This is a genomic window from Seminibacterium arietis (assembly GCF_042675725.1).
Lineage (GTDB): Bacteria > Pseudomonadota > Gammaproteobacteria > Enterobacterales > Pasteurellaceae > Seminibacterium > Seminibacterium arietis.
Window position 1 is genome coordinate 1 of the sequence record NZ_JBHTJN010000010.1, and the last position, 57,671, is coordinate 57,671.

At 35.0% G+C, this 57,671-nt stretch carries 58 protein-coding genes, 4 tRNA genes and 1 pseudogene (1 of these 63 running past the window's edge); 28 read left to right on the forward strand and 35 right to left on the reverse strand.

Annotation, left to right across the window (positions count from 1 at the left end; translation table 11 throughout):
* Positions 1–130: 130 nt before the first annotated feature.
* The 5 genes and pseudogenes from ACFQ02_RS05220 (at position 131) to ACFQ02_RS05240 (ending at position 4,078) form a co-directional block, all read left to right on the forward strand.
* Positions 131–973 (forward strand): DNA adenine methylase, encoded by an 843-nt coding sequence (locus ACFQ02_RS05220; protein ID WP_380820190.1) that lies wholly within the window; start codon positions 131–133, stop codon positions 971–973.
* Between the two features lie 12 nt (positions 974–985).
* Positions 986–1,240, forward strand: a complete 255-nt coding sequence (locus ACFQ02_RS05225) for a DNA helicase UvrD (protein ID WP_380820192.1) — start codon at positions 986–988, stop codon at positions 1,238–1,240.
* Positions 1,241–1,258: 18 nt separating this feature from the next.
* Positions 1,259–2,017: a hypothetical protein gene (locus ACFQ02_RS05230; RefSeq protein WP_380820194.1), complete on the forward strand. Its 759-nt coding sequence runs from the start codon at positions 1,259–1,261 to the stop codon at positions 2,015–2,017.
* Complete coding sequence (locus ACFQ02_RS05235; protein WP_380820196.1) at positions 2,010–2,618, forward strand: baseplate complex protein; 609 nt, start codon at positions 2,010–2,012, stop codon at positions 2,616–2,618. Before ACFQ02_RS05230 ends, ACFQ02_RS05235 begins: the two co-directional genes overlap by 8 nt.
* A 9-nt stretch (positions 2,619–2,627) precedes the next feature.
* A pseudogene (locus ACFQ02_RS05240) lies at positions 2,628–4,078 on the forward strand (hypothetical protein).
* Positions 4,079–4,122: 44 nt separating this feature from the next.
* On the opposite strand, the gene ACFQ02_RS05245 reads toward ACFQ02_RS05240, so the two are convergent.
* From ACFQ02_RS05245 to ACFQ02_RS05290, 10 genes are all read right to left on the reverse strand, one after another.
* Complete coding sequence (locus tag ACFQ02_RS05245; RefSeq protein WP_380820197.1) at positions 4,123–4,260, reverse strand: hypothetical protein; 138 nt, start codon at positions 4,258–4,260, stop codon at positions 4,123–4,125.
* Between the two features lie 674 nt (positions 4,261–4,934).
* Positions 4,935–5,264 carry a hypothetical protein gene (locus tag ACFQ02_RS05250; RefSeq protein ID WP_380820200.1) on the reverse strand — a complete coding sequence of 110 codons (330 nt, stop codon included), beginning with the start codon at positions 5,262–5,264 and terminating at the stop codon, positions 4,935–4,937.
* Positions 5,265–7,433 carry a Dam family site-specific DNA-(adenine-N6)-methyltransferase gene (locus ACFQ02_RS05255; protein ID WP_380820202.1) on the reverse strand — a complete coding sequence of 723 codons (2,169 nt, stop codon included), beginning with the start codon at positions 7,431–7,433 and terminating at the stop codon, positions 5,265–5,267. It lies immediately after the preceding gene.
* A gap of 146 nt (positions 7,434–7,579) precedes the next feature.
* A complete protein-coding gene (locus tag ACFQ02_RS05260; RefSeq protein ID WP_380820203.1) occupies positions 7,580–9,019 on the reverse strand; it encodes a relaxase/mobilization nuclease domain-containing protein in 1,440 nt (479 codons plus the stop codon).
* The gene (mobC, locus tag ACFQ02_RS05265; protein WP_380820204.1) at positions 9,019–9,399 is read right to left on the reverse strand and encodes a plasmid mobilization relaxosome protein MobC; all 381 of its coding nucleotides are present in this window, start codon (positions 9,397–9,399) and stop codon (positions 9,019–9,021) included. Before mobC ends, ACFQ02_RS05260 begins: the two co-directional genes overlap by 1 nt.
* 368 nt (positions 9,400–9,767) lie before the next feature.
* Positions 9,768–10,730: an AAA family ATPase gene (locus tag ACFQ02_RS05270; protein WP_380820208.1), complete on the reverse strand. Its 963-nt coding sequence runs from the start codon at positions 10,728–10,730 to the stop codon at positions 9,768–9,770.
* Positions 10,727–11,653, reverse strand: coding sequence for a DNA primase (locus tag ACFQ02_RS05275; protein ID WP_380820211.1), 927 nt, complete (start codon positions 11,651–11,653; stop codon positions 10,727–10,729). The genes ACFQ02_RS05270 and ACFQ02_RS05275 overlap by 4 nt, the downstream gene beginning before the upstream one ends.
* 89 nt (positions 11,654–11,742) lie before the next feature.
* Positions 11,743–12,126 carry a plasmid mobilization protein gene (locus ACFQ02_RS05280; RefSeq protein WP_380820212.1) on the reverse strand — a complete coding sequence of 128 codons (384 nt, stop codon included), beginning with the start codon at positions 12,124–12,126 and terminating at the stop codon, positions 11,743–11,745.
* Positions 12,127–12,136: 10 nt separating this feature from the next.
* The gene (locus ACFQ02_RS05285; RefSeq protein ID WP_380820214.1) at positions 12,137–13,207 is read right to left on the reverse strand and encodes a site-specific integrase; all 1,071 of its coding nucleotides are present in this window, start codon (positions 13,205–13,207) and stop codon (positions 12,137–12,139) included.
* Between the two features lie 11 nt (positions 13,208–13,218).
* A complete protein-coding gene (locus tag ACFQ02_RS05290) occupies positions 13,219–13,410 on the reverse strand; it encodes a hypothetical protein (protein ID WP_380820216.1) in 192 nt (63 codons plus the stop codon).
* A gap of 161 nt (positions 13,411–13,571) precedes the next feature.
* Here ACFQ02_RS05290 and ACFQ02_RS05295 point away from each other — a divergent pair, with 161 nt between their 5' ends.
* Both ACFQ02_RS05295 and ACFQ02_RS05300 read left to right on the forward strand, forming a co-directional pair.
* Positions 13,572–14,171: a helix-turn-helix domain-containing protein gene (locus ACFQ02_RS05295; protein WP_380820218.1), complete on the forward strand. Its 600-nt coding sequence runs from the start codon at positions 13,572–13,574 to the stop codon at positions 14,169–14,171.
* 34 nt (positions 14,172–14,205) lie between these two features.
* On the forward strand, positions 14,206–15,066 hold the full coding sequence (locus tag ACFQ02_RS05300) for a TIR domain-containing protein (RefSeq protein ID WP_380820220.1): 861 nt from the start codon (positions 14,206–14,208) through the stop codon (positions 15,064–15,066).
* 132 nt (positions 15,067–15,198) lie between these two features.
* Here the strand turns inward: ACFQ02_RS05300 and guaA are convergent, their stop codons facing one another.
* Both guaA and guaB read right to left on the reverse strand, forming a co-directional pair.
* On the reverse strand, positions 15,199–16,773 hold the full coding sequence (gene guaA, locus ACFQ02_RS05305) for a glutamine-hydrolyzing GMP synthase (RefSeq protein WP_380820222.1): 1,575 nt from the start codon (positions 16,771–16,773) through the stop codon (positions 15,199–15,201).
* Between the two features lie 27 nt (positions 16,774–16,800).
* Complete coding sequence (gene guaB / locus ACFQ02_RS05310; protein ID WP_380820224.1) at positions 16,801–18,264, reverse strand: IMP dehydrogenase; 1,464 nt, start codon at positions 18,262–18,264, stop codon at positions 16,801–16,803.
* A gap of 157 nt (positions 18,265–18,421) precedes the next feature.
* Here guaB and birA point away from each other — a divergent pair, with 157 nt between their 5' ends.
* Positions 18,422–19,351 carry a bifunctional biotin--[acetyl-CoA-carboxylase] ligase/biotin operon repressor BirA gene (gene birA, locus ACFQ02_RS05315; RefSeq protein ID WP_380820227.1) on the forward strand — a complete coding sequence of 310 codons (930 nt, stop codon included), beginning with the start codon at positions 18,422–18,424 and terminating at the stop codon, positions 19,349–19,351.
* A 51-nt stretch (positions 19,352–19,402) separates the two neighbouring features.
* On the opposite strand, the gene nhaA is transcribed toward birA, so the two are convergent.
* The 4 genes from nhaA to ACFQ02_RS05335 form a co-directional block, all read right to left on the reverse strand.
* Positions 19,403–20,596, reverse strand: a complete 1,194-nt coding sequence (nhaA, locus tag ACFQ02_RS05320) for a Na+/H+ antiporter NhaA (protein ID WP_380820230.1) — start codon at positions 20,594–20,596, stop codon at positions 19,403–19,405.
* Between the two features lie 133 nt (positions 20,597–20,729).
* A complete protein-coding gene (locus ACFQ02_RS05325; protein WP_380820232.1) occupies positions 20,730–22,079 on the reverse strand; it encodes an anti-phage deoxyguanosine triphosphatase in 1,350 nt (449 codons plus the stop codon).
* 7 nt (positions 22,080–22,086) lie between these two features.
* Entirely contained in the window at positions 22,087–22,773 is a 687-nt protein-coding gene (locus ACFQ02_RS05330; RefSeq protein ID WP_380820234.1) for a CidB/LrgB family autolysis modulator, read from the reverse strand.
* A complete protein-coding gene (locus ACFQ02_RS05335; protein WP_380820237.1) occupies positions 22,770–23,189 on the reverse strand; it encodes a CidA/LrgA family protein in 420 nt (139 codons plus the stop codon). Before ACFQ02_RS05335 ends, ACFQ02_RS05330 begins: the two co-directional genes overlap by 4 nt.
* Before the next feature lie 112 nt (positions 23,190–23,301).
* On the opposite strand from ACFQ02_RS05335, the gene ACFQ02_RS05340 reads away from it, so the two are divergent.
* The 5 genes from ACFQ02_RS05340 (at position 23,302) to ftnA (ACFQ02_RS05360) (ending at position 26,621) form a co-directional block, all read left to right on the forward strand.
* The gene (locus ACFQ02_RS05340) at positions 23,302–23,814 is read left to right on the forward strand and encodes a thermonuclease family protein (RefSeq protein ID WP_380820241.1); all 513 of its coding nucleotides are present in this window, start codon (positions 23,302–23,304) and stop codon (positions 23,812–23,814) included.
* Positions 23,804–25,006, forward strand: a complete 1,203-nt coding sequence (locus ACFQ02_RS05345) for a cysteine desulfurase (protein WP_380820360.1) — start codon at positions 23,804–23,806, stop codon at positions 25,004–25,006. The genes ACFQ02_RS05340 and ACFQ02_RS05345 overlap by 11 nt, the downstream gene beginning before the upstream one ends.
* A complete protein-coding gene (locus tag ACFQ02_RS05350; protein WP_380820243.1) occupies positions 25,003–25,392 on the forward strand; it encodes a SufE family protein in 390 nt (129 codons plus the stop codon). The genes ACFQ02_RS05345 and ACFQ02_RS05350 overlap by 4 nt, the downstream gene beginning before the upstream one ends.
* A 226-nt stretch (positions 25,393–25,618) precedes the next feature.
* Entirely contained in the window at positions 25,619–26,104 is a 486-nt protein-coding gene (gene ftnA, locus ACFQ02_RS05355; RefSeq protein WP_380820248.1) for a non-heme ferritin, read from the forward strand.
* Between the two features lie 13 nt (positions 26,105–26,117).
* Positions 26,118–26,621, forward strand: coding sequence for a non-heme ferritin (gene ftnA / locus ACFQ02_RS05360; RefSeq protein WP_380820251.1), 504 nt, complete (start codon positions 26,118–26,120; stop codon positions 26,619–26,621).
* A 38-nt stretch (positions 26,622–26,659) separates the two neighbouring features.
* Here ftnA (ACFQ02_RS05360) and ACFQ02_RS05365 read toward each other — a convergent pair whose 3' ends face one another.
* Complete coding sequence (locus tag ACFQ02_RS05365; RefSeq protein WP_380820255.1) at positions 26,660–26,821, reverse strand: hypothetical protein; 162 nt, start codon at positions 26,819–26,821, stop codon at positions 26,660–26,662.
* Between the two features lie 124 nt (positions 26,822–26,945).
* Here ACFQ02_RS05365 and ACFQ02_RS05370 point away from each other — a divergent pair, with 124 nt between their 5' ends.
* On the forward strand, positions 26,946–27,713 hold the full coding sequence (locus tag ACFQ02_RS05370) for an FNR family transcription factor (protein ID WP_380820257.1): 768 nt from the start codon (positions 26,946–26,948) through the stop codon (positions 27,711–27,713).
* Between the two features lie 161 nt (positions 27,714–27,874).
* Positions 27,875–28,801 (forward strand): universal stress protein UspE, encoded by a 927-nt coding sequence (gene uspE, locus ACFQ02_RS05375; protein ID WP_380820259.1) that lies wholly within the window; start codon positions 27,875–27,877, stop codon positions 28,799–28,801.
* Positions 28,802–28,978: 177 nt separating this feature from the next.
* Here uspE and ACFQ02_RS05380 read toward each other — a convergent pair.
* From ACFQ02_RS05380 to ACFQ02_RS05390, 3 genes are all read right to left on the reverse strand, one after another.
* Positions 28,979–29,064: transfer RNA gene (locus tag ACFQ02_RS05380), tRNA-Leu, on the reverse strand.
* Positions 29,065–29,076: 12 nt separating this feature from the next.
* Positions 29,077–29,427: a preprotein translocase subunit SecG gene (gene secG, locus ACFQ02_RS05385; protein ID WP_380820261.1), complete on the reverse strand. Its 351-nt coding sequence runs from the start codon at positions 29,425–29,427 to the stop codon at positions 29,077–29,079.
* Between the two features lie 162 nt (positions 29,428–29,589).
* A complete protein-coding gene (locus tag ACFQ02_RS05390) occupies positions 29,590–31,464 on the reverse strand; it encodes a DNA topoisomerase III (protein WP_380820263.1) in 1,875 nt (624 codons plus the stop codon).
* Positions 31,465–31,591: 127 nt separating this feature from the next.
* Here ACFQ02_RS05390 and ACFQ02_RS05395 point away from each other — a divergent pair, with 127 nt between their 5' ends.
* The 3 genes from ACFQ02_RS05395 to ACFQ02_RS05405 all read left to right on the forward strand — a co-directional run bounded on the left by ACFQ02_RS05395 (position 31,592) and on the right by ACFQ02_RS05405 (position 33,271).
* Positions 31,592–31,921 (forward strand): YbaB/EbfC family nucleoid-associated protein, encoded by a 330-nt coding sequence (locus tag ACFQ02_RS05395; RefSeq protein WP_380820265.1) that lies wholly within the window; start codon positions 31,592–31,594, stop codon positions 31,919–31,921.
* An 83-nt stretch (positions 31,922–32,004) separates the two neighbouring features.
* Positions 32,005–32,610 (forward strand): recombination mediator RecR, encoded by a 606-nt coding sequence (recR, locus tag ACFQ02_RS05400; protein WP_380820267.1) that lies wholly within the window; start codon positions 32,005–32,007, stop codon positions 32,608–32,610.
* A 229-nt stretch (positions 32,611–32,839) separates the two neighbouring features.
* Positions 32,840–33,271, forward strand: coding sequence for a TOBE domain-containing protein (locus tag ACFQ02_RS05405; RefSeq protein ID WP_380820269.1), 432 nt, complete (start codon positions 32,840–32,842; stop codon positions 33,269–33,271).
* Between the two features lie 83 nt (positions 33,272–33,354).
* Here the strand turns inward: ACFQ02_RS05405 and ACFQ02_RS05410 are convergent, their stop codons facing one another.
* The gene (locus ACFQ02_RS05410) at positions 33,355–34,842 is read right to left on the reverse strand and encodes a leucyl aminopeptidase (protein WP_380820271.1); all 1,488 of its coding nucleotides are present in this window, start codon (positions 34,840–34,842) and stop codon (positions 33,355–33,357) included.
* A gap of 126 nt (positions 34,843–34,968) precedes the next feature.
* Between ACFQ02_RS05410 and lptF the strand changes: the two genes are divergently transcribed.
* The 3 genes from lptF (at position 34,969) to ACFQ02_RS05425 (ending at position 37,468) form a co-directional block, all read left to right on the forward strand.
* Positions 34,969–36,081 carry an LPS export ABC transporter permease LptF gene (gene lptF / locus ACFQ02_RS05415; protein ID WP_380820273.1) on the forward strand — a complete coding sequence of 371 codons (1,113 nt, stop codon included), beginning with the start codon at positions 34,969–34,971 and terminating at the stop codon, positions 36,079–36,081.
* A 5-nt stretch (positions 36,082–36,086) separates the two neighbouring features.
* A complete protein-coding gene (lptG, locus tag ACFQ02_RS05420; RefSeq protein WP_380820275.1) occupies positions 36,087–37,157 on the forward strand; it encodes an LPS export ABC transporter permease LptG in 1,071 nt (356 codons plus the stop codon).
* A gap of 224 nt (positions 37,158–37,381) precedes the next feature.
* Positions 37,382–37,468, forward strand: a tRNA-Leu gene (locus ACFQ02_RS05425).
* A 355-nt stretch (positions 37,469–37,823) separates the two neighbouring features.
* Here ACFQ02_RS05425 and ACFQ02_RS05430 read toward each other — a convergent pair.
* From ACFQ02_RS05430 to ACFQ02_RS05450, 5 genes are read right to left on the reverse strand one after another with little or no spacing between them, the layout of a single operon-like run.
* Positions 37,824–39,005 carry an MmgE/PrpD family protein gene (locus tag ACFQ02_RS05430; RefSeq protein ID WP_380820363.1) on the reverse strand — a complete coding sequence of 394 codons (1,182 nt, stop codon included), beginning with the start codon at positions 39,003–39,005 and terminating at the stop codon, positions 37,824–37,826.
* A complete protein-coding gene (gene purB, locus ACFQ02_RS05435; protein ID WP_380820277.1) occupies positions 38,941–40,284 on the reverse strand; it encodes an adenylosuccinate lyase in 1,344 nt (447 codons plus the stop codon). The genes ACFQ02_RS05430 and purB overlap by 65 nt, the downstream gene beginning before the upstream one ends.
* A 9-nt stretch (positions 40,285–40,293) precedes the next feature.
* Positions 40,294–41,454 (reverse strand): trans-sulfuration enzyme family protein, encoded by a 1,161-nt coding sequence (locus tag ACFQ02_RS05440; RefSeq protein WP_380820280.1) that lies wholly within the window; start codon positions 41,452–41,454, stop codon positions 40,294–40,296.
* A 10-nt stretch (positions 41,455–41,464) separates the two neighbouring features.
* Positions 41,465–42,634: a C4-dicarboxylate transporter DcuC gene (gene dcuC, locus ACFQ02_RS05445; protein ID WP_380820281.1), complete on the reverse strand. Its 1,170-nt coding sequence runs from the start codon at positions 42,632–42,634 to the stop codon at positions 41,465–41,467.
* The gene (locus ACFQ02_RS05450) at positions 42,610–42,837 is read right to left on the reverse strand and encodes a hypothetical protein (protein ID WP_380820283.1); all 228 of its coding nucleotides are present in this window, start codon (positions 42,835–42,837) and stop codon (positions 42,610–42,612) included. The genes dcuC and ACFQ02_RS05450 overlap by 25 nt, the downstream gene beginning before the upstream one ends.
* Positions 42,838–42,975: 138 nt before the next feature.
* Here ACFQ02_RS05450 and ACFQ02_RS05455 point away from each other — a divergent pair, with 138 nt between their 5' ends.
* Complete coding sequence (locus ACFQ02_RS05455; protein ID WP_380820285.1) at positions 42,976–43,665, forward strand: helix-turn-helix transcriptional regulator; 690 nt, start codon at positions 42,976–42,978, stop codon at positions 43,663–43,665.
* A 211-nt stretch (positions 43,666–43,876) separates the two neighbouring features.
* Here the strand turns inward: ACFQ02_RS05455 and ACFQ02_RS05460 are convergent.
* Together ACFQ02_RS05460 and ACFQ02_RS05465 are read right to left on the reverse strand one after the other, a co-directional pair.
* A tRNA-Arg gene (locus tag ACFQ02_RS05460) sits at positions 43,877–43,953 on the reverse strand.
* 24 nt (positions 43,954–43,977) lie between these two features.
* Positions 43,978–44,054: transfer RNA gene (locus ACFQ02_RS05465), tRNA-Pro, on the reverse strand.
* 159 nt (positions 44,055–44,213) lie between these two features.
* On the opposite strand from ACFQ02_RS05465, the gene folD reads away from it, so the two are divergent.
* Positions 44,214–45,065 carry a bifunctional methylenetetrahydrofolate dehydrogenase/methenyltetrahydrofolate cyclohydrolase FolD gene (gene folD / locus ACFQ02_RS05470; RefSeq protein WP_380820288.1) on the forward strand — a complete coding sequence of 284 codons (852 nt, stop codon included), beginning with the start codon at positions 44,214–44,216 and terminating at the stop codon, positions 45,063–45,065.
* A 50-nt stretch (positions 45,066–45,115) separates the two neighbouring features.
* Here folD and cmoB read toward each other — a convergent pair whose 3' ends face one another.
* On the reverse strand, positions 45,116–46,081 hold the full coding sequence (cmoB, locus tag ACFQ02_RS05475; protein ID WP_380820290.1) for a tRNA 5-methoxyuridine(34)/uridine 5-oxyacetic acid(34) synthase CmoB: 966 nt from the start codon (positions 46,079–46,081) through the stop codon (positions 45,116–45,118).
* A 126-nt stretch (positions 46,082–46,207) separates the two neighbouring features.
* Between cmoB and rng the strand changes: the two genes are divergently transcribed.
* Together rng and tldD are read left to right on the forward strand one after the other, a co-directional pair.
* On the forward strand, positions 46,208–47,683 hold the full coding sequence (gene rng, locus ACFQ02_RS05480; protein WP_380820293.1) for a ribonuclease G: 1,476 nt from the start codon (positions 46,208–46,210) through the stop codon (positions 47,681–47,683).
* Positions 47,684–47,776: 93 nt separating this feature from the next.
* Positions 47,777–49,231, forward strand: a complete 1,455-nt coding sequence (tldD, locus tag ACFQ02_RS05485; RefSeq protein WP_380820366.1) for a metalloprotease TldD — start codon at positions 47,777–47,779, stop codon at positions 49,229–49,231.
* 83 nt (positions 49,232–49,314) lie between these two features.
* Here tldD and xseA read toward each other — a convergent pair whose 3' ends face one another.
* From xseA to ACFQ02_RS05505, 4 genes are read right to left on the reverse strand one after another with little or no spacing between them, the layout of a single operon-like run.
* Complete coding sequence (gene xseA / locus ACFQ02_RS05490; RefSeq protein WP_380820295.1) at positions 49,315–50,655, reverse strand: exodeoxyribonuclease VII large subunit; 1,341 nt, start codon at positions 50,653–50,655, stop codon at positions 49,315–49,317.
* Positions 50,656–50,657: 2 nt separating this feature from the next.
* Positions 50,658–51,857 carry a ribosomal protein uL16 3-hydroxylase gene (locus tag ACFQ02_RS05495; RefSeq protein WP_380820297.1) on the reverse strand — a complete coding sequence of 400 codons (1,200 nt, stop codon included), beginning with the start codon at positions 51,855–51,857 and terminating at the stop codon, positions 50,658–50,660.
* Positions 51,858–51,862: 5 nt separating this feature from the next.
* On the reverse strand, positions 51,863–52,210 hold the full coding sequence (locus tag ACFQ02_RS05500; protein ID WP_380820299.1) for an RnfH family protein: 348 nt from the start codon (positions 52,208–52,210) through the stop codon (positions 51,863–51,865).
* A 14-nt stretch (positions 52,211–52,224) separates the two neighbouring features.
* A complete protein-coding gene (locus tag ACFQ02_RS05505; RefSeq protein ID WP_380820301.1) occupies positions 52,225–52,656 on the reverse strand; it encodes a type II toxin-antitoxin system RatA family toxin in 432 nt (143 codons plus the stop codon).
* A 414-nt stretch (positions 52,657–53,070) separates the two neighbouring features.
* Here ACFQ02_RS05505 and pth point away from each other — a divergent pair, with 414 nt between their 5' ends.
* Both pth and ychF read left to right on the forward strand, forming a co-directional pair.
* Positions 53,071–53,655 (forward strand): aminoacyl-tRNA hydrolase, encoded by a 585-nt coding sequence (pth, locus tag ACFQ02_RS05510; protein WP_380820303.1) that lies wholly within the window; start codon positions 53,071–53,073, stop codon positions 53,653–53,655.
* 26 nt (positions 53,656–53,681) lie between these two features.
* Positions 53,682–54,773 carry a redox-regulated ATPase YchF gene (gene ychF / locus ACFQ02_RS05515; protein WP_380820305.1) on the forward strand — a complete coding sequence of 364 codons (1,092 nt, stop codon included), beginning with the start codon at positions 53,682–53,684 and terminating at the stop codon, positions 54,771–54,773.
* Between the two features lie 65 nt (positions 54,774–54,838).
* Here the strand turns inward: ychF and ACFQ02_RS05520 are convergent, their stop codons facing one another.
* Positions 54,839–55,927, reverse strand: coding sequence for a PhoH family protein (locus ACFQ02_RS05520; RefSeq protein ID WP_380820307.1), 1,089 nt, complete (start codon positions 55,925–55,927; stop codon positions 54,839–54,841).
* Between the two features lie 153 nt (positions 55,928–56,080).
* Positions 56,081–56,884: an inositol-1-monophosphatase gene (gene suhB, locus ACFQ02_RS05525; protein WP_380820309.1), complete on the reverse strand. Its 804-nt coding sequence runs from the start codon at positions 56,882–56,884 to the stop codon at positions 56,081–56,083.
* Between the two features lie 174 nt (positions 56,885–57,058).
* Here suhB and trmJ point away from each other — a divergent pair, with 174 nt between their 5' ends.
* Positions 57,059–57,671, forward strand: the 5' portion of a protein-coding gene (trmJ, locus tag ACFQ02_RS05530) for a tRNA (cytosine(32)/uridine(32)-2'-O)-methyltransferase TrmJ (RefSeq protein ID WP_380820311.1). The gene runs 152 nt beyond the window's last position; 613 of the gene's 765 nt are visible here — the first part of the coding sequence; the start codon lies at positions 57,059–57,061; its stop codon lies beyond the right edge, outside the window.

The following is a 57,671-nucleotide window of genomic DNA, read 5'->3' on the forward strand; positions in this document are numbered from 1 at the left end:
AAACCGAAAACGCCAACCACCACACCGCACGCCAACACAAACAAGCGGTAATGCAAAGCCCAACTCCTGCAAACTACAACTACCGCACAGGCTGGGCAGAAAACTACAACGACATTAAGGAAAAAACCGCATGACAACCTTGAAGCAATGGAAGCAAGCTCCGTTACCATTTACAGGACAAAAAAGAATGTTCATCAAGCATATAGAACCAGTTTTAAGTGAGATTATCACTCAAGACGGAAACGGCTGGACTATTGTTGACGTGTTCGGCGGTAGTGGACTACTAGCACACACCGCAAAAAGACTAAAACCACAAGCCAGAGTGATTTTTAATGATTATGATGATTATTCAGAGCGGTTGAAGCATATTGAAGATACTAACCGCCTTCATTGGTTGTTGAAAACGGCAATAGATGACACGCCAGAAGACCACAAACTCACACCCACACAAAAAGCAAAAATAGTCAATATTATTGAAAATTTTGACGGCTTTTTAGATTTTAATTGTCTTTCATCATGGCTACTATATCCGCCCACCAAAGTAAACAATGCGGAGCAACTGACTAAAAAAACGTTTTTTAATTTTTTTAGAAAAACGCCACTTCCCTCATGTGATGACTATTTAGACGGCTTAGAAATCACTAAAAAAGATTTCAAAGAATTGATGACACAACACCAAAATCAAGAAAAAACGCTATTTTTACTTGATCCGCCGTACCTTTGCACAGAACAAAAATCATACAAAAAAGAAAATTATTTTAATTTAATTGATTTTTTGCAATTAATGGACCTCATCACACCGCCTTTTATATTGTTTAACTCAACTAAAAGCGAAATATTGGAATATATAAACTACACAAAAGAAAGCAGAACACCGCACTATGAAGCATTAAAGAACGCCACAATCACAACAGTTAAAGCGACATGCGGAAGAAGTCTCCCATATCAAGATAATTTTATTTACAGCAAATAACAGGAAAACCCAATGAAACACTATTTTTTCAATATATTAATCGCCCTTGACCAACTCGCCAACGCCATAACAGGCGGCGGAGCAGATGAGACATTTTCTAGCCGTTGTTATCGTGGGGCGATATTGGCAAAAAAACCGAAAAAACGCTGGCGTTGCTGGCTGAAAATTGTCAACGGCTTATTTTTTGACAAAAACCACTGTAAAACCGCCTATGAAAGCGAAGTCCACCGCCGACAATATCCGACCGACTTCACCATTATTAAATAACGTTAGACAGGTTGAAAAATGAGCTGGCAACAGAAAACACTAAAACTAAACCAAAAGGCAGAACAAGCCTTAAAGGACAATTTAAACGGCAAGCCCACCGCCTGCAATTTGACCTTGAAAGGAATAAAAATGGGCGTGCATAACTGGACACACGGCATAGAAGAAAAATCAAACCGCTATCTATCACCTGAAAACGCGGTGAAAGCACTAAAAGCGAAATTGACCGACCACGCCGATCCCAATTTGCCACAAAGTGCGGTGCAAATTGTCGCAATTATGGTCACTAGTCCAAGCCTAGATGACTTTATTACCGCTTGCGAACAGGTGCAAATATTGCTCCCTGAACCAGTGTTCAAACAAGCCTATGACTATGCAAAAGCAAGCCGAACACTACAAGATAGCAAAATGATCAAAACGCCGACCATTGCAAGCCCTGCTTTTAGCAAGCCAGCCGACATCACGCCACAAACTAGCCGACAACTTCAAGGCATTTTACGCAACGCCCAAGCAGTGGCAACTGCTAGCCAAGCTGCCGATCCGTTCACCGCCTTAGCCAAATTGAAAGAAGCGAAAAAAGCACGCGATCAACAAAATCAACAACAAGTGCAAAAACTATTAGCAACATCGGTTAAGGTTTACACCTTTCAAGGCGACGGCATGGCAGCAAGTGCGGTACAAATTGAAAAAAATATCCCAACCAGTCAACATATTTTTACCGCCTGCTTAATGTTCATCGGCGAAGACCTAACCAATATTAAAGGAATGCTACATGATTAGAGTAAGACCCTACCCAAGCGTACAACTCGCGTTAAATAATCAACCTGTACTATTACACAACATCAATATTCGCCTTGAAATGGTCAGAGAAGATAAAGACATGAGCGGACAGCGTTCAACCACTGCCAAAAGTGATAAAGGTTTGAAAGCGAAACAACTCACCGTAAGCGGTCTAATCCCTTATCAAAAAGCCGACTGGCTGACCGCACTTTTCAAACTTGCCGAAGCCGAAACCGACAAAGGCGAGCAAGTGAAATATCGTGTTGTCTGTGTTACCTCGCAAGCGGTCAACATGCGAGAAGCCACATTTACAGGAGCGGTGACCGCCGACGAACTTCACGACAAATTAGCGTGGGCGGTATCTTTCAAATTAAGAGAAGTGAACTCAATCGCCGAGAAAAAAGAACAACGCACCAAAAAGCCACAAGTGAAAGTGCAAAAAGAAAAAAGCACCGCCAATAGTTCAAAACCTGAAACACCCACCGCACCGCCAGCCCCTCAACAGCCAGAGCCAGCGGAGCCAGTAGATAATAGTTTTTCAAAAGAACTGAATGATACATTAGGCAAAGGATATGAACATATAGGTAAAATGTTAGGCTAAAGGCAACACATGAAAATTTTAAAACAAATCAAAATAGACGGCGAAGAAGTCGACATCGCCAAAGAAAACATCATTTTAGAACTCAACAACAGCGGTAGAGGACTGATCACCGTCAAAACCGACAAAAATTGCACAGGTAAAAGTGCGGTCTTTTTTTTAGGCACATTCGATCACTTCTATCAATGGTTTAACGGCTTTGTCGAAAGCGAACAGCAAGCGGAAAAAGGCTACAAAAAATTATTTATTCGTGAAAAGGTCGCCATTTTTGAACGTCCGTTAAATTGTTCACATCGGCACATCACCTTAACCGATCTGGCTAAATGGATAACCAAACAAACAGGCATACCAATCAACATACCGCAAGCCGATTACGCCACAACGCCGATCCCATTATTTACCCACAACGGCAGCGGATACCAGCTACTACACAACATCGGCAGACAGTTCAACATACCGCACTACATTTGGCAACAATCCGCCGACGGCTCATTATATATTGGCTCACACCACGACAGCCGATGGCACGGCAAAGCGGTAGAAATTGCCGAAGATGTCGCACTAAAAGCAGGCAGCAATGAAATGATTTTGCCGATTTACGCAGCAATAAGACCAGGTGCGATAATTAATAATAACATCATTCAACGAGTTGAACTGGACGGCGACCAATACCGCATAGAATGGGAAAATCTCAACCAACAAGGCGAACGCCAACAAAAAACACCAGAACGCCGAGCCATTGAAAAAAATTTCCCTGAACTGGCTGGCGGTTACCACTTGCCGAAATATGGCAAAGTCGTCGGCGTTGCTGACCCAACCCAAGGCGGAGAAATATGTGATCCGTTCCGTCCTAAATATGCGGTAGAGTTGCAAATATTAGACGAACACGGCAACGAAGACAAAACAACACCAGTATATCCTGCTGTACCGTTGCCAGTCACGAGTACCGCCTCACAAGGTGGCGATTTTTGTTTCCCAGAAGTCGGCACTATTGTAGAAGTAGGTTTTGCCTATGGACGAAGCGACAAACCATTCATCAGAACCATGTTAGCCCAAGGCAAAACACTGCCAGCGGTCGCCGTCGGCGAACAATTAAAACAACAACGCCCAGAAGTGTATGAACGCACCGACCAAGCAGGCAACAAAAGCCGAGTGACAGACCAAGACATATTAGACCAATCATTCACACGCCACATCAAAACCGACCAAGAAGTGAAACAGATAGGCACANTGTATCAGAAACAAAAAATAGACTAGTGGCACCGCTTTCATATATGGGAAGTGAGGAACAGAACATATTTAGAATATTAGAGGAAATCATTCAAATATTGGCAGACCTCGCCAGCACAACCGCCAGCCACACCCACAACGGCGGACCAACACCAGACCAATCAAACACCTTTAGCGGACAATCAAGCCAAGCCACCGCCGAGAAAGCCAAACTCACGCCAATCATAGAATAAAAAAAAGACAGCTCAAACAATCAGCAAACAATAAAAAAGCCTATTTAAAAATAGGCTTTATTTTTAACCGCCACACAAAACCAACAACCGCCACAAACCGCACAATTCACAAAAGCCAACAACCGCCACAAACCGCACAATTCACAAAAGCCAACAACCGCCAATTTCACAATAATTAACATAAACAAGCCAACAATAAAATATTTCACAAAATAGCACAATCTAGGCTTTTAACAAAATAATAACAACAAAACAACACAGACCAACCGAACCACACCGCAACCACTAAAAACCATAACAACACAACAACAAACAAAAACACACAGAAAAACCAACCAACCGCCCCACGTAAAACACACCAATATAAAATAAAAAATATAACCTATTGAAATGTAAATAAAAACACCACAACAAAACGCAGCACCAATCTAAAAAACCGCTCCCACGTAAAAAAATCAAGTAAAAACAAAATCAAAAAAAAACCGCCCACCCTCATGCGGGATTTTCGCGTAAATTTTTCAATTTTTACAGTTAAGAAAATGTTAAAAAAATATAGATAGATACAGATCTGAAAAGAGATCGCAAGCAAGTCAAACAGATCCAAAAAAGCGGAAAAATTACAGCGTTTTTCACTTAATTTCACAAAAAACAGATCTAAAAAATCAAGATGAAACGGCTAACACATTGAAAATATTAAAAAATAAATATTTAACGTGATAAATTTGAAAAAAAATATTACGTTAAACAGATCTAAATGAAGACAAGCAGCAACCAAAAAACAGCCACTAAACAGCCACTAAAAGAGATTTTGTAATCGCAACATATTGATAATTAAGTGATTAATTTTTGATATATATCATATATAAAGTAGTTCTCTTCCTGCATCCGTAATCAATCTATCTTCTGTAATTAAACCAATATCAACCAATCCTGATGTTTTTTCTCTGGCATCTTTGTCTTTTCTTTTTGCTTCTCCTGTTAGGAAAGCTCTATCTTTCATAAAATCATAATATTTTTCTTGCAATTCATTGTTCCAGTTCCAACTTGATTCCTTTATGACCTCATTATAAAACTCATCAAGAAGCAACAACTGTGCCTCGATTTTTAAATTTAGTTTTGCAGTTCTAAAACTTGTTGTTCCTATAACCCAACAAAAACTTTGATATGGAATACTTTTATTTACCATTTACTCATTCCTCCAATCAACTGGATAATTAGTAATCAAAACTTCTTCAGATATACTATTCTTATTTTTTCTGTGATAACTGCTATTTGAATAACTTTTATTCAGACGATTGCAGGAATACCCCTTACTTTCAATCCAATTATATAAAAAATCATTTCTTTTATTTTTACTTTCCAAAACATTAGACAAAGCAAAATTAAAACCTTTTTCATTGGCTTCGTCCAAAAATTCAAGTAAAGCTTTTTCTTCTATTTCAGTCCACATTCCATTTTCATTATATGTTGCATTTGTAATCAAATAAGGTGGATCACAATAAATAAAAGTCTCCCGAGAAAAATCATCTAACGAAATTTCTCTAAAATCCTTTTTCATAAACTGGACATCTTTACTTTTTAATTCTTCAGAAAATAATACAAGTTTACTTCTCATTTTGGAATTAAAATCTCTCTTACCTACCGGAAGATTAAAGAGTCCCTTTCGATTAAACCTAATCTGATTATTAAAAGAGAACACCATAAGTACATACAGCATTGGATAATCTATTTCTCCAGCAAGAACTTTAGCATTAAAATCATCTCTTAACTTGAGAAATCTTCCTTTATTGTATTCGGCTAAGCCTCTACTACTATCACAATCATAATAAGAATACCCATATAATGATGTATTGGATAAATTATACGCCTCAATAATATTGTCTATTTGTTTTAATAAAGCATCAGTATCAGTGTCTTTTATAAATTCAATTAAATCTATCAAATTTTCATTCGTATCATTAAAAATAACTTTTGAAGAAGATGAATTTATTCCAACATTTCCTCCTCCGGAAAATAAATCTAAGAATACTTCCCCTTCATCAAATAAAGGTTGCAACTGTTCTAGCAACTTAAATTTTCCGCCGGTATAATTAAACGGGCAAGGTATATTCATTTTCTTTTTTTCTTCGCTAAATACTTCACATAAAAATAGTCTTTCTTTATTATCTTTTATATCTGATTTCCCCGTCGAAAAACTCTTGTAGTCTGATTCAAATATAATAACTTTCCCCTTTTTACTAAGAATTCTCATAATATCTTCATCTGATATTTTCGCATTCGACCTATCATTTCCCTTCTCGGACATATTGTTATATGAAAGTAAGATATATTTTGTATCAGCCCTTTCAATAAGTTCTTCAAATGCTTTTGTAGCCGTAATCATGCAATAATCACTTTTTAATGCCGTTCTGTCCATCTTTCTTGCAACCCCATAAACTTCAGGTTTTTCCCATCTTGCCACATTTTCAAGTAAATGATATGCATCACAATACTGCCTTGAATTATATGGAGGATCCAAGTACAACAAATCACCCCTAATACTTTTAATAAGTTTATTTGCATCTAAGTTATAACAAATATTATTAGAATTTACCGTTTCTTCAGGTAATAAAACATTCAATACTAATTTTTTCTCAAAATCAACATTTTTTCTATATGCATCGTAGTGTCCAACTGTGTTTGCAATCTTATCCATTGCATATAGAAGCGATGTAATCAATATTGCATATTCCTTAAAATTTATTTCTTTATTTTTATACTTTGCTTCTATATCTTCTCTTATATATCCTATCTTGCTACAATCATCAGCAGAAAAGAATGTATCTGCAAAATTTTCTCGCATATAATTATTTTCTTTTGTTTTAACTTGATTATAGTCGTATATAAGCTCAATTATCTTTTTGCTTGAATATTTTTCATATCCAAACCATGCATAATTGGAAATATAATTACTATACAGTAAATCATTTGTGATAAGCATTTTATCCTTAAAAGTATTCGCAACTGCACCGGTTCCACTAAATATGTCAATAACAATATTTACACCTTTACAATTTTCATCAACTGTTTTTCTTATAAAATCGGAAAGAGAATATTTATTTCCTAAATATCGTCTATTGTTTATGAATGACTGCTTTAATCCTAATTTAGATATTAAAAAATCTGTGTCATCCTTATCCTGTAAACCATCTATATGCAAAAATCTTTTTATAATTTCAACTGTATTTTCATCCCAAAAGTACCTTCCTGTATCACTTCTCGGAATTAAAATATTTTCTTTATCTATTAATTTATATAAATATGACTTAGAAATGTCTAATTCTTTTATTACATCAGTAACATTAAGACTTGCCATCTTTATCCCTCCTTGCCACATTTTAATCTATTTAGTAGACATTATAGCATATTTCACCCATTTTTTCTATATTTTTATTGAAAAATCAGATGCTAATTGCATCATAAAATAGAGAGTATCAAATTTATAATACTCTCCATGTATCGCTATAGCTCCATATCGTTACTCATACTATGACTCTGCTCAATTGTTTTATCTATTTTCCTTTTATGTTTCTTAATTGCTCCAATAACGGATTCTTTTTTCTCCTCCGTTTTAGTCCTTCCAAGATATACATTCATATTAGTTTTCAGATGTTCCAATTCATCATATTCAACTGATAATGAATTATGTTTCTTCATAATCTCCTCTTGTTTAGATTGTAATTCTTTAGAATGCTCGTTTAATTTCCTGAAAAGATTTTTACTTGATTTTGTCTTTAACTCTCCTATTACCACATGTCTCAAATTTGGAAATTGCTTAAAGAAAATATCTATTTCATCATAGGACTTCTGATAAGCTTCTACATCTTTTCTGTTCATCATCATGTAGATTTTATCATTTGGATTTTTACGATAACCTTCATAATGTTCTCTTTTGTTCATACAGATTTGAATATGCTTCACAACTTCCTTAATCCTCTTTTGTTCGCACGAAAGTTTATCAAATTCTTGTTTCAATTCATTTTTTTGAAATGATATTTTTTGAATTCCTTTTTCCAATGCTTCCATAGAGTTAAAGCCTTTATCTCTTATTTTTAATAGAATTTTAGATGCTACTTGCATGTTGGTGTGAACTACCCAATCCTGATTTCCATATTTGGTTTTATCAACAAAATCTCCTATTTCTTTATCCTTATTTCGGATTCTTTCTTTGATTTTTTCTTCTGTGTAATTATCCCCTATGGTTTTCGCTCTGGTAAATCTCTGCTGATTTTTCTGTTTGAAAGCAATATACTTTCCAAACTTAATTTCATATCTATATTGTTCCATTATTTTAAGAAAATGTTCCCAATTTATTGCCTTTTGAATTACTCTATCCATATCAAATTGAAGTCTTGATTTATAACTTTTACCTTTTTTATCTTCATTCCAGTCATACCAATTCACGAACTTTCTTCGCTTAATCTCGTTGATTTCTTTTTCTGTTTCTTGGTCAATTACAGATAAATTATGCTCCTTACAAAGCTTGTCGCTTTGGCTTCTGATGTTCATATAGGAACCGTAATAGGAATGATAAACCTTGCCCTCGTCCACATCTATGGAATTAAAAATAATATGATTATGAATATGGTCTTTGTCGATATGTGTTGCCAATACATACTCATATTTTCCCTCTAAAACCTTTTCGCAGAGTTCGATTCCCACTTGATGTGCTTCTTCAAAACTCACTTCTTCCGGCACAAAGGATTGGATCAGATGATGAGCTAAAGTCTTGGTTCTTGAGTTAAATTGTTTCTTGGTAAGTTCAAACTCTTTATGAGCATTTTCTCTGCTGCAAAGGTGGGTCGTAACATAGATTTCATCATCGGTTTTATCGCCATTGCAGATATAGTCTATCGCTTTTTTCAGCGTAGTCTTGATAGGATGTATCTTCGTAACCGCCATCAGCAAATCACCTCGTTGATGATATAATCCGAAACTTTTTCTCGAAGCTCGGACAAGAAAAGAAGTTCTCCTTGCAAAGCTTTCTTGATGCTCTCAATATCATCTTTATAGATGATTCCTGTGCTGTTTGCCGCCTTTGCTATCTGATTTAGGTTCGCCGAATTACGACTGATAAGAGAAGAAAGTTCTCTAAGTTCTTTTCTAAACTCACTGGATAAATCAATGCTGATGATCCTGTTCTTGAAAATACTGTCTCGGTAAAACTCTCTCTTACTCTTAAAATTGGTCATTGCAAATCTTCGATTTAATTCTCTCATATCTTCTTCGTTCACCATAAAATGAACGGTGCAATCGTTTTTACGATTAACTAACTTTGACATTTTTCATCACTCCTTTCTTTTTCGGGGTCTTAGGGTTCTCCCTAAATATTTCAAATTTGATTCTTCAAATTTCAAGCCTACTTTTTGGACTGTGGTCAAAAAGTATATGCTTGCTATCTACCTATAATTCATGATTTTTATAAATTCATCTTTATAGTGAACGCAAAAATTATTTTCACTTTGCCGAATCCCTATTCTTCAAAATAGAATCGAGATACATTTCGAAAGTGCAGATATTTATGTCGTTTGCTATAACTTACACAGAAAAAATAGATGTTACTTCTTCATTTACCGTTTGCACCGTTCATACCGCACGACATTCTCTTATATACGAAACATCAAACGGTACGAACGGTTTGAACGGTATTTTAGTAAATTACATCCTCCGAATTATATTTAACCTGGTAATTGTTATTATTCTTACCTCGCTTCATCGTAATGCTGATCCCGTTTTTCTTTAGAATATCCTTATTACGACTTAAAGTTTTCCCGAATTGTTGCGGACTTTCAACATCAAGATTAATCTTAGAGCAAATATCCACTATCGTTCCTTCCATCATTTTCAGCTTCGGCATCATTTGAACCAATTTCTGAATAGACGGTTCCAATGTTTCAATCGGATCTATTTTATCAAGTTCCAATATCTTTCTCACAGGATGTATTTTTACCTGATAGGCTTTCGATTCAAAGAGCCTACTTGTTACATCCAACTTGAATTCCGTATCAAATTCCGATGCTTTATCAATCGCAATGATGGTATCTACCGAGCCAGATAAGGCTTGAGAACCTATAACCTTCTCACTGACACTTTTTACCGAAGAATCTTTTTTTGTGTGATACATCATGATAAAAGTACAACTGTATTTGTCAATGAGTTCATAATACTTTGCCATAACCTCATAGGTGTCATTGTAATCATTTGCATTGTATTTTCTGTCATATTTTATCTTGGAAAAAGTATCGACAATAAACACCTCATAACCTGATTCAACATCTAATTTTATGATTTTTTCAAACTCATCAAAATCCACATAACTTGTGCCTTCATAGAATTTCATCGTACTTGAGCAAGGTAAATCCAATCTGCCGACTCTCTCTTGAATAAGACTTCCGGATAACTCATTGCAATAATAAACAACCTTTGTTTTCCTCACCTTGTTTTCAAGAAAATCAATTCCTTCATTGATACATATCCCAAGATTAAGCCCCAATGCCGTCTTTCCTTTTTTGGGCGAAGCGACAATCAAAGTTATACTTTTCCTTGCAATGATATTATCAACGATATACTTATCGGAAACATCAAATACCGTATCTATCGTGTATGCTTTCAACGAATCACCTCCTTGTTTTTCCTGTGGTAGTTGTAATCCCAATAATTCGTTCTGCCGACTTCCTGTGCCTTTTTAATGCTCTGATTAAGATATTTAATATATGCAGCTTCCGTTTTTCTTTTGCTCATATCTCCCATACGATTCAATGCGGATTTTAAAAAGATTTCCAACATCAAGTCGGCATTTCCATGTGTAAAGCTGTTCAACACAAGAAGAAGCTGAAAATCATCTTTACTTGGATCTCCCGTAGAATATCCTCCGGTGAAAAGTCCGCTTCCCTTTCTGTTAGTCCGATAGATTGCTTTCATAATATCTTCAATATCAGGAACATCGCTGCCCACATTTCGGTAATATGAAATCTGTTCTCCAATACTTTTTTTGATTGCATATCTTTCATAATGAATACTCAGCTTATATTGTTCTTCTTTTATTTCTGTGCAAGTTCCTATCACATTACCTGTCATAGCAATGCACTTATTTGATTTATACATTTCAAATAGATCGTCCTGATTATTGAGATTTTTCGGAATGTTCCCCTTAGCAAAAATATGCACTCCGTTTCCTGATACGGATATTTCCTTATAGGTATCTGCAAAATCACTTATAATTGCTCTCGTTTTATCAAAATTCTTTTCTTTCACCTTGTCCAAATCTATACAAACAAGGGAATCTTCCTCCGTCAATACAAAAGACAAACCATCGCATCCGCTTCTCTCCAAACCTGCAAATGCGGTTTCAAAATCCGACCAATTCTCTTTTTTATTCCAATCGTTTGAATCACAAGTAATCGGACTGATCGGTATCTTAATCATTTTTATATTCCCGTTTTTATCCTTGTTTCGATAAATCTTAAACCATAACCATTGCTTGTGTTCTTTTAATTCCTGCGGAATATTGTTAATATATTTTTCCTTGTTTATCATTGCTACCTCCATATTTTTGTTGATGATGGAAGTACAACCTGATAAAATATTATTCGAGAGTTGCAATCTTATCAGGTTGCTTCCCGGCTCTATCTATTGCCGTAGATAGAGTCATTTTTATTTCTATTCACCGTTTCGAACATTTCCAGAATATATGCAAGAAGTTCAAGTTTATTTTCATCCATATCGCAGTCCAAATTTACATTTTCAAAATATTCTTCAAGCACTCTCAGCTTCTCTTTTAATTCATCAAACACTCTTATATTCCCGAACACTTCAACGCTATGATTTAAGCTCATTTGAATCATATAATCCTGTTTGTTCAATCCTGATAATGCTATTTTCTCTTCCAATAAACTTTTTTCTTCCAGAGACATTCTGAAATTCACTATAATATTTCTCTTCCTGTTTTTGTCGACTTTCAGCTTTCTACCTTTTGTTCGTAGACTTTCTCTTTTAAAAATCTTACTCATCTTAAATTTCCTAATTCCTTTCTTTTTCGATAATGTTCACAATCTCCAACTGCTTTGACGGATACAAATGTGCGTAATTTAGAGTGATTGAAATACTTTCATGCCCTAAACGATCCGCTATTACTACCAGTGAAAATCCTTGCTCTATTAAATAAGCAACATGGGAATGTCTTAAATCATGAACCCTGATTCTTTTTACTCCCGACAGCTTACATCCCCTATCCATCTCGTGATGCAAATGTGACTTTGTAAAATGAAACAGCCTTGATTTTGAATCCAAATGATAATACATTCCGAAAAAATCAGCCATTTCATCACATAGAAACTGCGGTAATTGAATCACACGATTGCTTTTTTCCGTCTTGGGTGAAGTGATATAGTCTTTTCCTTTGATCCTCTGATAGGATTTATTGATGCTCAAAGTTTTCTTTTCAAAATTAAAATCATTTTTGGTTAAAGCCAGTAACTCACCTTCTCTTATACCGCACCAATAAAGTATCTCAAAAGCATAGTATGAAACAGGCTTACTTTTAATACTTTCAGCGAATTTTTCATATTCCTCTTTCGTCCAAAACAACATTTCCTGTGCCTTTGATTTTCCCATCTTGGTCGTTTTATGAACGGGATTACTTGTCAGTCCATAATACTTACTCGCATGGTTAAGGATTGCATTCAGCTGATTCTGAATCGTTCTTAAATAAGTTTGAGAATACTGTTTCCCTTCACTGTCCGACTTTTTAAGCAACTCATTTTGCCACTGTAAAATATCCGGAGCTGTTATTTCAGCTATAGATTTCTTGGCAAAGTACGGTATTATTTTCGTTTCTATAATATGAACCTTTGTCAAATAAGTGTTGTATTTAATCCTCGGCTTTAAATCGCTCAAATAGATTTCAACAAAGGATTCAAATAACATATTCAAATCTCTTGACTTACTCGCTAAAAACTCCCTTTCATATTCCAATGCCTCTCTCTTTGTAGCGAATCCACGTTTTGTATGGATTTGTTTTACTCCTTGCCAATCAACATACCTCAAATAAATTTTCCAGGTACCTCTTTCTTTATCCTTGCTTGCTGACACAGCACCACCTCCTACACTTCTTTCGATTGTCCATAACAGTTTTCTTCATAAAATTTTCGATTCACTTTGCCCGCAATCACAATCAAATTGGGATTACCTCTAAGCATTCTTTCATTTAATTCTTTTATCATCTTATATGCTTTAGGCTTTGAAACTCCCCAATCTTTGCTGACTTCTTCAACATCAACATACATTTTCCCCATATTTTTCCTCCTTCTCATTATATTTATACTTGCGATATATATCAGTATAATAATTTATATAACGAATGTCAATAGTTATTTTTAATATTTATCAGTTTTTTTCTTTATTTTTAGTATACAATATGTTATAATAATCAATAATAAATATAGGAGATTATAATATGGGTGAAAATACTGTATCGAAACGATTGAAATATCTTCGTTCCATAAATAAAAAAACACAAAAGGAATTTGCCGAATTCTTAGGAATTCCTCAACCTTCCATGTCCGCATACGAAAACGGAAAAAACAATCCAACAATCGATGTGCTGATTGATATTGCCGATAAATGCAAAGTATCTTTAGATTGGCTTGCTGGTAGAAGCGACTATACTTTCGGTCTTTCAAGCATGGGGGATTTTGTGTTGTTTATATATGAACTTTCAATGAAAAAAGAAATTGGATTTGAAATAATTGTGGAAAATAAATTCCCGAATGATATTGAAACCGATGAAAATAAATGGAATGCCAAACTTGTTTTCTATGGCAATGACAAAGATCATCCGTTCAATGCTGATGTTTGTAACATCTTAAAGGAACTATCGGATAATCTGTTTGACTTGGAGTCTTACTCTATTACAAAGGAACAGTTTGATTCTATGAAAAACAAATCTGTAGAGTATTACTCTCTACCACTAACACAGAAAGAGTTTGAAGAACTTTCAAGAGATGAAATTCTAAAAAAGAGAATTGGATACTTGAAAGAAAATAATTTGCTGTAAAATAAACAGGCTAAAAGAAAGGAAACTAATTCATATGAGTGTAGATCAATGTATGCGTAATCTAAATCAAATAGATAAAGAACTTGCCGATTTAGAGAAAAAGCTTGCCGAAGAATTAAAAAATGAAGCTAATAAAATAAAAAAAATTAATGATATTAGCAACAGTATAACTAAAACTACTTCTGCATCCTCATATTCTTCTAAGATGAAACAAATACAAGGATATCAAAATGATCTTGCGAAAATATCAAGCAAAAAAGCTGATATAAATAAAAGGATTGCTGACAAAAGAAAAAAAAGATTAGATGCAATGCAAAAACTTCAAAAAGAACAATCCAATGAGGCAAAAAAAATTGAAAAACAACAAAAACAAACATATCAAAATTATGAAAAGCACATTAAAACTTTAACTTCTCAAATTTCAGAATTATCCAATTACAATAACGGGAATAGGAATATATATTCTGATGAAACAAACGAAGAATACGATGTTTTCATCTCTCATGCTTCTGAAGATAAAGAAAGCTTTGCAAATGACTTATATAATTCTCTAAATAATGCAGGTATCAGGGTATGGTATGATGAACTATGTATATCTTGGGGAGATAGTCTTCGTTCAAAAATTGATAATGGTTTAAGAAAATCAAAATATGGAATTGTAATATTATCTAATTATTATATAAACAAAGGTTGGACTCAGTATGAACTAGATGGTTTATTTCAAATTGAAATGACTGGTGGAAAAACTATACTACCTATATGGCATAATATCTCTAAAAAAGAAGTTCAGGATTTTAGCCCAACACTAGCTGGAAGAATGGCTTTAAATTCTGCTATGATGACACCTGATGAAATAGCGGAAGAGCTCATCAATATTTTAAATCTCAATCAATAATACAATATTAATAGATTATAAAAAACACCAAAGCAATATTAAATTCCTTTGGTGTTTTTTTAATCTGCAAGCATTTTGCAAGCATAACAGTTGCAAAATAGCTATTTATAAGGCTTTACAGCCTGTTTTTAACTATTCCCACTCAATTGTAGCTGGTGGTTTTCCGCTAATGTCGTACACGACTCTAGAAATTCCGTTCACTTCATTGATGATGCGATTTGAGATTTTTCCTAGCAGATCGTAAGGTAAATTCGCCCAATGTGCGGTCATAAAATCAATTGTTTCTACCGCTCTTAGGGAAACGACCCAATCATATTTACGTCCATCACCCATTACACCGACTGATTTGATGGGTAAGAATACAGTGAAAGCTTGACTGACTTTGTAATACCAGCCTGATTGATAAAGTTCTTCGATAAAAATTGCATCGGCTTGACGCAGTAGTTCGCAATACTCTTTTTTGATTTCGCCTAATACTCGCACGCCTAAACCTGGTCCTGGAAATGGATGACGATTAAGCATTTCTGCTGGTAGACCAAGTGCTAAACCTATTTTACGGACTTCATCTTTAAATAGTTCACGTAGTGGTTCAACTAAGCCTAATTTCATGTAATCAGGTAATCCGCCCACGTTGTGGTGAGATTTGATGACATGTGCTTTTCCTGTTTTGCTTGCTGCTGATTCAATTACATCAGGGTAAATTGTACCTTGTGCTAACCATTTGACATCAGTCAATTTTTTGCTTTCATCGTCGAATACATCAACAAATACTTTGCCAATGGTTTTACGTTTAAGCTCGGGATCTTGAATGCCTGAAAGTGCGGTTAAAAATCTATCTTCTGCATTGACTCGAATAATATTCAAGCCAAACTTGTCGCCAAACATTTCCATCACTTGATCGCCTTCGTTTAAACGCAACAAGCCGTTATCAACAAAAACGCAGTGTAAGTTATTACCAATAGCACGATGTAATAAAAGTGCGGTAACAGATGAATCTACTCCGCCCGACAGTCCTAAAATTACTTCATCATCACCAACTTGTGCTTTAATTCGAGCTATCGCATCTTCAATAATGTTTTCCGCTGTCCAATTGGTTTCACAACCACAAATATTGACGACAAAATTTTTCAATAGTTGTAAGCCACTTTTAGTGTGAGTCACTTCAGGGTGAAATTGCACGCCATAAAAATGACGTTTTTCATCCGACATGGCAGCTATCGGGCAAGTAGATGTTGAGCCTGTTACTGTAAAGTGCGGTGGTAATTTAGTGACTTTATCACCATGACTCATCCAAACGTCTAGTTGAGGGTGATTATTAGCTGAAATGCCATCTTGCAGTTGTGCAAATAAACGATCTGTTGTTTGGCATTCTACAGAAGCATAGCCAAATTCTCGATGTTCAGAAGGTTCTGTTAAACCGCCTAATTGCATTGCCATCGTTTGCATGCCATAACAAATACCTAACACAGGTACACCTGCATTAAATACATATTGCGGTGCTTTAGGGCCATTTTCTTCTGTGGTGCTTTCAGGACCTCCAGAAAGAATGATCCCCGTTGGGTTAAATTCTCGGATTTGCTGTTCGCTAACATCCCATGCCCAAAGTTCGCAATATACGCCAATTTCACGTATGCGACGTGCAATCAACTGAGTATATTGTGAACCAAAATCTAAAATCAGGATTTTATGGTGATGAATATTTTTCATTGTTTATCTCTTTGATTACCTGTTCTATTAACGCACTTGATAATTTGGTGCTTCTTTGGTGATAGTCACATCATGCACATGACTTTCTTTGATACCTGCCCCACTAATTTTGACAAATTGAGCTTTTGTACGTAATTCTTCGATAGTTGCACAACCTGTTAGCCCCATACAAGAACGCAATCCCCCCATTTGTTGGTGAATTATTTCTTTCAAAAATCCTTTGTATGGAATGCGTCCTTCAATTCCCTCAGGAACTAGTTTATCTGCCGCATTATCAGATTGAAAATAACGGTCTGATGATCCTTTCGCCATTGCTCCTAATGATCCCATGCCTCGATAAGATTTAAAGGCTCGTCCTTGATAAAGTTCAATTTCGCCAGGCGCTTCTTCTGTGCCAGCAAACATTGATCCTACCATGACACAAGATGCTCCCGCAGCAATCGCTTTTGCAATATCGCCTGAGTAGCGAATACCACCATCTGCAATGATAGGGATGCCACGTTCTTTTAATGCTTCTGCCGCATCAGCAATGGCTGTAATCTGTGGCACGCCAACACCTGTAACAATTCGAGTAGTACAAATTGAACCTGGTCCAATACCAATTTTGACCGCACTTGCCCCCGCATCAGCTAGTGCAATCGCTCCCTCAGCTGTTGCTACATTCCCTGCGATAATAGGCAAATCAGGGTATTTTGCTCGAGTTTCACGCACACGTTGCAATACCCCCTCAGAATGACCATGAGAAGAGTCAATCAACAATACATCAACACCTGCTTTTACAAGTGCTTCAATTCGTTCTTCATTACCAGCTCCCGCTCCTACTGCTGCACCAACACGTAAACGCCCAAAAGCATCTTTACAAGCATTCGGTTTTTGTTCTGTTTTTTGGAAGTCTTTTAGCGTAATCATGCCTTTTAATTTAAATTGATTATCTACAACTAATACTTTCTCTACTCGATGTTGGTGCATCAAACTAAAAATTTCTTCACTCTGTGCATTTTCTTTGACCGTAACTAACCGCTCTTTTGGTGTCATTAACTGGCTGACCGTTTTGCTCATATCACGTACAAAACGAATATCTCGTCCTGTAATAATGCCTACTAAATTATGTTCATTATCTACAACGGGGAAACTGGCAAAGCTATTTTTCTTTACAATTTCAGAGAGCTCACCTAAGGTCAATTCTGGACGAACTGTGATAGGATCAGTAACAATTCCGCTCTCAAATTTTTTCACCTTGCGAACACGATCCGCTTGACGTTCGATACTCATATTTTTATGAATAAAACCAATACCGCCCTCTTGAGCAAGAGAAATTGCTAACTTAGTTTCTGTTACCGTGTCCATCGCTGCAGATAGCATTGGAATATTCAGACGAATATCTTTTGTAAGTTGGGTGGATAAATCCGCTGTATTAGGTAAAACGGTGGAATGTGCTGGGACGAGGAGCACATCATCAAAAGTTAAAGCTTCTTTAATTACTCGTAACATAGTGCAATATTCTCTTTTCAAAATAAAATAAGGATAAAAATATTGCGGTGGGATTATACAGATTTTACTTCCGTTTGAAAATTAGTTTTTTTAATTATTTTAAGGAATTCAAATTTATGATAAAAATGATAATTAAAATCCATATTCGAGAAATAAAATGGAAAACTTATTAAATATACTTGCTGATTGCAAGCCTCATTCTATGCCAAATTTAACCGCACTTTTAACCAAAACGCCGCAGCAAATTGAACAATCAATTATTGCTCTGCAAAAATTAGGGCTAAATATTAAAGTTGATACTATTGGCGTTCACTTACAACCTCAATTGGATTTACTTGATTTTCAAAGAATTTCTACCGCACTTTCAACTAAACATATCTTTATTAAGTCAGTGGTTGATTCAACTAACGCCTTTTTATTTAGGAATCTAAATCAGCTAAAAAAAGGTGATTTTTGCATCGCAGAGTATCAAACTGCTGGGCGTGGTCGACGTGGACGACAATGGTTTTCACCTTTTGCAGGGCAAATTATGCTTAGTGTTTATTGGAATTTTGCTCCAAACATATTAATTAACGGTCTAAGTTCTGTTGTTGGTATTGCTATTGCTGAAGCGTTGAATCATGTGACTAATAATAAAGTGCGGTTAAAATGGCCAAATGATTTGCTACTCGATGGACGTAAACTTGGAGGCATTCTAATTGAACTTGCACATCAACATAATGGATTACTTAACGTTATCATCGGTTTTGGGATTAATCTTTCAATTGGTTCAAAACAACAAATAGATCAACCTTGGGCTGAATTGATTGAAGTGTTGCCTCAACTTGATCGTAATCAGTTAATTATTGAAATTATGAATAATTTATACCAAACGTTGCCTCTTTTTGAACAAAATGGATTTAGTTTTTTTCGTCAAAAATGGATTGAACTTGATGCCTTTTTAGAGCAGCCAATTAAAGTGATCAGCGAAAAGTCTGAAATTCAAGGAATTTCACAAGGCGTTGATAATAATGGATTTTTATTAGTTTCTACAAAAAATGGATTATTATCGTTCAATGCTGGAGAAGTTTCTTTACGGAAACAGTAAGAGGTTGAATAACAAGATCGGAGAAAAATCCGATCTTGTTACCGCACTTTTTTAATTTGATGTTTGTAGTTTGTTTTTTTCTTTTGCTGGAGTGAAAATTCGCAATAAAATATAACCAGCAATCGCAGATAAGCCTGACCCAATTAAAATGCCAAGACGAGCAAAAGCCGTTAATTCACTGTTACTTTGATCTGCAAAAGCTAATCCAGCTAAAAACATTGACATAGTAAAGCCGATTCCACATAACACTGCAATAGCAAAAATTTGTTTGAAATTAATACCTTCCGATAATTTTGCAATTTTTAATTTCACTGCGATATAACTGAATAGGAAAACGCCAAGCGGTTTGCCAATCAATAGCCCCAAGGTCACGCCTAAAGTCAATGGTGATGTTAAAGCATTCCAACCAATATTTGACAGCGATACTCCTGCATTACAGAAAGCAAATAACGGTAGTATCATAAAAGAACACCAAGGTGCTAGAACATGTTCCATGTCATGTAATGGCTCTCTGCCATCTTTGCTTTTTAATGGCACACAAAAACCAATAATTACTCCTGCCAATGTTGCATGAACGCCCGATTTTAAGACAGAAACCCATAAAATTAAGCCCAATATGCTATAGGCGGTTAAGCTACTTACATTAAATCGATTTAATAATACTAATCCTATAATTGCGGTTGCCGCCAGCACTAGTGCTTCTGGACTTAATTCATTAGAGAAAAAGACTGCAATAACAATAATTGCCCCTAAGTCATCAATAATGGCTAATGCTAATAAAAATATTTTTAATGCAAAAGGTATCCGACTACCTAATAATCCTAATACACCTAAAGCAAAGGCTATATCAGTTGCCATAGGGATTGCCCATCCTTCTTGATAGGGAGAGGACTGATTGATAAACCAATAGATCAATGCAGGTACAATCATTCCACCTAATGCCCCAATTGCAGGAAAAATTGCTCGTTGATAGCTAGAAATCGCCCCTACCAATAATTCTCGTTTTACTTCAAGCCCCACTAGTACAAAAAAAATCGCCATAAAACCATCATTCACCCACATTAACAATGGCTTATTTATTTCTACTAATGAGCCTAGTTTAACAATCACAGGAGCATCAAGAAAATCAAAATAAAGCTGACTAAAAGGGGTGTTTGCCCAAAGAACTGCAAAAGCGGCAAAGAATAACAAAACAATGCCGCCTGTAGCCTCTAACTTCATAAAATAACGTATTTGCTGTATCATTTTCTTTCCTGTTTAAAATTAAAATATAAAATTTTTTACACAAAATTTACTTTCATGTCAATATAAATAAAAATTTAACGTTTATTTAAAATGTATTTTATTTTCAATAAATTTAACCGCACTTTCTTGAAATTTATAATTGATGATAAACTTTTATTGCATGTGCATCAGACATACCTGCGATATAATCACAAATAACTCTTTTTTTGTCTCTTTCTGTCGCATTTTTCCAACGTAATGCTGTATTATTAGGTAATAGACGCTCTGGATCACTTTCAAATATGCTAAACATTTCAGTTAAAATTCGTTGTCCTTTGTATTCAATTCGCTGTGTTTGTACATTTTTAATCACATATTTCCATACGAATTTTTTGAAAATATCAAGTACCTCAATTACTTCTTCTGGTAGTTCAGCGTTATATCTCAATAAAGGATCGGTGAAATTCTCTAGTATTTTCCACCGCACATGAGTGATGAAAAAGTTGACTAATGCTCCCACTGCATTTTTACGTTTGTAATGTTTATCAGAAAAAAGTTTATCGGTGAGATCTTCTGCATTCCGTCTAATCCAATCTGATTGACAATTTTTTAATTTTTCAACAGCTTCCTGCCATTGATGTCGATTGACAACACCAACAACTACTGCATCTTCTAAATCATGCACGCCATAAGCAATATCATCTGCTAATTCCATAATGCTACAATCTAATGATTTATAAAGCGTTTTTAATGTGTCTGTTGAACTCTCTCTTTGTTGCTTAAATTGCGTAAATAAACAACGGTCTGTTTCTGATAGCGGTTCTAGTAGCCAATTGAACATGCCTTGATCATCGCGGAATAAGCCTTTACCTGGTTTCCAATCAGCAATTTTAACATAACGAGATTGATCCTTTTCTAATTCAATATATTGGTATTGTGGAGAGGAAAGATCTAAAATGGCTGGATATTTTACAATGCCTAATAAAGTACGACGAGTTAAATTCATCCCCGCTTTTTCAGTATAAGGCTCTAATTTTGTCAGTAATCGAAAAGTTTGAGCATTGCCTTCAAAACCGCCATGAGCATGCATCATATAGTTTAATGCAACTTCTCCCCCGTGACCAAAAGGTGGGTGCCCAATATCATGAGCAAAACATAGGCTTTCGATAAGTTCATTAGTTGGCAACAACGGCTTTAAATTTTTTTGTAACGGTAAAATATCCATTCCCAGTTGATAAGAGAGCGTAGCAAATGCCTCGCTAAATTTAAGTTGTGAAACTAAACTACTACCAATTTGAGCGGTCTCCAAAGAATGGGTTAACCGAGTACGATAAAAATCATTTTCACCTACAGCATGAATTTGCGTTTTTGCTTGTAAACAACGAAAGGCTGCACTATGTAAGATTCGTCCACGATCTCGACAAAAAGGAGGTCTATGATCTTTTTCTCGTGGTGAATCTTCAATAAAACGCATATACCAAGCAGGATTGATCTGATTTTTCATATTGTCCTCACGTCACTAGAAGATAAATCATTTTAAATACCAAAGGTGCAAAAACTGAACTGATGATACCGCATAATACTAGAGAAATCGAACTATAACTGCCAGCTTTCTGATCTACTTCCATGCATGACACTGTACCCAACACGTGAGAGACAGCCCCTATAGATAATCCAATTGCTTGAGAGTGTTTTAATTTTATTTTTTTTAAGATTAAGTAGCCAAATATAGAACCCTGTAATCCAGCAATAACTACACTAACCGCAGTAATTGCGGGTATTCCCCCCATATTTTCTGCTATAGACATTGCGATCGGCGTAGTGACTGATTTAGGTAAAACTGTAACAAGCATTTCAGGTGTTGCACCTAATAACCAAGCTAATATCGCTCCTGTAGTCATCGATAATAACGATGCCACTAATGTCACCGATAAAATAATTTTCCATTGTGGGATAATTTGACGTAATTGCTCATATAAAGGCAGAGCCAATGCTACCACACTCACACCAAGCAAATTATTCAGTAACGAATTACCTTTCATATAATCATCATAAGGAATTCCACTGATAGATAAAAATACAACTAATATCAATACGGTCAAAATAAAAGTGTTAAAAACAATAGATTTCCATCGTTTACTAATTTGCAATGCGACCCAAAATGCAACAAGTGTAAGCAAAGAATAACAATAAATCATAGTACTCTCTCAATTTTTGCTCGTTTTTTTAATATTTTTTTACGTAGTCCACTAAAAGAGGATCGAAAAAACAACCTATCTGCCATTAAACCAATAAAAATTAGAGTAATACAGGTACTAATAACGTTCGGAATTAATAAAATATTTGCTTTAGCTATTAATAAGTCTTGGTATTTGATTATACCTACACTGACAGGGACAAATAATACCGCCATGTATTTCAGTAATAAAGTTGCCCCAGAAAATACCCAATGAGGCTTAATTACTTTTGTGACTAATCCAAAAAATAATAGAAATAGCCCCCAAATACTATCTGGTATTCCCAAAGGAATGAAATGTGCAATCCAACTACCTAAATACAGCATCACGTAAAGTATAATAAAAGAGTGTAATAACTGAAAAATCCGTTGTTTCATGATGAATTCAATTTTTATGATAAAAAATACAAAATAATTTTACTCTCATTTTTTTATTTATGAGCTAATTTTTGCTAAAATAATCGTGTTTTGGTAATAATTCTTTATAAAAATGTTGAAAAAATATATCTCTTTTATTTTACTGTTATTACTTGTTACGCTTCCTGCTCAAGCTACAAGTCGCAGTATAACTTGTCTAGCAGTTAGCATTACTGATGGCGATACATTTACTTGTTTATTAGAAAATAATAAACAAATTAAAATTCGATTAGCAGAAATTGATGCACCTGAAAAAAAACAACCTTTCGGTAAAAAATCAAAGCAAGCATTAGCACGATATATTCATAAAAAGAAAGTGAAGCTTGTCATTTTTGGCTATGATCGCTATCAGCGTACGTTAGCCACTGTTTATGATCAAAATGATGAGAATATAAACTTAAAAATGGTACAATCTGGTATGGCATGGGCTTACAAAAAATACGTTAGAAATCCTGTTTATATTCAAGCTCAACAAAACGCTAAACGAAAAGAAGTTGGACTTTGGCAAGATAAAAATCCTATTCCACCAGAACAGTGGCGTAAGCAGCAAAGGTTACTACATGAAAATCAATACTATGCCCTTTGATAACGTCAAATTCCGACAACAATTCCCGTATTTTCAGCAAGAAAATACGGCTGTTTATTTAGATAGTGCAGCGACGACGCTAAAACCACAAGTGTTAATTGATGCTACCACAGATTTTTATCTGCTTGGTGGATCAGTACATCGCAGTCAATATGAAGAAAAACAGACCGCACTTTACGAGCAGGCTCGAACTCAAGTGAAAGAATTAATTCATGCTGAAAGTGAAAATGCTGTCATTTGGACTTCAGGCTGTACTCATGGGATCAATTTAGTTGCTAACGGTTTACTGCATCAATTTTGTCCACAAGATGAGATTATTATCACTACAGCAGAACACCATGCAAACTTTGTACCTTGGCAGCAACTAGCTAAAAAGAGCGGTGCAAAATTAGTAATTCTACCAGTCGAAAAAGATGGAATGATTGATGAGCAAGCATTAGCTCAAGTGCTAAACTCTCGGACTAAACTCGTTGCTTTGAATTGGGTTTCTAATATAACAGGGACAAAGCAATCTATCGCTTCACTGATTCCGTTAATTCGTCAAAAAAGCACCGCACTTGTGCTAGTTGATGCAGCTCAAGCAATTTGTCATTTTCCTATTGATCTGCAAACAGCAGACATTGATTTCATCAGTTTTTCCGCACATAAGTTCTATGGTCCTACTGGATTAGGAGTACTAAGTGGAAAACTCACTGCACTTGAACAGCTTCAACCATTAATGTTTGGTGGGAAAATGGTTGAACAAGTATCAAATTCAACTAGCCGCTTCAGTAAGTTACCTTACCGTCTCGAAGCTGGTACGCCGAATACAGCTGCTGTGATTGTTTTTTGTGCTGTGCTAACATGGTTTCGTCAATGGGATCAAATTGCAATGGAGAAATATACGCAATCATTGGCAAAACAAATTGTCACTCGATTACAAAATTACGCTCTTTGTCGCATTTTTAGCTCGCCTCAAAGCTCAATATTAAGTTTTGTTTTTGAACATATCGAAAACAGCGATTTAGCTACATTATTGGCTGAACAAAATATCGCAATACGAGTCGGTAAACACTGTGCTGAACCTTACATCAATCACCTAAATTTACAAGGAACACTACGCATTTCTCTCGCACCTTACAATAACCAACAAGATATTGACAATTTTTTTACTGCACTTGATAAAGCTCTTAGCTTATTGGAGATAGAATGATAAAAAAACTAGCATCGGCTTCTCATTGGGAGGAGCGTTATCGCTTAATTATTCAATTTAGTAAACAATTACCACGACCAACAGAACAAGATTTAAATCAAATGCACTCTATTTCAGGCTGTGAGGCAAAACTTTGGTTTGGTTTTAATCAACAAGATAGCGGTGTTTTTCTCTTTCAAGCGTACAGCGAAGCACGTATCATTAACGGCTTGCTTTGGATCTTATTACAAGAAATCAATGGAAAAACTGCTCAACAACTGGCAAATTTTAACTTAATTCATTATTTTTCTGATTTAGGTATTACTCAACGGCTAAGTACAACTCGCTTAAATGGTTTAAAACAAATTGAAACAATCATTCAAAATTTAGTAAAAAAACAGCATTAACTCATACCGCTATCGTTTACAACGTGTATCATTCATATCACTATAGATAGTTTTAGAGCAAATTTTATTACGAATTATTATTATCTATAATTCTTTAACAATAACAATTATTATTTAAAATAACCTTTAAAATTAATAAGTTATAAACATTTATACTTGCATAAAGTTCAAAGTGCGGTTAAACTGTATTCAATTTTATTCGTCCACTTATAGAGAGGATTACGCCATGTTGAACAAAGCAATTATCGACAAATTAAATGAACAAATTAATTTGGAATTTTATTCTTCCAATGTTTATTTACAAATGAGTTCTTGGTGTGAACAAAAAGGTTTTGCTGGTGCTGCTGCATTTTTATTACGTCATGCTGATGAAGAAATGCAACACATGCAAAAGTTATTTGATTACGTAAATGAAACAGGTAGCATGCCTAAATTAGGCAGAATTGAGGCACCAAAACAACAATTTAAATCGCTCAAAGAAGTATTTGAAATTACGCTGGAACATGAAAAATTTGTCACTTCAAAAATCAATGAACTAGTAGAAGTAACTTTTGCTCATAAAGACTATTCTACGTTCAATTTTTTACAATGGTATGTTGCTGAGCAACATGAAGAGGAAACCCTATTTAACAGTATTATTGATAAATTTGCTGTGGTAGGTGAAAGCGGAGCTGCACTTTATTACGTTGACCGTGATTTAGCAACATTATAAGAGGGGAATCAATATGTTATCATCAAATGTGATCAAACTTCTAAATGATCAAATGAATTTAGAGTTTTATTCATCAAACTTGTATTTACAAATGAGTGCATGGTGTGAACAAAAAGGCTTTAATGGAGCTGCTCAATTTTTATCTGCTCATGCTGCCGAAGAAATGCAACATATGCGTAACTTGTTCACTTATCTAAATGAAACAGGTGCATTGGCTACAATTGAGGCTATTAATGAACCGCCTTGTGAATTTAATTCTTTAAAAGACGTTATGGAGCAAACTTACCAACACGAAAAATTAATTACTGCAAAAATTAATGAATTAGTTGGTAAAACTTTTGAAGAAAAAGATTATTCTGCTTTCAATTTCTTACAATGGTATGTTGCTGAACAGCATGAAGAAGAAAAATTATTTAGCAGTATTTTAGACAAATTAAATCTTCTTGGTGATGATGGTAAAGGTTTATTCTTGGTAGACAAAGAGTTAGCTACATTAGCAACTACTAATACTAAATAGCTATAAAGCAGGTATGAGTCACACATGCCAGCTTTAGTCTAAATTTTTACTGTTTGTTTTTTATCAATTTCAGTAAAAACAGTATGTTGGTGGCGATCAGGTTCATCATGACAGCTACGACTAATAAAAGCGGCTACCAATATACAAAGTGTAATAATAATTTGAATTAAACGCTTTTTAGTCAGCTTTTCTGTCGCCATATTATGTTACTCTTTTGTCTTTTTTAATGATTAAAAACTTCTTAAGTTTACTATTTAATGTTATCATTTATTGAGTTAGATCAATTTTACATGCTATTTTCTCTATTTGAATTTTGAGGATTAAATGGAAATTTTATCAAGAGGCGATACCAAAATCGGGCGACGTATTCAATCTGGTGGCTGTGCTATCCATTGTCAAGATTGTAGTATTAGCCAGCTTTGCATTCCTTTTACATTAAACGAACATGAGTTAGATCAGCTTGATAATATCATTGAACGCAAAAAACCAATACAAAAATCTCAAGTTCTATTTAAAGCTGGTGACGAATTAACTTCTCTTTATGCTATTAGATCAGGAACAATTAAATCTTATACTATTAGTGAAACAGGGGAAGAGCAAATTACTTCTTTTCATCTACCTGGTGATTTAGTAGGTTTCGATGCTATTAATAATATGTGTCATCCTAGTTTTGCACAAGCACTAGAAACGTCAATGGTGTGTGAAATACCTTTTGATGTCTTAGATGATTTGTCTGGGAAAATGCCAAAACTACGTCTACAAATAATGCGTCTAATGAGTAGTGAAATTAAAAGCGATCAAGAAATGATTCTATTGCTGTCAAAAATGAATGCAGAAGAACGTCTTGCTGCTTTTATCCATAATTTATCATGTCGTTATTCTGCTCGAGGATTTTCAGCTCGTGAATTTCGTTTAACCATGACGAGAGGTGATATAGGTAACTATTTAGGCTTAACTGTTGAAACTATCAGCCGTCTACTGGGGCGTTTTCAAAAAATTGGACTGCTTACTGTGCAAGGAAAATATATTACTATCAACAATATTCCTGAACTAGCTGAACTCGCTGGTAGCACAAAATCAAAACAAGACTAAATAAATGCATCATATTCTCTTCCGCACTTAGTGAAAGTGCGGAAAATTACTTTTGTATTACTAAAAATTCTACTAAGTTCACGTTTTTATTAACTCATACTTGTCATTTCAACAAATCTTTTCTATGCTATTAACTGCTGACATAAGACTACGGAGCTTTTATGAAGTTTAATAATATTCTTGTTGTTCTCAATCCAGAGAATGAAAAACAATACGCTCTCGCTAGAGCTGTCCGTTTAGTAAAAGAACAGAAAAGCGAAACTAAAGTAAAAATTACTACCTTTATGGCGGTTTATGACCTTTCTTATGAAATGTCTGCTTTGCTTTCTTCTGAAGAACGAGAAAATATGCACAAAGGCGTTATTGAGCAACGCCAAAAAGCCATTGTTCCTTACCTTGAAAAGTACGCTGATCCTAATATTGATTTTGATTCTATTGTAGTTTGGAATAGTAATGAAGCTGAAGCCATCAGTAAAGAAGTTGAGCAAAATCACTATAATTTGGTTGTGAAATATACTCAAGAGCAAGAGAGCTTAACATCTCTTATTTTTACTCCAATGGATTGGCAATTACTGCGTAAATGTACTGCACCAATTATGATCGTAAAAGACGGCGATTGGAAACACCAACGACGAATTCTCATTGCTGTTAATGTAGCAGATGAAGAAGATAATCATTGTATATTTAATGATGAACTTGTCACCTTGGGTATTGATTTAGCTGATATTTTAGAACGAGGCAATGTTCATCTTGTTACTGCTTATCCGCCAACGCCAATTAATATGGCGATTGATTTGCCAGAATTTAATACAACAGAATACGATGATAGTATTCGTAGTCAATATCTGATTAACATGAAAGCTTTGCGTCAAAAATTCGGTATTGATGAAGATCATACTCATGTTCTTGAAGGGTTCCCAGAAGAAGTTATTCCAAAAGTCGCTGAAGAAATTGGTGCTGAAATGGTAGTTTTAGGTACTATTGGTCGCACAGGTTTATCAGCTGCTTTTTTAGGAAACACTGCAGAACACGTTATCAGTAAATTAAATTGTAACCTACTTGCAATTAAGCCAAGTCAAAAATCTTAAAGTAAAAATACCTCAAGAGGAGTAGTTGCTAACTACTCTTCTTTTTTGGTATCAAATTCTCATTTTGAAAATATCGAAGACATCATTATTAGACTAAATTTAACTTGCGGAGAAAAAATATAAAAAAAAGTTCTTGAATATACTATTATCAAGAACTTTTTTCATAACCTTTTAATTTGGTGCTCTGAGCGAGACTTGAACTCGCACGTCCTACGGACACTACCCCCTCAAGATAGCGTGTCTACCAATTCCACCATCAGAGCAAGAAATAAATTTTATTGCGGAATATCTGTATTTTTTTGTTCAACCGCTGGAGCAACTTTAGACTCTTTTTGCTGTTCAATTTTTTCAGCTACATGAGATAAATCATCAAATGCACTTTTTTGAGTATTATTACTATGCGAATTAATGTTACCAATCGTTAAACTGATTAGAAAAAATATCGTAGCTAAGATAGCTGTCATTTTAGATAAGAAGTTACTGGCACCAGCTGAACCAAATATTGTACCAGACGCACCACCGCCAAATGAAGCTCCAGCATTTGCACCTTTTCCTTGTTGAAGTAAAATAAATATAATAAGTGCAATAGATACTAATAAATAAATAATTAATAGTGCTTGATACATTATTTTCTGTTCTCTTCTTTTTATACAAACAACTTCAAACTAGATTGCGGATATTATCGAAACTCTGTTATATAAGCAAGTAATTTTTGATAGCTCAACTCTAGTTGTTTTAATTTTAAACAACCAAACTTGTATTTTTACTACCGCACTTTAATTATCCTTTTATTTTACCGATGTTGTAATTGAAGTTAATTTACGCAATGTAGCAAAATCAACATGCTCGATCAAATCAGGCAACATCGCAGTTAACATCGCCATAAAAGATTGATAATTAGCCTGTTTTCGGCTGATGCGATCTAATTGAGCTTCCCAGTGAGCTGTCATATCAGGTAAAGTAGCAATTTTAGGCAATGCCTGAATAAGAATCCGTCCAGCTTCTGTACTATGAATATTTTTTCCTTTTTTGGACAAAAAACCACGCTTAAATAATAACTCAATGATTCCCGCTCTAGTCGCTTCTGTGCCTATCCCATCTGTGTCTCGTAAAATCTCTTTTAATTTTTTATCCTTCACAAAACGAGCAATACCTGTCATTGCAGATAATAATGTTGCATCAGTAAAGTGCTTGGGTGGTTGTGTTTTTTTAGTCATTATTTCGCCTTTTTCACAATACAAAATCTGCCCTTTTTCCACAACAGGTAAGGGTGATTCTAACTGTTCGTGCTCATCCTCTTTACCTAGTAATTGCTTCCAGCCTGCAATCTGTAAATTTCGAGCTTGAGCGATAAAAGTACCTCTCGCAATATCTAAAGTAATTTTACTTTTACGATATTCTGCATCAGGACAAAATTGCATCAAATATTGTCGAGCAATTAACGCATAAATATGTTGTTCTCTTACTGTTAACTCAGTACGTGTTGTTTTTGCTGTTGGAATAATCCCATGATGAGCTTCTACTTTCTTATCATTCCATGCCCTATTCATTTGTTCAGAATTAACAATTTGAGGAAGATTAGCATACTCTTCAAGCTGTATTGTAATTGCTTTTAACACATTATGACGATCGGCAAAATGGTCTTGAGGCAAATATCGACAATCAGAACGGGGATAAGTAATTAATCTATGTGTTTCATAGAGTCTTTGGCAACAATCTAGCACCTCTTTAGCCGACAAGCCATAACGCTTTGCCGCATCAATTTGCAATGCTGACAAAGAATAAGGTAATGGTGCGGTTTCTTTTTCTCTCTTATCGCTATATTCTGTCACTTTTGCATGTTTTTGGGTAATGCGTTTTACTACGCTTTCAGCAAGTGCCTTCGATAGCACTCGCCCATCCTCATCTTGATAGTCTTCACAAGCTTTACTTGGTTTCCAAAGTGCGGTGAATTTTTGTGGTGGATTGTCTTCTGTTCGAACAAACGCTAACACTTCAAAAAAATCTTTTGATTGAAAATTTTCGATTTCTAAATCTCGCCGAACAACCAGCCCTAAAACAGGTGTTTGCACACGCCCTACAGAAAGTACGCCTTGATAGCCTGCTTGCTTCCCTCGAATAGTGTAAGCTCTTGTCATGTTTATGCCGTAAAGCCAATCAGCTCTAGCTCGAGCTAAAGCTGATGTCGCTAGAGGAATAAAATTATTATTAAGTTGTAATTTATTTATCGCTTTTTCTACCGCAGTTGGATTCAAATCACTAATCAAGCAACGTAAAATTCGAGCTTTCTGCTCTGTATTCAATCCCACGTAATTAAATACTTCATCAACTAAAAGCTGTCCTTCTCGATCTGGGTCACCCGCATTAATTAACTCATCTGCTTGATGAATTAACCGCTCAACAATATCTAACTGCTTTTTTACCTCTTTTCGTGGAATTAATTGCCATTTTTGAGGAATAATTGGTAAATGTTCTAGTCGCCAATTTTTAAATTTAGGGTCATAAACCTCTGGTGTAGCTTGTTCTAATAAATGACCAACGCACCAAGTAACATAATCATTCGCACCACATTTGATAAAACCATCTTCTCGTTTGTGGGGCTTAGGTAATACTTCTGCAATTGCTCTAGCAAGGCTAGGTTTTTCCGCTACAAATAATCGCATAACTCTAATCGTATTATTTCATCTCATCTTAAAATCGCTAATTTTATCACAAATTTATGTATTCCAAATTTATTAATTTTTCGCTAAAATGCGGAAGTTTTTTGATTAGTCAACAATGGAAAAAATTATGTTTGGAAAAGGCGGATTAGGTAATTTAATGAAACAAGCTCAACAAATGCAAGATCGGATGCAAAAAATGCAAGAAGAAATCGCACAGTTAGAAGTTTGTGGAGAAGCGGGTGCAGGTCTAGTTAAAGTCACTATTAATGGGGGGCATAATTGTCGCCGTGTTGAAATTGATCCTACTTTAATGGAAGACGATAAAGAAATGCTAGAAGACTTAATTGCTGCGGCATTTAATGATGCAATACGCCGTGCAGAAGAATTGCAGAAAGAAAAAATGGCTTCTGTCACTGCAGGCATGTCTTTACCACCAGGCTTTAAAATGCCTTTTTAATCACTGATATTGCAAATTTCGTACCGCACTTAAATTGAAGCCATACTAATTTGAAAGTGCGGTTGATTTTTACTTAAAAAATTATGCAAAGTAGCCCCCTTTTAGAAAATTTAATTGAATCACTTCGTTGTTTGCCTGGTGTTGGTCCTAAATCAGCACAACGTATGGCATATCATCTTTTGCAACGAAATCGCAGTGGCGGAATGGAACTTGCTCGCTCGCTAACAGCCGCAATGTCACAAATAGGTCATTGTCAACATTGTCGCACCTTCACTGAAGAAGATTCATGTAATATTTGTAATAATCCAAGACGTCAATCCTCTGGACTATTATGTGTTGTCGAACAACCTTCTGATATTCAAGCAATCGAACAAACAGGACAATTTTCAGGACGTTATTTTGTACTAATGGGGCATTTATCCCCTTTAGATGGTATAGGTCCAAAAGAAATTGGCTTAGACTTGTTACATAAAAGATTGCAAAACGAAAAATTTACAGAAGTAATTCTAGCTACGAATCCTACTGTTGAGGGCGATGCTACTGCCAATTACATCGCTGAACTTTGTGTCGAACAAGGCATCAAAGTCAGCCGTATCGCACATGGAATTCCTGTTGGTGGCGAACTAGAAATGGTCGACGGTACAACACTGACCCATTCTTTTCTAGGTCGTAGAGAAATTCATTACTAAATCTTCACAGCTAATGATCATAAAAAACGACCAGTACTAAAAATCTTGGGGGTAAGATTATAAGATGTACTGGTCTTCAAAATTAGGTATTTTATTAAATACGTGATACCATTATATTATTTTTAATATAACGATCAAGAGAATAATCTTATTTTCATGATAATTTTATACATTTTTCGTTATCTCCATAAGATTTTGTTTCAACGTCCAACTAAATGAGGAAGATATTATGACAATTAGTGCAAGAAACCAACTTTCTGCAACGGTAAAATCCATTAAAAAAGGCGTGTCTAACGATGTAATCGAACTACTTTTAGGAGATAGTCAAACTTTATATTCCGTAATTACATCAGAAAGCACTCAAAACCTAGAATTAGCTATTGGTAAATCCGTATTCGCAATTTTTAAAGCTCCATCAGTGATTTTGACTACAGATACCGATCTGATTTTATCTTCTCGAAACCAATTACAAGGTGAAGTAGTACAAATTATAGAAGGTGCAGTAAATGCTGAAGTTATTGTTAAAACACAAGGAAATGTAGAAATTGCAGCCATTATTACTGAGGCAAGTTTAAAAAGCTTAGCATTGCAGGTAGGGACGAAAGTAACTGCGATGATTAAGGCATCATCAGTAATTATTGGAGCAAAAAAAGCTCATTAAGCATAGTAAAAATGTTACTTTTTTCTATTTAATTAAAAGAGCGGTGGAAATTTTGAAAGTTTCGACCGCTCTTTCATGAGAAATTATTTTATTTGATTAAGCAAAAATTGCATTAATAACCGCACAGGACGACCTGTCGCACCTTTATTTTCACCTTGCAACCATGCTGTTCCTGCAATATCTAAATGAGCCCAGCGATATTTCTTAGTGAAGTTAGATAAAAATGCTCCAGCAGTAATTGCACCCCCCCAACGCCCACCGATATTAGCGAGATCGGCAAAATTTGATTTTAATTGTTCTTGGTATTCCTCTCCTAGCGGTAAATGCCACGCTTTGTCGTGAGCTTGTTCAGCTGCCTCAAGCAAATCTTTTGCTAAATCATCATCCGTTGACATTAACCCTGAGTGGTGGGCCCCTAAAGCAACTACACAAGCTCCTGTTAATGTTGCAATATCAATTACTAATTCAGGCTTGAAACGTTCAACGTAAGTTAACGCATCACATAATACTAAACGTCCTTCCGCATCAGTATTCAGTACCTCAACGGTCAATCCAGCCATAGTTGTAAGAATATCACCTGGTCGATAAGCATTACCTCCAGGTAAATTTTCACAACCAGCTAATACACCAATTACATTAAGCGGTAATTCCAACTGCGTTAACGCATTCATTACACCAAAAACAGAAGCTGCTCCACACATATCATATTTCATTTCATCCATACCTTCCGCTGGCTTTAATGAAATACCACCTGCATCAAAAGTTAATCCTTTGCCTACTAAAACAATGGGTTTAGCATTTGGATTAGGGTGATTTTTATAAGTCAATATTGACATTTTTGCTTCATTACGACTACCTTGTGATACCGCTAAATATGAATTCATACCTAATTCTGCCATTTGCTCTTCATCAATTGAAGCAAATTGCAACAAAGGAGACGTTTCTGCTAATTTTTTTGCTTGTTCCGCTAAATAATTAGGATTGCACACGTTGGCTGGCATATTACTAAGATCTTTTGCTATTTTTACTCCATTTGCAATAGCTACAGCTTGTTGAATCGCTTGATTAGCTAAATCACGCTGAGCTTGTCCGATGTAAAAACTCACTTCTTTAAGTGCGGTGTTTTTTTCAGTTTTTTTGCTTTTAAATTGTTCAAAAAGATAACCACATTCCTCAATAGTTTCTACTGCAAAGCGTAAGTGCCAATAGAAATCACGGTTTCTCAACGCAATTTCAGTCGTATCTATTACAACGTGAGCACTTTGAGTTTCATTGACAACAGTGATCAACTTGCTAACAATCTGCTTAAATTGGCGTTCATTTAGTTCATTTTTTTTGCCACATCCAACTAAAAATACTCGTTTAGCTTGAATATTTGGTAAATCACGCAAAATAGCCACTTCGCCTTGCTTACCAGAAATTTCTTTAGCGTTAACTAATTGAGTCAAATAGTTTTGTGAAAGTTGATCCAACGCTCTTGCATTAGCAGAAAATTCACTATCTTCAAAAACCGTTATTACAATATCTTGTTGTACTTGAGTAATAGCCACGTTACTAAGAGAATATTTCATTTTTTATCCTTATATTTAAATTACTGCGTTAATTTTAAAAATACGTTATTATATGCTATTCCATTTGGGATAATTAGACTACCCATTTTCACAAAAATAATCAAAAAAGAGTTAGGTGGCAATACAGTGATCTTAAGTAAATATCTCGTTAAAGAGGTTTTCAAAAGTCAAACAGCAATTTTATTTATTCTGCTTCTTATTTTCTTTTGTCAGCAATTAGTTCGCGTACTAGGTTCAGCCGCAAATGGCAAAGTACCAGCCGATTTAGTTATTTTTCTACTCGGCCTTGGCATGCCAACAATGGCACAACTAATGTTGCCTCTATGTTTATTTATCGCATTATTACTCACATTTGGGAGACTTTACGCCGAAAGTGAAATGACCGTAATGCGAGCTTGCGGAATCGGGCAAAATATTTTAGTGCGTTCAGCCCTACTGTTATCTTTACTGACAGCAATACTAGCTGCATACAATGCTTTTTATCTTTCACCTTGGGCAATTCAACAACAGAAAAAAATTGTAGAAGATGCTAAAGCCAACCCAAGCATGAGTGCCTTAGCAGCAGGACAATTCATTTCTACGAACAATAGCAACTATGTATTATTTATCAACGAAATAAAAGATAACACTATTCATGATGTATATTTATTTCAAATGCAGAATAATAAAAATGAAAAGCCTTCTGTTGTTCTCGCTGAACAAGGTAAAATCACTGCATTACCCAATGGTGATCAAATCCTCAATTTCACAAATAGTCGTAGAATCGAAGGCAGTGCCGTACTACCCGATTTTCGTATTGCTCAATTTGATCAATACAACATTTACTTAGGACAACAAACCGCTGACAGCAAAGAACATGACGAAGAAAGTTTTTCTTTTAGTCAACTTTTAAAAGCTGACACACCAGCAGCTTTAGCAGAGTTGCATTGGCGTATAACTATTGTATTGGCTGTACCACTTATGGCATTAATTGCTGTACCTTTAAGTAGAGTTAACCCTCGTCAAGGACGATTTGCAAAAATTTTACCCGCACTTTTACTCTATTTAATATATTTTCTACTACAAAGTTCGTTTAAGTCTGCAGGTACAGCAGACAAATTAAACGCTACTGTATTAATGCCCATAGTAAATATCGTCTTTTTACTGCTCGGCATAATATTAAACAGTTGGCATAGTAGTGCTATGTATAAAATTCGCTATTTTTTCAATCAAAAAAACGGATTTAAAAATAAAGGATAATTGAGATGCTAAATACACTAGACCGTTATATTGGAAAAAATATCTTAACAACAATCTTTGCAGCGTTGCTAATGATAGTTGGCTTATCTGCAATTGTAAAATTTGTCGAACAATTCCGACACGTAGGCAAAGGCTCTTATGATGTATTACAAGCAATACTTTTCACTGTTTTAACTATCCCAAAAGATATTGAAACCGTTTTTCCTATGGCGGCATTACTTGGCGTGCTAATTGCTTTAGGTAACCTTGCTAGTCGAAGCGAATTAATTGTCATGCAAAGTGCTGGATTTTCTCGATTTAAAATTGGGTTATCTGTCATGAAGACAGCACTTCCATTAGTTTTTTTCACGATGTTTATTGGAGAATGGGGAATTCCACAAACTGAACAATTTGCCCGTGATATGCGTTCAAAAGCTATTTCTGGAGGCTCAATGCTATCAGTTAAAAATGGCGTGTGGGCGAAAGATGGTAATAGCTTTATCTATGTAGGACGAATTACTGATGATGTTAAATTAAATGATATTTATATCTATCAATTTGATGATCAACGTCAATTAAAGCAACTCACTCATGCTAATGTAGCTTCATTTGAAAATGGAAAATGGACATTACAACAAGTTAGCCATTCTCAATTATCAGAAGAAAAAATAGATACCACTCATCAAATTAGAGAAGTATGGCAAACTAACTTGACACCAGATAAACTCGGCATTGTTTCTTTGCGTCCTACATCACTTTCAATCTCAGGATTAGCTAATTATATTGATTTTATGAAAGAAACTGGGCAGGATTCAAAACGTTTTGAACTAACTTACTGGAGAAAAATATTTCAGCCCATTTCTGTCAGTGTCATGATGTTACTAGCACTTTCTTTTATTTTTGGACCACTACGCAGCGTTACTGCTGGAGCAAGAATTTTAACGGGTGTTTGTTTTGGATTTTTATTCTACATTATCAATGAAATTTTTGGGCCTTTAAGCCTAGTATATAACATCACACCAATTGCAGGGGCATTAATGCCAAGTTTAGTGTTTATCATTATTATTTGGTGGTTATTAAGTAGAAAACGCAATTAAATCCAACCGCACTTAAGTGTGGTAAAATCGATGAAACTGGCGTTGTTTCGTTCAAACTGTTGAAAATTAAGACAAACAACATAAATAGCTAAATTTCTACTTGCACGAAGATAATATACTCGTATAATAAAGCCCTGTCGTTAAGAACTAATGAAAGTTAAGCGACACATATAAATCAAGCTAATTGAGCTTTGATATTAAAATAAAAGCTCAATGTTCTAATCGCCTGAGTGACGAAATTGGTAGACGTAGCGGATTCAAAATCCGCCGCCCTTAAAAGCGTGTCGGTTCGAGTCCGACCTCAGGCACCATATTAAAGTCTAAATTAAATATTGACAATATCCCCTCAATTCCGCTTCACTTCGTTTATATTGTTTCTACGAGAGGCTGAGATTTTAACTTGTTTTAAATCTTTCATTGATTGTGATTTAACCGTTCTACTAGGAATTTTTTTCATATATTCATTTTTAGTTGATCAAGTTACAGCAGTAAGCATGAAGATAATTTGATTTACAAATTTTGTAACATGCTTTAAATATAATTGGAAGGCAAGAAAGAACTACTTAAAATGGGGAAAATCAATCAGCAATAATTTCTCAGTTTAAGGAGTTGTGTTTCTCAAATTTTGCAGCTAGTTACAGTTCATTATTAAAAATATTAACGTTCCTACTTTATATCTAGCGTTGCTGTTTGTTGTTCTAAATTATAAATATAGTCTAAAATAATGTTTGGCTTTGTAATTATCCCATTTACATTACTAAAGAATTTTCTTTCTAATTCTTCTTTAGAAAGAGGATTATCTCCATTTCCTTTATTTATAAGAATATCTTTCTTAAGGATTTTTCCTGTTTTAAGTTTCACTTCCATATGACCAGGAAAATATTTAGGAAAACCCAATGAAGATCTTTCTTGATAAGATATTTTATTGGCAAAATTTAATATTTCTGGGCGGTGTAAATTTTTATATGATGCTAAAGTAATGTCTCCATCAAAGAACATTAATGCAAGCAGAAATGGCATTGCAAACTTTGCTTCATATTCTGTTTTTGGATTACGTTTTCTTTCTATTGGGGAACAAATAAAGTTAATTGGAACTGTATCAACAAAGCATGTAATATGAATAATATCTTGATCACGAATACCATCTATACGAAGAGATTTTATACAATCAATCAACCCGTGAGCAAAGTGACAGCATGGATAAGGTTTAATTGAAATAGTTAGAATTTCCCAACAGCTACCTAAATTTTTATCTAAACAAGTTATATCAATTTCATTTAGTAATCCAAAGCATTTAAATATATTATCTCTGCCTTCAAATATAGTACTAGGACCTGTAACACCTACTTTAGTAATATGGGCTATAAGAATACTATTTTTGATTACATTTGCAATATGCATTACCTTTGAATTAGATCCATTCGCTAAAAACTCGTTTACACCACTTGCAAAACTACCAGCTAAACCAAAAGCATTTATGATTTGTTCCTTATTCAGATTAAGGATAACTGACATTGAAGCAATTGCTCCGAAAATACCCGCTATTGCAGTAGAATGAAAGCCTCTTTTATGAAAAGTTCCTTTACTTGCACTTCCAACTCTAGCAGCAATTTCCCATCCCACAATAAATGCTTTCAGTATTTTCTTTCCATCAGAGCATTGACTAAATCCATATGTTAAACACAAAGGCGTTAAAATAGCACTTCCATGTAAAATAGCAGATGTATGAGTATCATCAAAATCAAGAATGTGAGAAGATACACCGTTCACCATCGCAGCATAATCAGCAGATAACGAAATAGTTTTGCCCCAAACAGAATATATTCCTTTCGTTGTAAGTTGTTGGATCTAATAATGCTTCAATTTCTGTTTCAGAAAGAAATTCAGTCACTAACTTACTCTCTGTTAGCACCTCTTTAAATGATTTATTAGTTTCTATACCTTGCTTCGAAATTTCGTACACTATTTCATGAGCACGCTGTTTACCATAAAATCTTGATAGTGCAAACATCACTCTTTCAGCCAACACGAATCCTTTTAGTTTATTTAAATTATGTAACATATCCTCTTTATTTACGTTTAAATCAGATAAGACAAATTTCATATTGTCAAGTACAACAGATAACATTAAGAATATTTCTGGAAATAATTTCCATTCCATTTTCCATACTTGTCCATCACGCTCATGCTCGTGGCGTTCAATATCACTTAAGATCGCAAAATTAGCTTTTAGCGTATTACTTACAGTAACTGCATTTTCACTTACTGCTGGATTTCGCTTATGAGGCATTGTTGAACTCCCTACTTGCCCCTTCACAAGGGGTTCTGTAACCTCGTTAAGTTCATTATGAGATAAAAGCAATATTTGGTGAGCAATCTTATTAAATGTTGCGTTGATATTAGAAAGTACATATCCTAACTCAATCAATCTATCTCTAGCTGGTTGCCAAGAAATATCGGGTGTATTTAACTCTAAATTTTTAAGAGTTAGTTGCTCAACTTGATTAGCATTATCTGTTAAGCTTGCTTTTGTACCAACTGCTCCGACAATAGATCCAACGTACAACCTGTTTTCACATTCTAGAAGCCGATCAAAATGGCGGATCAGCTCATCCAACCAAATAGCTGCCTTATGACCAAATGTGATAGGCAATGCTTGTAATGCTAGAGTTCTCCCCATCATCGCTGTATTTTTATGAGATTTTATTAATTTCAATAAATGTTGAGCTATTTCTTTAAGTTCTCTTTTTATAATATTAACACCTTCTCTCAGCTGTAAAATAAGTGCAGTGTCAATAATATCTTGAGTTGTTACACCAAAATGCACAAATTCACCAAATCCAGAATTACACGCTTTTTCTAATCCTCTTATAGTAGGAACGAGAGGATGTTTAGTTTTTTTATATTCTTTAAAAATAAAATCCATATCTAAATTTTTAAAAAATGCTTTATTTACAATCTCTTTTGCGGCTTCTTCAGGAATAATACCTAAACTAGCTTGAGCCTTAGCAAGAGCAGCTTCAACATCAAGCCATTTTTGAATTCTGTTTTCTTCATTAAACACAGCTCGCATTTCTGCGGTACTCCAAGAATCGGCTAATAATTGCATATCAAATACACTAACCATAAATACTCCCTATTTTAAAACATCAAGTGAATTTTTAATGTCCTCAATCAAGTCTTCGGGATCTCCCAATCCAATATGAAACCGAACGAAAACACCACTTTTAGATAGATCTTCTTCTGTTCTCGGCGGAATAGTTTGGGTCGCTAAACTTTCATATCCTCCCCAACTTGCACCAATAGAAAATAATTCTAAGTTATCAATAAATTTAATGACGGAATCTTTAGAAATATTCTTATCAAACTCTATAGTAATCATCCCATTAGTGCCTTTATAATCACGCATAAAAATTTCATGATTAAGATGGGATGCTAACTTAGGGTAAAAAATATTTTTTATTTCAGATCTCGTTTTTAAAAAAGAAACAATTTGATCCGCACTTTGTTCATGTTTATGCATTCTAACTGATAAAGTTCTTATTCCTCTAAGAACAAGATATGCATCATCTGGGCTAGTCGTAAATCCAAACATTTCAGGTAACTTATCAAAATTTTTCCATTCTTTTTGGTTCACAACAGCAATGCCCATTGTCACGTCGGAGTGACCAGAGAGGTATTTTGTTGCTGCAATTACAGAAATATCTGCACCTAATTCAAGAGGGTTTAATAAATATCCACTTGAATACGTGTTATCAATTGCCACTGGAATACTATGTTTATGAGCAATTTCGCAGAGTTTAGGTAAATCAATTACTTCATATAAAATTGAGCCTGAGCTTTCACATAAAATCAATTTTGTATTAGGCTTAATTTTTTGTTCGACATCACTTGCATCTGCTTTTAAAAAATCAATTTCAACATTGATTCTTTTTAGAAAATTATTGCAAATACTTCTTACTGGTCCATAAATTCCATCTGTAATAAGAAAATGAGCATTACTTTCAGCATAATTTAATAACACCATTGCTAATGCCGCAAGTCCTGTTGGAAAAAGCTGAGCTCTATATCCTTTCTCCAGCTTACATACTAATTTTTCAAGTTCAAAATTAGTCGTTGTTCCTCTCGCTCCATAGCTTAAAACTCTTTCAGTTTTTCTTAATTCTCTATATTTTTGCCACGTCGCGTGATCTTTAAATAAAATAGTAGATGCTCTCATTACGGTAGGATTTACTGATCTAACTTCTAAAGATTGATCACCTCGACCAAAGTGAATTAATGTAGTATCTGTTTTCATATGTACTCTCCTAAAGGTAAATATATGTACAAATAATATTAACGATACCAGCTACAAGCATAGGGATTGCTGTTCTCTTAACTACTTGTAAAGGATTTACATTAGTCATCGTTGATACTGCAATAATAGCTGGAGCAATCGGACTTACACATCTACCGAATCCCGTCATGATTTGAATTGGAGCAATCATTGTTATTGTTTCTACACCAAAAGATTTTGCAATATTTGGAATTAATGGAGCAAAGCTGAAGAATGCTGCATTACCTGACCCCATTAAAAATGCAGAAACTGCAAGTAAAATTGATATAAAAATAATAATAGCAATTTCATTGAAACCAATACTTTTTGCATAATCAACTAATATATCAACAAAACCCACCGATGATAGTCCAGTAGCAAAAACTTGCCCACAAACAATCAGACTTACTGTTATTACAAATAGATGTCCCATACCTTTAAAAAAAACCATAATGGAATCCAAAGTTGCGAAAAAACTTTTCTTATGCACAATTTCGAAGATAATAGCTATGAATGTAGAAATCAGCATTGCAACGGGTACATTCATTTTAATGTAAGAATCAAAAATTCTACTAAATCCCAATATTAGAACCAGAGGAATAATTGGCAATAAAGCATAAAGTTTAGGCGTGTTTTTTATAGATGATATGTTTTCGCTTAGTTCTTGCTCTACTTGTTCTCGGTTAAAAATAAAACCTTCTTTCTTATCAAAATAACGTTGTACAAAAAAATTAGTGATTGCTACTGCGATCAAAATAGGTATTGTAGTTGGAAGTTGATGACTAATGAAATAAGTTGCAGGATCTACATTAGCTGTTTTCGCTGCCAAAATGACATTACCACTACCTGGTCCATGATCAATAAATTGACAAGTTGCAATAACAGCAAGTGCTGATAATTTTGATACACCACTCCTGATTAATATTGGGTACATTGTTACCATAAGTAATAAAGCTAACCCTGCATGAGATGGAATAAAGATCACTAAGAATTGAGTAACTACAAAAGATATGATAAGCAATACATATGGTGATTTAATTGATTTAAGTGGTTTTTCAAACACTTTAAATAAAGCATAGCTTGCTCCTACATGATCCATATAAGCAGAAAATCCAGCAATCGACATTAATGTCAAACCTAAACCAGATAATGTTGATGACATTTTAATATTAATGACTTGAAATAAGTCAAATAACCCAGGTGCAAAGCTTGTTTTTCATTTAATATAGGTTCATTTTGAAATATAAGAGAAAGACTTAACAGTGCTAATCCAGATAATAACAATGACATGTGAGCATTAACTTTTTTATATAGCAGATATATAAGCAGTGCTATAGCAATTAAAGAAAAAATAAGTCCAATCATATTTATCTCCTTAGTCGTTTATAATATCTTATTATCGAACTATATGATAAAATATTATCAAATAGATAAATTTTTATCAATTCTATACTTAGAAAAAGTTTTTATTTTTTTATTTAAATTAATTAGGGGTAAAAATAAATGGGCATAAATAATGAAAAATCTTTCTATACAAAACTAGTTCACTTTTTAGGTCAAGCATTGGGACCTAAATACGAGATTGTGTATCACGTTATCTCTAAAAGGGGATCTTACATTGCTGCTATTCATAACAATCATATCAGTGGGCGCACTCTTAATTCTCCACTAACTGCATTTGCTAGTCAGCTAATTCAAGATAAGGTTTATTTACAAAAGGATTTTATCCATAGCTATAAAGCGTCTGTTACTGGAAATAAAATAATAACGGGATCAACATTCTTTATTAAAGATAAAGACAATGAGATAACAGGGTTGTTATGCATAAATTATGATAATACAGATATCAAAGAAAGCATCAACGCATTAATTAAGTTAGAAAATCTACAGAATTTTTTCTCTATAAATAATAACGAATTATCGAAAGAAACGTATTCACTCCAAAAAGAACATTCCCCAGATTTAGTTCTTGAGAATTTAAGTCAATCCATTGACGAGCTTGTTGAAAATGCTATTAGTGAGTATCAATCGAGTTATCATTTAACATCTACACAAAAAAGAGATTGTATTGAAAAAATATATATAAACGGTATTTTTAATATTAAAGGAGCAATTCCTGTAGTGGCAAAAATGTTAAATATATCGGAACCTAGCATATATCGCTATTTACAGAAAATAAAGATGTCAAAATAACTACATAATTTCAAATTTAGAATTCTTCTCGCCTCCTGCAAGAGGAGGCTGAATATAGCGTTAATGAGGTTATCAGTGAATTTCTGTTTCCGAGCAGTAAATTAAATTTTTCATAAAAACTTTATTAAGTTAGTGCTTTCTTTATCTCTGCAAAAATTTTCTTTATTACGTAGGTACTTAGCAAAAAATATCTTTAAACAAAGATGAATAATGGCACGCCCTATTGGATTCGAACCAATGACCTACGGCTTAGAAGGCCGTTGCTCTATCCAGCTGAGCTAAGGGCGCATTTACATTGGATATTAAAGGAAGTGGTCGGCGAGATAGGATTTGAACCTACGACCCACTGGTCCCAAACCAGTTGCGCTACCAAGCTGCGCTACTCGCCGAACGATGAGAGCATTATAATTTGCTTTTGGATTCAGTCAATCAATTTTTTCTATTTTTCATTCAATCGCTTAAATTTATTTCAATTTAGCTTACATTTACTTATTTTTTCTGACAGAATATGCTCACATTCCATCTATATCAATAAAAGGGAAAAATTGATGAAAGCTGAAGTTCTTTCAGGTACTTTGTTATCGAAACAGATTAAATCTGAAATTGCAGTTAAAATTCAACATCATATAGCTCAAGGAAAACGTAAACCTGGTCTAGCTGTCATTTTAGTTGGTGCGGATCCTGCTTCACAAATCTACGTGGGAAGTAAACGTAAAAGCTGTGAAGAGATTGGTATTTATTCAAAATCTTATGATTTACCTGAAGAAACTTCACAAATAGAGTTACTCGAATTAATCGATAAACTAAACCATGACGATACTATTGATGGCATTCTTGTGCAATTACCGTTACCTCAACACATTGACACAACAGCAGTAATTGAGAAAATTTCACCAGAAAAAGACGTTGATGGATTTCACCCATATAACGTGGGGAGATTATGTCAACGCATTCCAACATTGCGAGCCTGTACACCTTATGGTGTGATGAAGTTATTAGAAACGACAAAACTGGATTTTCACGGTAAGCATGCTGTAATTGTTGGAGCATCAAATATCGTCGGTCGTCCAATGGCATTGGAATTATTACTTGCAGGTTGTACTGTTACTGTAACTCATCGTTTTACTGTTGATTTAGAAAAACACGTAAAACAAGCTGATATTCTAGTCGTTGCTGTAGGTAAACCACACTTTATATCTGGTGAATGGATAAAAGAAGGTGCGGTGGTTATCGATGTCGGAATAAATCGTGTAGAAGGAAAACTGAAAGGCGATATTCAATACGAAGTGGCTAGCCAAAAGGCGGCGTTTATCACACCTGTTCCTGGTGGTGTAGGACCAATGACTGTTGCAATGCTAATGCAAAACACATTGACATCTTATGAGCGAGCTATAAGCTAAAGCCATTTTTAAACGAGCTGAGCCAATGATTTGTTGGTTAAAAGCTAATTTTATTTTTCAGCTAAAATTACCGCTCTTTTTGGAGCGGGATAACCCTCAATAGTTTTACTGTTATCCTGAGGATCAAGAAAATCAACCAAACTCTCATTTTCTAACCAGTCGGTTTTGCGTTGTTCGTGCAATGACGTAGTGGAAACATCAACACAGCGTACATTCCGAAAGCCTATTTTTTCTAGCCAATTAATGAGAGCTGCAACAGATGGAATAAAATAAATATTCTTCATTTTAGCATAACGATCTGTTGGTACAAGTACGCTGTTTACATCACCGTCAATTACTAACGTTTCTAATACTAACTCCCCTCCCTTAGTTAATTGATTTTTTAATTGACTAAGGTGATCTAGTGGTGATTTACGATGATAAAACACCCCCATAGAAAACACTGTATCAAATGCACCCAGCGGTTGCATTTCTTCAATGCCTAGTGGAATTAAATTAGCCCTACGATCATTATTAAGTAATTTTCTCACAGCTTCAAACTGACAAAGAAAAAGTGCGGTAGGATCAATCCCCACTACCATTTTTGCTCCCTCACCAACCATTCTCCACATGTGGTAACCATTGCCACAACCTACATCAAGTATCATACGATCTTTTAGCGAGGATAGATGAGGTAAAATTCGCTGCCATTTAAAATCAGAACGCCATTCACAATCAATATGAATACCATGTAAATGATAAGGTCCCTTTCTCCAAGGCATTAATTGCTTAAGGTGATAAATAATCCGTTGTCGTTCGCCATCAGATAGAGAATTAGTACTATTAACCATTACAGCCGTTTTTAAATTAACATGTTCAGCTTGCAAGTGCGGTAGAAAATCGATCACTTTTGACCACTTTTCATATTCACCATGTGGCTGTTGTTGCCATTGTTTAAGTTGGAGCGGTAAAGTTTCTAACCATGCTGATAAGTTTGTTGTAGCAATTTGTTTATAAAACGGGCGGAAATCGATCATAATAAGGCTTTATTAGTTTATATCTATCTAAATTTTGAAGAATATCGCATTTTATCTCATTTACCTCTATTATTCTATTTTCCTTTTCGATAGACTAAACCAAAATCAGATTAGTTGTTATGAATTATGGAATCAGTTGAAATTTTAGTGAATATTACTCCAAGTGAAACCCGTATCGCTTTAATCGAAACGGGAATCTTAAAAGAAGTGCATATTGAACGACAAGCAAAACGAGGCATTGTTGGTAATATTTATAAAGGTCGAGTCACTCGCGTATTACCTGGTATGCAATCAGCTTTTGTTGATATTGGTTTAGAAAAAGCTGCATTTTTGCACGCTTCTGATATTGTTTCCTACACAGAATGCGTTGATGAAAATGAGCAAAAGCAATTTGCAGTAAAAGATATTACTGAATTAGTACGAGAAGGACAGGATCTCGTTGTGCAAGTAGTAAAAGATCCTTTAGGTACAAAAGGTGCGAGATTAACTACCGATATTACTTTACCGTCTCGTTATTTAGTATTCATGCCTGAAAATAGCCACGTTGGAGTATCACAACGAATTGAAACCGAAGAAGAACGTGCAAGACTAAAAACGCTAGTCTTACCGTTATGTGATGAATTAGGTGGTTTTATTGTTCGCACTGCTGCTGAAGGCGTTACTGAAGAAGAATTAATACAAGATGCAGAGTTTTTAAAACGCTTATGGCGAAAAGTGATAGAACGTCGTAAAAAATATCCTGCACGCTCTATGTTGTATGGTGAATTAGCCTTAACACAACGTGTTTTACGAGATTTTATTGGCGTAGGATTAGAAAAAATTCGTATTGATTCTAAACTCTGTTTTGCAGATGTGAAACAATTTACTGAAGAATTTATGCCTGCACTCACAGACAAACTGTCACTTTATTCAGGAAATGAACCGCTCTTTGACATATATGGTGTAGAAAAAGCGATTCAAATTGCCTTGGACAAACGCGTTGATTTAAAATCTGGTGGCTATTTAATTATTGAGCAAACGGAGGCTATGACAACGATTGATATCAATACAGGTGCTTTTGTTGGACACCGTAATTTAGAAGAAACTATTTTTAACACTAATATTGAAGCTACTAAAGCCATTGCTCAGCAACTACAGTTACGAAATTTAGGCGGTATTATTATCATTGATTTCATTGATATGCAAACTGAAGAACATCGCCTTCGTGTATTAGAATCTTTACAAGAAGCTTTATCAAGAGATCGAGTTAAAACGAATGTTAATGGTTTTACTCAATTAGGATTAGTAGAAATGACTCGTAAACGAACAAGAGAAAGCTTAGAACATGTACTTTGTGGCGAATGTATCTCTTGTAAAGGTAGAGGACGAGTAAAAACGGTAGAAACAGTCTGCTATGAAATTATGCGTGAAATTATTCGAGTTAATCACTTATTTTCTAGTGAACAATTTGTAGTTTACGCTTCAAGAGCGGTTGCAGATTATTTAATTAATGAGGAAAGCCATGGACTACTTGCTGAACTAGAAGTTTTTATTGGAAAACAAATTCAAATTAAAACGGAAGTTTTTTATAATCAAGAACAATTTGACGTAATTGTCATGTAGCACTGCGGATAGCGAAAATACTAAAATACGACCGAACTTTTGAACTGTTCTCTTAGCCTAAAGAGAATTTTAATTTTTAATGACGAGACTATGATGCTAAATAAAGTTACTGAATCCCTCTTAACCTCAAGCCGTATATCGATTTCCGATTTACCAAATATTTTTGATCTTATTTTTGAACGTAACATTGATTATGCCGATTTATTTTTTCAACTCAGCCAAGATGAAAACTGGATATTAGAAGACGGTATTATCCGTGAAGGAGGCTTTCACATTGATCGTGGCGTTGGCGTACGTGCAATAAGTGGCGAGAAAACTGGCTTCGCATACTCAGATCAGATTAAATTAGCTCAATTGCAACAATGTGCGGGAGCAGTAAAAGCTATCACCAAAACTAAGCAAAACACTATTATCACTCCTATCGCTTTTAATCCTATTAAGCCACAGCTACGCTACCAGCCACTCAACCCACTTGAAACGCTTAGCAAAGAGAAGAAAATCGAATTGTTACATTTAATTGATCGTACTGCATGGGCAGAAGATCCTCGTGTCACTAAAGTAACCGCAGGATTAACCGCTCTTTATGAAGAAGTGTTAGTGGCTGCTACCGATGGCACGTTAGCTGCAGATATTCGACCATTAGTGAGATTATCAGTGTCTGTTCTAGTAGAGCAGAATGGAAAGCGAGAATATGGTGGAGCTGGTGGCGGAGGTCGTGTTAGCTTAGATTGGTTTTTTCAAAACTACAAAGGAGAACAACGGGCAGTACATTACGCTAAAGAAGCCGTTCGTCAAGCATTAGTCAATCTGACTGCTGTGGCCGCACCAGCAGGATCTCTTCCTGTGGTACTTGGTGCAGGCTGGCCTGGTGTATTACTGCATGAGGCTGTTGGACATGGTTTAGAGGGGGACTTTAATCGTAAAGGCAATTCCTTTTTCAGCGATAAAATAGGGGAATTAGTTACATCACCACTTTGCACTATTGTTGATGATGGCACAGTACAAGATCGTCGAGGTTCAGTGACCATTGATGATGAAGGCGTACCAAGTCAGTATAATGTTTTAGTTAAAGATGGTATCTTACAAGGTTACATGCAAGACAAAATGAATGCTCGCTTGATGGGAGTATCTCCTACGGGTAATGGACGACGTGAAAGTTACGCACACCTGCCAATGCCACGTATGACGAACACTTATATGCTCGCAGGGAAAAGCAAAATGGAAGATCTAATCGCCTCTGTAGATTACGGTATTTTTGCACCGCACTTTGGTGGTGGGCAAGTGGATATAACTTCTGGTAAATTCGTATTTTCCACTGCCGAAGCTTATTTAATTGAAAATGGTAAATTAACAAAACCAGTAAAAGGGGCAACTTTAATTGGAAACGGCATTGATGTTATGCAAAATATCTCTATGGTTGCAGATAATCCAGAGTTAGATACTGGCGTTGGCGTGTGTGGCAAAGCAGGACAAAGTATCCCCGTTGGAGTAGGACAACCAGCACTAAAAATCGAAAAAATTACTGTAGGCGGTACAAGTACAGAATAGTTGTGTAACTCTCATTAAAAAAGCACTAAGAAAATTTAGCACCCTACTGATTAAAGCAAGTAGGGTTATTTTTATTATTAATCTTATTGATCCACTTTAATTTCTTCAACTTGACTTATTACTATTCCATCAACAAAACGCAGATAAATCTTTTCTCCTGAAACAACTTGTGAAACAGAGGTAATCGCATTTCCTTTTTCTGTTTGCACTAGTGAGTAACCACGTGATAATACTTTCAGTGGACTTAAGCTGTCCAGCTTACTACAAGTTGTGACTAGTTGATGTTGTTTTGCTGTAAACGTTTTATTTACAGCAGAATCCAACCGCACTCTAAGCTTTGATACATATAACTGCTGTTGATGAATACGATATAACAAAAGATTAATATTTAAACGCTTATAAAGCACAGCAAATTTGTGGTATTTTTTATCTCTCTGATAACGCATTGCTTGCTGTAATCTGTGAGTAAGCTGTTGCAAATTATATTTTTGTATCATTAGCTTCGTTTGTGGATGCTGATTTTTTAAACGTTCTAAAAGATGTTGTAACTGCTGTTTTTTCAACACAAAAAAACGATCGAAAGCTATTTCTAAACGTTGCTTACGATCCAAAATCCGATTCAATAATTCTTGCTGATCACGACTCACTAACTCCGCGGCTGCTGATGGTGTTGCGGCCCGCAAATCTGCTACAAAATCAGCAATTGTGACATCTGTTTCATGTCCTACAGCACTAATAATAGGTATATTAGAACAAAAAATGGCTCTTGCCACAATTTCTTCATTGAAACACCATAAATCTTCTAATGATCCGCCCCCTCGTCCAACAATCAAAACATCAACCTCATTGCGACGATTCGCAATTTCAATAGCTTGTACGATTTCAGCAGCAGCGTCTTTACCCTGTACCGCTGTTGGATAAATAATTACTTTTAGGCTAGGATCACGACGTTTTAGAATATGCAGAATATCTTGCAGAGCAGCTCCCGTTGCAGAAGTCACTACGCCAATCGTTTTACAAAAGTGCGGTAATTTTTTTTTCAGATTTTGTGCAAATAACCCTTCTGAGGATAATTTAATTTTTAATGCCTCAAACTGCTGTTGCAATAACCCCTCACCTGCAGGATGCATGCTATCAATAATTAATTGATAATCACCTCTTGGCTCGTACAAACTAACGGCTCCTCTCACCAGTACTTGCATGCCGTTTTGCGGATGAAATGTAACTCTACTGTTTTTCATTCTAAACATAGCACAACGAATTTGTGCATTTTCATCTTTCAAAGTCAAATACCAGTGACCTGAAACTGGTTGACTAAAATTAGAAATTTCCCCTGTTAACCAAATCAACTTCCATTCACGTTCTAATAAACCGCGAACTGATTGATTCAAACGAGAAACTGAATAAATTTCATTATCTTGCATTATTACTCCAGTAATATCCAACCATCATCAAACCAATTGCATAAGCTATCAATTAATAATTCTAGTTTAGTTTCAGGCACTTTTTCATTTCTACACGCATTTTGTAAGTCTATAAATCTCAAGCTTTTGCCATCGGCTAGTTGTTGCAATACTTGTTTTTCTGTACTATTTAGCTCATCTAACCACTCACCGTTAGCGTAAATTTGCAGAGGATTTTCAGTGTAAACTAGTTTACAATTATTATCTTGTTTAATCACGGCGTTTTCTTCTCTTAATAATTTACGAACATCATCAGGATCAAAAACTTCTCCTGTGGTTAATAATTCATAACGGCGAGAACTCACTAACATTGCGACAGCATGTTCAAATAATGAATCAAATTCTGTAGAGTTTGCAAGATTAGTTAAAAATTGATGTTTCATTTCTGCTACTGTTGATGGTAAAAGATGCCCTGTATTTTGTAATTCAATTGGTAACCGCAAAGGAATATTAAATTTCGTTAAATCAATATCAAGTTGCTGATGACAAACACTATGATTAACTTGAGCCAATACATCCTTCAAATTAGGATAACGCAAACCAAAAGAGAAAGTTAAGCAGTCATCTTGAGCAACACCATAGTGAGATAAGCGAGAAGGAACGTACAACACATCACCTGGTGCCATCACTTCGTCTAGCACTAATTCTCCCATTTCATCAAAAATTCGAATAGGCTGATTTGGTTTAAATTCTGTTGTTGGATCGCACCATTTCCCTAACTGCCAACGACGATGACCATAACCTTGCACTAAAAAAACATCATATTCATCATAGTGTTTTCCAACTGAACCACCTTTAGGTGCATAAGACACCATAATATCATCACGTTGCCATTGAGGAATAAAAGAAAAAGCCTCCCAAAGCTCACTCAGTTCTGTTGACCATTGCTCCATATTCTGCACTAGAACTGTCCATTTGGGAGGAAGTTCAGCAAAATCGACCGCACTTAGTGGGCTACACTGTAGTTGCCAATCATCATCAGCATATTGCTTCAATAAACGAGCTGTAACATCTTCTTGTTGAGCTAATTCAATAATATCCTGAGGTTCAAATTTCCCCACAATTTGTGGTAAGCCATTGCGTATAAGTAGCGGTTTTTTCTGCCAATAATCACGTAAAAAAATTTCAGCACTAATATGATTCGGTAAACAAAATCCAGCCATCACTATTATCCTTTTTCTTTAAGTGCGGTTTGTTTTAAAGATTTTTTTGCTTGTTTTTGAGCTTGCTGTTGTAAAAGCTGCTGCTCAGCACGTTTACGACGAATTTCTTTTGGATCAGCTAATAAAGGTCGATAAATTTCAATGCGATCACCAGCTTTCACTTGATCAGTCAATTTAGCTGGACGGCTGAAAATACCCACTTTGTTTTCCCGCAAATCAATTTCCGTAAATTGTTGTAAAATACCTGACTGCAAAATCGCAGTTTGTACCATCGTGCCTTGTTCCACTTGTAACGTCTTCAAAAAATATCGATTTGGCAAAGCATAAGCAACTTCAATCTTAATTTGATTCATAAATACCCCATTTATTATTGATAAATTGCTTTTGCACGTTGTTTAAATGCTTCAATCATACTGATAGTTAAATGGTGGAAAATTTTCCCAAAAGTAAAGCTAACTAAAGAATTAGAAAATTCAAATTCTAATTCTAATCCAATTTGGCAACATTGTTCGTCAATTTCATTAAAACGCCATTCTCCCCGTAAAAAACGGAAAGGTCCCTCTACTAACTGCATCTTAATTGAACGATTTTCTATCATTGTATTTTTAGTGGTAAAACGCTGACGAATCCCCGCTTTACTGATCACTAATTCTGCAATTAGTTCTTTTTCCCCTTTACTAATCGTACTTCCTGAAATACAACCAGGCACAAACTCTGGATAGCGTTCATAATTATGTACTAAATCATACATTTGTTTTGCACTATAAGGAACTAAAGCACTTTTATTTACACTTGGCATTACAACAATTCATTATCAAATAAAAATTTTTGCTATTATAGCCAAAAAGTGTGTTATAAATAAGCAAAAAATTGAGGTCACTATAATGAATATTAAACAACTATTTATTTTATTATTAGAAAATAGACAGGCCGCCGCACAAAAAATCCAATCCAATCCAATCCAATCCAATCCAATCCAATCCAATCCAATCCAGTTCAGTTCAGTTCAGTTCAGTTCAGTTCAGTTCAGTTCAGTTCAGTCTATTCTTCTTCGACTTTTAAGTTTTGCTATTAAGTATGGTTACTGTACAGGAAATACTCAAAATTTCCCATTAGAAAAAGCTATCCATTGGTTGACACGACAGATTACAACATTGAGTAAAAAGTAGTTTTCCGTTACAATAGCCCTCCGTTTATGACTAGAGATTAAAAAATGTCGGAAATTAAATTAATCGTAGGCTTGGGTAATCCCACAGAAAGATATGCTGAAACTCGCCATAATGCAGGGGAATGGCTTATTGAACGCCTCGCTTGCCGATTTAATTTTAGTTTAAAAGAAGAAAGTAAATTTTTTGGAAAAACTGCCCGCACTCTAATTGCTAATAAAGAAGTACGTTTTTTGATTCCTACAACTTTTATGAATTTAAGTGGTAAATCAATCGCCGCATTAGCAAACTTTTATCGAATAAAACCTGAAGAAATTCTGATTGTTCATGATGAACTTGATTTACCTCCTGGTGTAGCAAAAATTAAACTTGGCGGCGGACATGGTGGACATAACGGTTTACGTGATACTATTGCTCAATTAAGTAATAATAAAAATTTCTATCGTCTGAGAATTGGTATTGGACATCCTGGTGATAAAAATTTAGTTTCTGCTTATGTTCTTAGCAAACCTTCTCCTACAGATAAACAACTAATTGATAAAACGCTAGAAGAGGCCACTAGTTGTATTGAGTTATTACTGCGTGAAAATATGACTAAAGCAACTAACAGATTAAACAGCTTTAAAGCGTAACAAACAAAGAAGATTAAGGAAAAATTATGGGATTTAAATGTGGTATTGTAGGCTTACCAAATGTCGGTAAATCTACCTTATTCAATGCACTAACTAAAGCAGGTATCGAAGCTGCAAATTATCCATTTTGTACGATCGAACCTAATACTGGCGTTGTACCTATGCCTGACTCTCGCCTAGATGCCTTAGCAGAAATTGTCAAACCCGAACGAGTACTCCCAACTACAATGGAGTTTGTCGATATTGCAGGACTCGTTGCAGGAGCCAGTAAAGGTGAAGGTTTAGGTAATAAATTTTTAGCGAATATTCGAGAAACTGACGCTATTGGTCACGTAGTACGTTGTTTTGAAAACGACGATATTGTACACGTATCAGGTAAAATTGATCCTGTTGACGATATTGAAACTATCAATACTGAGTTAGCATTAGCCGATTTAGAAAGTTGTGAACGAGCAATTCAACGTTTACAAAAACGTGCTAAAGGTGGTGATAAAGAAGCAAAATTTGAACTTTCTGTAATGGAGAAAATTCTACCCGTTTTAGAAAATGCGGGAATGATTCGTTCTATTGAATTAGATAAAGACGAATTAAAAGCGATTAAAAGTTATAATTTTCTTACTTCAAAACCTACTATGTATATTGCTAATGTCAACGAAGACGGTTTCGAGCATAATCCTTATCTAGATCGAGTACGTGAAATTGCAGCAAAAGAAGGTGCTGTAGTTGTCCCCGTTTGTGCTGCGATTGAATCAGAAATAGCTGAACTTGATGACGATGAAAAAAACGAATTTCTACAAGATTTAGGTATTGAAGAACCAGGTTTAAATCGAGTAATTCGTGCAGGTTATGCTCTATTAAATCTCCAAACTTACTTCACTGCTGGAGTAAAAGAAGTGCGAGCGTGGACTGTTTCAGTCGGAGCAACTGCTCCTAAAGCGGCTGCTGTCATTCACACTGATTTTGAAAAAGGTTTCATCCGTGCTGAAGTAATTTCTTATGACGATTTTATTCAGTTTAAAGGGGAAAATGGAGCGAAAGAAGCAGGTAAATGGCGTTTAGAAGGCAAAGACTACGTTGTACAAGATGGCGATGTGATGCATTTTCGCTTTAATGTATAATTTAAAAAAACTCACCGCACTTTTGGCCGAATAACTCAAAAGTGCGGTACTTTTATTATCAATAATCAGCTAGCATTTATTACGCTTTTTGCTTGTATTTTCAAATTAGCTTTACGCTTTTCCTCCTCGCTTTCCCAAGCATTATAAGCCTCCACAACTTTCGCAACGACAGGGTGTCTCACAATATCTTTACTATCAAAATAATTAAAACTTAATTCAGATACATTTCTAAGCACATCAATAGCGTGCTTTAATCCTGACTTTTGACTACGAGGTAAATCAATTTGTGTAATATCACCTGTGATCACCGCCTTAGAATTAAAACCTATACGAGTTAAAAACATCTTCATCTGCTCTATTGTTGTATTCTGACTCTCATCAAGAATAATAAAGCTATCATTCAGCGTTCTCCCTCGCATATAAGCTAAGGGGGCAATTTCTATCACATTACGTTCCATCAATTTTTGTACTTTCTCAAATCCAAGCATTTCAAATAAAGCATCATACAAAGGACGTAAATAAGGTTCAATTTTTTGCCCAAGATCGCCAGGTAAAAAACCAAGTTTCTCACCCGCTTCTACAGCTGGACGAGTCAATAAAATTCTCCGAATTTCTTGTTTTTCTAAAGATTCTACTGCTGCGGCAACGGCTAAAAAAGTTTTTCCTGTTCCAGCAGGTCCAATTCCAAAACTAATATCATGATGTAAGATATTATGTAGATAGCGTATTTGATTTTCTCCACGTGGTTTAATTAAGCCTCGTTTAGTTTTAATCGTAATACTATGTCTATCTGTGGCTCGCTCTCCTGCTTCTGTAGTAGATAATGCTAAAGAATTTTGTAACAACATTCGACTCTCACTAATTGCCATATGCACATCGTTCAAATCTAATTCTCTTACTTTTCCTCGTACTGCTGCTGTCTCCAAATACAAATCTTGTAATAATTTGACCGCACTTTTAACTAACTTATGATTATAAGATCTCGTATTTTGTTGCTGTGGTTGAATCGTAAAAGTAAAATTTCGCCGAATGATATTAAGATCAAATGCTTTTTCAATCAGATGAAGATGTTCATCAAAAGTTCCACAAAGAGATTGCAAACGAGCATTATCTTGTTCCGATAGAGTAAAAGTTTCACTAATATTATTAGTCAAATTAAATTCCTTGTTTATTCATTTTTCTTTATTTTAACGATAATTCTGAAAAATCAATAATAGTTTGTCGATTTTTTAATAAAAATTTACAAGAAAAGTAAATAAAAAAGACTACATATACTGGATCAATTTGATCCAGTATATTACTCGTAATTAAACTTTGAAGTTTTCAGGTAAGATAGGCTGAATTTTGTTTAAGATGTCTTTAATAATGCGTGGATTTGCACATACCACATGACTACAAGTCAAATAATCATGACCTCCTTTGAAGTCGCAAACTAAACCGCCTGCTTCTCGAACGATCAGATCACCAGCTGCAATATCCCACGCTTTAATTCCCATCTCAAAATAACCATCTACTCGATTGGCAGCTGTATAACATAAATCTAATGCTGCAGATCCTGTGCGACGAAAATCAGCTACATCATTAGCTAAACTAGTCATCATCGCAAACTGAAGTGGCATAAGTGCGGTCTTTTTAAATGGAAAACCCGTGGCTAATATCGTACCTTTTAATTCACGCTTATCTTCAACACGCAAACGAATATCATTTAATTTTGCTCCTTTACCACGAACTGCAGTAAATAATTCATTGCGAATTGGATCATAAACAACACCAACTTCAGTACGACCTTTAACTCGAATAGCAATAGAGACCGCAAAGTGCGGTAATCCTTTGATAAAATTAGTAGTTCCGTCTAGTGGATCAATAACCCATTGTACATCGCTATCTGTGCCTACTAATGCACCGCTTTCTTCACAAATAATTGTATGCTCAGGGTAAGATTTTTTAATAATTTCAATAATCGCAGCCTCTGAAGCTTTATCGATATTAGTTACAAAATCATTTTCACTTTTTTTAACTGTTTGCAATTCGTCACGACGTTCATAGCCTTTAGCAATAATATTACCTGCTCTCCGAGCCGCACGGATAGCAATATTTAACATTGGATTCATATTTTCCACCAGATTTAAAGAACATTTAGGGGAGGAATTATAGTAATTTTTTAATTAAAAAGCGAGAAAAACAAAATATTTAATTTCTCACTTTAATTCTCGGCTAAATTTAGCTTAACTATGTTAAAATGCACCGAAATTTAAATCAAAAAAACTGCTTATTATTTATATAAAATGCAACGAAATATCAGAATTATTTTAGTGGAAACTTCTCACAGTGGTAATATTGGGTCAGCTGCTCGTGCAATGAAAACAATGGGGCTAAATCAACTTTATTTAGTTTCACCAAAGCAGCCTATTGACGATCAAGCCTTAGCTTTGGCTGCTGGGGCTGATGATGTGCTAAAAAATGCTACTATAGTTGATCATTTTGAGCAAGCAATAGCCGATTGTGAATTAGTCATTGGTACAAGTGCAAGATTAAGGCACTTACAAAATACATTAATTGATGCGAGAAAGTGCGGTGAAAAAACGATCCAATTTTGCCAAACAGGTAAAGTAGCTTTAGTATTTGGACGTGAACGAGTAGGACTGACAAACAAAGAACTACTGAAATGTCATTATCATTTAAATATTCCCACTAATCCCGATTATTCCTCGCTTAATTTAGCAATGGCCGTACAACTAGTTTGTTATGAAATTCGCATGGCATGGTTAGCAGATAAAAAAAATTATTTCAATAAAGAGAACGCTAATTTACCACTTTCATCAATAGAAAATCCCTATCCAAAATCACTTGAACTGGAGCATTTTTTTAACCACACTGAGCATCTCTATAAACAATTAG

Bases quoted from the DNA above. Each gene is read 5' to 3' on its own strand.
- ACFQ02_RS05220 (WP_380820190.1), top strand. From the start codon at position 131: ATGACAACCTTGAAGCAATGGAAGCAAGCTCCGTTACCATTTACAGGA.
- ACFQ02_RS05225 (WP_380820192.1), top strand. From the start codon at position 986: ATGAAACACTATTTTTTCAATATATTAATCGCCCTTGACCAACTCGCC.
- ACFQ02_RS05230 (WP_380820194.1), top strand. From the start codon at position 1,259: ATGAGCTGGCAACAGAAAACACTAAAACTAAACCAAAAGGCAGAACAA.
- ACFQ02_RS05235 (WP_380820196.1), top strand. From the start codon at position 2,010: ATGATTAGAGTAAGACCCTACCCAAGCGTACAACTCGCGTTAAATAAT.
- ACFQ02_RS05245 (WP_380820197.1), bottom strand. From the start codon at position 4,260: ATGTTAATTATTGTGAAATTGGCGGTTGTTGGCTTTTGTGAATTGTGC.
- ACFQ02_RS05250 (WP_380820200.1), bottom strand. From the start codon at position 5,264: ATGGTAAATAAAAGTATTCCATATCAAAGTTTTTGTTGGGTTATAGGA.
- ACFQ02_RS05255 (WP_380820202.1), bottom strand. From the start codon at position 7,433: ATGGCAAGTCTTAATGTTACTGATGTAATAAAAGAATTAGACATTTCT.
- ACFQ02_RS05260 (WP_380820203.1), bottom strand. From the start codon at position 9,019: ATGGCGGTTACGAAGATACATCCTATCAAGACTACGCTGAAAAAAGCG.
- mobC (WP_380820204.1), bottom strand. From the start codon at position 9,399: ATGTCAAAGTTAGTTAATCGTAAAAACGATTGCACCGTTCATTTTATG.
- ACFQ02_RS05275 (WP_380820211.1), bottom strand. From the start codon at position 11,653: ATGATAAACAAGGAAAAATATATTAACAATATTCCGCAGGAATTAAAA.
- ACFQ02_RS05280 (WP_380820212.1), bottom strand. From the start codon at position 12,126: ATGAGTAAGATTTTTAAAAGAGAAAGTCTACGAACAAAAGGTAGAAAG.
- ACFQ02_RS05290 (WP_380820216.1), bottom strand. From the start codon at position 13,410: ATGGGGAAAATGTATGTTGATGTTGAAGAAGTCAGCAAAGATTGGGGA.
- ACFQ02_RS05295 (WP_380820218.1), top strand. From the start codon at position 13,572: ATGGGTGAAAATACTGTATCGAAACGATTGAAATATCTTCGTTCCATA.
- ACFQ02_RS05300 (WP_380820220.1), top strand. From the start codon at position 14,206: ATGAGTGTAGATCAATGTATGCGTAATCTAAATCAAATAGATAAAGAA.
- guaA (WP_380820222.1), bottom strand. From the start codon at position 16,773: ATGAAAAATATTCATCACCATAAAATCCTGATTTTAGATTTTGGTTCA.
- guaB (WP_380820224.1), bottom strand. From the start codon at position 18,264: ATGTTACGAGTAATTAAAGAAGCTTTAACTTTTGATGATGTGCTCCTC.
- birA (WP_380820227.1), top strand. From the start codon at position 18,422: ATGGAAAACTTATTAAATATACTTGCTGATTGCAAGCCTCATTCTATG.
- nhaA (WP_380820230.1), bottom strand. From the start codon at position 20,596: ATGATACAGCAAATACGTTATTTTATGAAGTTAGAGGCTACAGGCGGC.
- ACFQ02_RS05325 (WP_380820232.1), bottom strand. From the start codon at position 22,079: ATGAAAAATCAGATCAATCCTGCTTGGTATATGCGTTTTATTGAAGAT.
- ACFQ02_RS05330 (WP_380820234.1), bottom strand. From the start codon at position 22,773: ATGATTTATTGTTATTCTTTGCTTACACTTGTTGCATTTTGGGTCGCA.
- ACFQ02_RS05335 (WP_380820237.1), bottom strand. From the start codon at position 23,189: ATGAAACAACGGATTTTTCAGTTATTACACTCTTTTATTATACTTTAC.
- ACFQ02_RS05340 (WP_380820241.1), top strand. From the start codon at position 23,302: ATGTTGAAAAAATATATCTCTTTTATTTTACTGTTATTACTTGTTACG.
- ACFQ02_RS05345 (WP_380820360.1), top strand. From the start codon at position 23,804: ATGCCCTTTGATAACGTCAAATTCCGACAACAATTCCCGTATTTTCAG.
- ACFQ02_RS05350 (WP_380820243.1), top strand. From the start codon at position 25,003: ATGATAAAAAAACTAGCATCGGCTTCTCATTGGGAGGAGCGTTATCGC.
- ftnA (WP_380820248.1), top strand. From the start codon at position 25,619: ATGTTGAACAAAGCAATTATCGACAAATTAAATGAACAAATTAATTTG.
- ftnA (WP_380820251.1), top strand. From the start codon at position 26,118: ATGTTATCATCAAATGTGATCAAACTTCTAAATGATCAAATGAATTTA.
- ACFQ02_RS05365 (WP_380820255.1), bottom strand. From the start codon at position 26,821: ATGGCGACAGAAAAGCTGACTAAAAAGCGTTTAATTCAAATTATTATT.
- ACFQ02_RS05370 (WP_380820257.1), top strand. From the start codon at position 26,946: ATGGAAATTTTATCAAGAGGCGATACCAAAATCGGGCGACGTATTCAA.
- uspE (WP_380820259.1), top strand. From the start codon at position 27,875: ATGAAGTTTAATAATATTCTTGTTGTTCTCAATCCAGAGAATGAAAAA.
- secG (WP_380820261.1), bottom strand. From the start codon at position 29,427: ATGTATCAAGCACTATTAATTATTTATTTATTAGTATCTATTGCACTT.
- ACFQ02_RS05390 (WP_380820263.1), bottom strand. From the start codon at position 31,464: ATGCGATTATTTGTAGCGGAAAAACCTAGCCTTGCTAGAGCAATTGCA.
- ACFQ02_RS05395 (WP_380820265.1), top strand. From the start codon at position 31,592: ATGTTTGGAAAAGGCGGATTAGGTAATTTAATGAAACAAGCTCAACAA.
- recR (WP_380820267.1), top strand. From the start codon at position 32,005: ATGCAAAGTAGCCCCCTTTTAGAAAATTTAATTGAATCACTTCGTTGT.
- ACFQ02_RS05405 (WP_380820269.1), top strand. From the start codon at position 32,840: ATGACAATTAGTGCAAGAAACCAACTTTCTGCAACGGTAAAATCCATT.
- ACFQ02_RS05410 (WP_380820271.1), bottom strand. From the start codon at position 34,842: ATGAAATATTCTCTTAGTAACGTGGCTATTACTCAAGTACAACAAGAT.
- lptG (WP_380820275.1), top strand. From the start codon at position 36,087: ATGCTAAATACACTAGACCGTTATATTGGAAAAAATATCTTAACAACA.
- purB (WP_380820277.1), bottom strand. From the start codon at position 40,284: ATGGTTAGTGTATTTGATATGCAATTATTAGCCGATTCTTGGAGTACC.
- ACFQ02_RS05440 (WP_380820280.1), bottom strand. From the start codon at position 41,454: ATGAAAACAGATACTACATTAATTCACTTTGGTCGAGGTGATCAATCT.
- dcuC (WP_380820281.1), bottom strand. From the start codon at position 42,634: ATGTCATCAACATTATCTGGTTTAGGTTTGACATTAATGTCGATTGCT.
- ACFQ02_RS05450 (WP_380820283.1), bottom strand. From the start codon at position 42,837: ATGATTGGACTTATTTTTTCTTTAATTGCTATAGCACTGCTTATATAT.
- ACFQ02_RS05455 (WP_380820285.1), top strand. From the start codon at position 42,976: ATGGGCATAAATAATGAAAAATCTTTCTATACAAAACTAGTTCACTTT.
- folD (WP_380820288.1), top strand. From the start codon at position 44,214: ATGAAAGCTGAAGTTCTTTCAGGTACTTTGTTATCGAAACAGATTAAA.
- cmoB (WP_380820290.1), bottom strand. From the start codon at position 46,081: ATGATCGATTTCCGCCCGTTTTATAAACAAATTGCTACAACAAACTTA.
- rng (WP_380820293.1), top strand. From the start codon at position 46,208: ATGGAATCAGTTGAAATTTTAGTGAATATTACTCCAAGTGAAACCCGT.
- tldD (WP_380820366.1), top strand. From the start codon at position 47,777: ATGCTAAATAAAGTTACTGAATCCCTCTTAACCTCAAGCCGTATATCG.
- xseA (WP_380820295.1), bottom strand. From the start codon at position 50,655: ATGCAAGATAATGAAATTTATTCAGTTTCTCGTTTGAATCAATCAGTT.
- ACFQ02_RS05495 (WP_380820297.1), bottom strand. From the start codon at position 51,857: ATGGCTGGATTTTGTTTACCGAATCATATTAGTGCTGAAATTTTTTTA.
- ACFQ02_RS05500 (WP_380820299.1), bottom strand. From the start codon at position 52,210: ATGAATCAAATTAAGATTGAAGTTGCTTATGCTTTGCCAAATCGATAT.
- ACFQ02_RS05505 (WP_380820301.1), bottom strand. From the start codon at position 52,656: ATGCCAAGTGTAAATAAAAGTGCTTTAGTTCCTTATAGTGCAAAACAA.
- pth (WP_380820303.1), top strand. From the start codon at position 53,071: ATGTCGGAAATTAAATTAATCGTAGGCTTGGGTAATCCCACAGAAAGA.
- ychF (WP_380820305.1), top strand. From the start codon at position 53,682: ATGGGATTTAAATGTGGTATTGTAGGCTTACCAAATGTCGGTAAATCT.
- suhB (WP_380820309.1), bottom strand. From the start codon at position 56,884: ATGAATCCAATGTTAAATATTGCTATCCGTGCGGCTCGGAGAGCAGGT.